At 54.2% G+C, this 57,671-nt stretch carries 43 protein-coding genes (2 of these 43 running past the window's edge); 16 read left to right on the forward strand and 27 right to left on the reverse strand.

Going from position 1 to position 57,671, the window contains the following annotated elements:
* A protein-coding gene (locus HYT79_04310) for a GIY-YIG nuclease family protein (GenBank protein ID MBI2069805.1) crosses the window boundary here: on the forward strand, window positions 1–276 show its 3' portion. Its footprint begins 57 nt before the window's first position; the window shows 276 of its 333 coding nt (coding positions 58–333); the start codon falls outside the window, past its left edge; its stop codon occupies window positions 274–276.
* 55 nt (window positions 277–331) lie between these two features.
* Here the strand turns inward: HYT79_04310 and HYT79_04315 are convergent, their stop codons facing one another.
* The 11 genes from HYT79_04315 to HYT79_04365 all read right to left on the reverse strand — a co-directional run bounded on the left by HYT79_04315 (window position 332) and on the right by HYT79_04365 (window position 12,954).
* Window positions 332–1,348 carry a hypothetical protein gene (locus tag HYT79_04315; protein MBI2069806.1) on the reverse strand — a complete coding sequence of 339 codons (1,017 nt, stop codon included), beginning with the start codon at window positions 1,346–1,348 and terminating at the stop codon, window positions 332–334.
* A 153-nt stretch (window positions 1,349–1,501) separates the two neighbouring features.
* Window positions 1,502–2,509, reverse strand: coding sequence for a PA0069 family radical SAM protein (locus HYT79_04320; protein MBI2069807.1), 1,008 nt, complete (start codon window positions 2,507–2,509; stop codon window positions 1,502–1,504).
* Window positions 2,510–2,523: 14 nt separating this feature from the next.
* Entirely contained in the window at window positions 2,524–4,245 is a 1,722-nt protein-coding gene (locus HYT79_04325; protein ID MBI2069808.1) for an ABC transporter substrate-binding protein, read from the reverse strand.
* Window positions 4,246–4,278: 33 nt separating this feature from the next.
* Entirely contained in the window at window positions 4,279–5,571 is a 1,293-nt protein-coding gene (locus HYT79_04330; protein ID MBI2069809.1) for an ABC transporter permease, read from the reverse strand.
* On the reverse strand, window positions 5,531–6,220 hold the full coding sequence (locus HYT79_04335; protein MBI2069810.1) for an ABC transporter ATP-binding protein: 690 nt from the start codon (window positions 6,218–6,220) through the stop codon (window positions 5,531–5,533). Before HYT79_04335 ends, HYT79_04330 begins: the two co-directional genes overlap by 41 nt.
* On the reverse strand, window positions 6,210–7,145 hold the full coding sequence (locus HYT79_04340; GenBank protein MBI2069811.1) for an efflux RND transporter periplasmic adaptor subunit: 936 nt from the start codon (window positions 7,143–7,145) through the stop codon (window positions 6,210–6,212). The genes HYT79_04335 and HYT79_04340 overlap by 11 nt, the downstream gene beginning before the upstream one ends.
* A complete protein-coding gene (locus tag HYT79_04345) occupies window positions 7,145–8,476 on the reverse strand; it encodes a TolC family protein (GenBank protein ID MBI2069812.1) in 1,332 nt (443 codons plus the stop codon). The genes HYT79_04340 and HYT79_04345 overlap by 1 nt, the downstream gene beginning before the upstream one ends.
* A 39-nt stretch (window positions 8,477–8,515) precedes the next feature.
* Window positions 8,516–10,321 carry an ABC transporter substrate-binding protein gene (locus HYT79_04350; GenBank protein MBI2069813.1) on the reverse strand — a complete coding sequence of 602 codons (1,806 nt, stop codon included), beginning with the start codon at window positions 10,319–10,321 and terminating at the stop codon, window positions 8,516–8,518.
* A gap of 304 nt (window positions 10,322–10,625) precedes the next feature.
* Window positions 10,626–11,651, reverse strand: coding sequence for a dipeptide ABC transporter ATP-binding protein (locus HYT79_04355; GenBank protein ID MBI2069814.1), 1,026 nt, complete (start codon window positions 11,649–11,651; stop codon window positions 10,626–10,628).
* A complete protein-coding gene (locus tag HYT79_04360; GenBank protein MBI2069815.1) occupies window positions 11,641–12,696 on the reverse strand; it encodes an ABC transporter ATP-binding protein in 1,056 nt (351 codons plus the stop codon). Before HYT79_04360 ends, HYT79_04355 begins: the two co-directional genes overlap by 11 nt.
* A 24-nt stretch (window positions 12,697–12,720) precedes the next feature.
* Window positions 12,721–12,954 (reverse strand): Lrp/AsnC ligand binding domain-containing protein, encoded by a 234-nt coding sequence (locus HYT79_04365; GenBank protein MBI2069816.1) that lies wholly within the window; start codon window positions 12,952–12,954, stop codon window positions 12,721–12,723.
* A gap of 68 nt (window positions 12,955–13,022) precedes the next feature.
* Here HYT79_04365 and HYT79_04370 point away from each other — a divergent pair, with 68 nt between their 5' ends.
* Window positions 13,023–13,802 carry a hypothetical protein gene (locus tag HYT79_04370; GenBank protein ID MBI2069817.1) on the forward strand — a complete coding sequence of 260 codons (780 nt, stop codon included), beginning with the start codon at window positions 13,023–13,025 and terminating at the stop codon, window positions 13,800–13,802.
* A gap of 1 nt (window position 13,803) precedes the next feature.
* Here HYT79_04370 and HYT79_04375 read toward each other — a convergent pair whose 3' ends face one another.
* The 7 genes from HYT79_04375 to HYT79_04405 form a co-directional block, all read right to left on the reverse strand.
* Window positions 13,804–14,703 carry a tetratricopeptide repeat protein gene (locus HYT79_04375; GenBank protein MBI2069818.1) on the reverse strand — a complete coding sequence of 300 codons (900 nt, stop codon included), beginning with the start codon at window positions 14,701–14,703 and terminating at the stop codon, window positions 13,804–13,806.
* Entirely contained in the window at window positions 14,664–16,157 is a 1,494-nt protein-coding gene (locus tag HYT79_04380; GenBank protein MBI2069819.1) for a glycosyltransferase family 2 protein, read from the reverse strand. Before HYT79_04380 ends, HYT79_04375 begins: the two co-directional genes overlap by 40 nt.
* Before the next feature lie 3 nt (window positions 16,158–16,160).
* Window positions 16,161–19,844 carry a HEAT repeat domain-containing protein gene (locus HYT79_04385; protein ID MBI2069820.1) on the reverse strand — a complete coding sequence of 1,228 codons (3,684 nt, stop codon included), beginning with the start codon at window positions 19,842–19,844 and terminating at the stop codon, window positions 16,161–16,163.
* Window positions 19,845–20,248: 404 nt separating this feature from the next.
* On the reverse strand, window positions 20,249–21,613 hold the full coding sequence (locus HYT79_04390; protein ID MBI2069821.1) for a S8 family peptidase: 1,365 nt from the start codon (window positions 21,611–21,613) through the stop codon (window positions 20,249–20,251).
* Between the two features lie 50 nt (window positions 21,614–21,663).
* The gene (locus tag HYT79_04395; GenBank protein MBI2069822.1) at window positions 21,664–21,870 is read right to left on the reverse strand and encodes a hypothetical protein; all 207 of its coding nucleotides are present in this window, start codon (window positions 21,868–21,870) and stop codon (window positions 21,664–21,666) included.
* 156 nt (window positions 21,871–22,026) lie between these two features.
* Window positions 22,027–22,341, reverse strand: coding sequence for an RNA-binding protein (locus HYT79_04400; protein MBI2069823.1), 315 nt, complete (start codon window positions 22,339–22,341; stop codon window positions 22,027–22,029).
* 204 nt (window positions 22,342–22,545) lie between these two features.
* A complete protein-coding gene (locus HYT79_04405) occupies window positions 22,546–24,054 on the reverse strand; it encodes a hypothetical protein (protein MBI2069824.1) in 1,509 nt (502 codons plus the stop codon).
* Here HYT79_04405 and HYT79_04410 point away from each other — a divergent pair.
* The 14 genes from HYT79_04410 (at window position 24,007) to HYT79_04475 (ending at window position 52,126) form a co-directional block, all read left to right on the forward strand.
* Window positions 24,007–25,608, forward strand: coding sequence for a hypothetical protein (locus tag HYT79_04410; GenBank protein MBI2069825.1), 1,602 nt, complete (start codon window positions 24,007–24,009; stop codon window positions 25,606–25,608). The two genes, HYT79_04405 and HYT79_04410, sit on opposite strands and share 48 nt — an antisense overlap.
* Window positions 25,609–25,734: 126 nt before the next feature.
* Complete coding sequence (locus HYT79_04415; protein MBI2069826.1) at window positions 25,735–26,697, forward strand: PorV/PorQ family protein; 963 nt, start codon at window positions 25,735–25,737, stop codon at window positions 26,695–26,697.
* 113 nt (window positions 26,698–26,810) lie between these two features.
* The gene (locus HYT79_04420) at window positions 26,811–29,057 is read left to right on the forward strand and encodes a hypothetical protein (protein MBI2069827.1); all 2,247 of its coding nucleotides are present in this window, start codon (window positions 26,811–26,813) and stop codon (window positions 29,055–29,057) included.
* Window positions 29,058–29,143: 86 nt separating this feature from the next.
* The gene (locus HYT79_04425) at window positions 29,144–39,502 is read left to right on the forward strand and encodes a fibronectin type III domain-containing protein (GenBank protein ID MBI2069828.1); all 10,359 of its coding nucleotides are present in this window, start codon (window positions 29,144–29,146) and stop codon (window positions 39,500–39,502) included.
* On the forward strand, window positions 39,499–40,773 hold the full coding sequence (locus HYT79_04430; protein MBI2069829.1) for a hypothetical protein: 1,275 nt from the start codon (window positions 39,499–39,501) through the stop codon (window positions 40,771–40,773). The genes HYT79_04425 and HYT79_04430 overlap by 4 nt, the downstream gene beginning before the upstream one ends.
* Window positions 40,770–41,861, forward strand: a complete 1,092-nt coding sequence (locus HYT79_04435; protein MBI2069830.1) for a FecR domain-containing protein — start codon at window positions 40,770–40,772, stop codon at window positions 41,859–41,861. Before HYT79_04430 ends, HYT79_04435 begins: the two co-directional genes overlap by 4 nt.
* A 13-nt stretch (window positions 41,862–41,874) precedes the next feature.
* Window positions 41,875–43,929 (forward strand): carboxypeptidase regulatory-like domain-containing protein, encoded by a 2,055-nt coding sequence (locus HYT79_04440; protein ID MBI2069831.1) that lies wholly within the window; start codon window positions 41,875–41,877, stop codon window positions 43,927–43,929.
* Between the two features lie 66 nt (window positions 43,930–43,995).
* Entirely contained in the window at window positions 43,996–45,921 is a 1,926-nt protein-coding gene (locus HYT79_04445) for a hypothetical protein (GenBank protein MBI2069832.1), read from the forward strand.
* A 63-nt stretch (window positions 45,922–45,984) separates the two neighbouring features.
* Window positions 45,985–47,421: a hypothetical protein gene (locus tag HYT79_04450; protein ID MBI2069833.1), complete on the forward strand. Its 1,437-nt coding sequence runs from the start codon at window positions 45,985–45,987 to the stop codon at window positions 47,419–47,421.
* 2 nt (window positions 47,422–47,423) lie between these two features.
* Window positions 47,424–48,221 carry a MotA/TolQ/ExbB proton channel family protein gene (locus tag HYT79_04455; protein ID MBI2069834.1) on the forward strand — a complete coding sequence of 266 codons (798 nt, stop codon included), beginning with the start codon at window positions 47,424–47,426 and terminating at the stop codon, window positions 48,219–48,221.
* A 23-nt stretch (window positions 48,222–48,244) separates the two neighbouring features.
* Window positions 48,245–48,997, forward strand: a complete 753-nt coding sequence (locus HYT79_04460) for a flagellar motor protein MotB (GenBank protein MBI2069835.1) — start codon at window positions 48,245–48,247, stop codon at window positions 48,995–48,997.
* A gap of 1 nt (window position 48,998) precedes the next feature.
* Window positions 48,999–49,667 carry an OmpA family protein gene (locus tag HYT79_04465; GenBank protein ID MBI2069836.1) on the forward strand — a complete coding sequence of 223 codons (669 nt, stop codon included), beginning with the start codon at window positions 48,999–49,001 and terminating at the stop codon, window positions 49,665–49,667.
* Complete coding sequence (locus tag HYT79_04470) at window positions 49,664–50,518, forward strand: tetratricopeptide repeat protein (protein MBI2069837.1); 855 nt, start codon at window positions 49,664–49,666, stop codon at window positions 50,516–50,518. The genes HYT79_04465 and HYT79_04470 overlap by 4 nt, the downstream gene beginning before the upstream one ends.
* Before the next feature lie 36 nt (window positions 50,519–50,554).
* Window positions 50,555–52,126: a phosphoglycerate dehydrogenase gene (locus tag HYT79_04475; GenBank protein MBI2069838.1), complete on the forward strand. Its 1,572-nt coding sequence runs from the start codon at window positions 50,555–50,557 to the stop codon at window positions 52,124–52,126.
* Here the strand turns inward: HYT79_04475 and HYT79_04480 are convergent.
* The 9 genes from HYT79_04480 to HYT79_04520 form a co-directional block, all read right to left on the reverse strand.
* Complete coding sequence (locus HYT79_04480) at window positions 52,116–52,535, reverse strand: acyl-CoA thioesterase (GenBank protein ID MBI2069839.1); 420 nt, start codon at window positions 52,533–52,535, stop codon at window positions 52,116–52,118. The genes HYT79_04475 and HYT79_04480 overlap by 11 nt on opposite strands.
* The gene (locus tag HYT79_04485; protein MBI2069840.1) at window positions 52,532–53,227 is read right to left on the reverse strand and encodes an NAD(P)H-hydrate epimerase; all 696 of its coding nucleotides are present in this window, start codon (window positions 53,225–53,227) and stop codon (window positions 52,532–52,534) included. The genes HYT79_04480 and HYT79_04485 overlap by 4 nt, the downstream gene beginning before the upstream one ends.
* Window positions 53,228–53,229: 2 nt before the next feature.
* On the reverse strand, window positions 53,230–53,868 hold the full coding sequence (locus tag HYT79_04490) for a hypothetical protein (GenBank protein ID MBI2069841.1): 639 nt from the start codon (window positions 53,866–53,868) through the stop codon (window positions 53,230–53,232).
* Window positions 53,865–54,272, reverse strand: a complete 408-nt coding sequence (locus HYT79_04495) for a hypothetical protein (protein ID MBI2069842.1) — start codon at window positions 54,270–54,272, stop codon at window positions 53,865–53,867. Before HYT79_04495 ends, HYT79_04490 begins: the two co-directional genes overlap by 4 nt.
* Window positions 54,273–54,302: 30 nt before the next feature.
* Window positions 54,303–54,974 (reverse strand): fructose-6-phosphate aldolase, encoded by a 672-nt coding sequence (gene fsa, locus HYT79_04500; protein MBI2069843.1) that lies wholly within the window; start codon window positions 54,972–54,974, stop codon window positions 54,303–54,305.
* A gap of 91 nt (window positions 54,975–55,065) precedes the next feature.
* A complete protein-coding gene (locus tag HYT79_04505; GenBank protein ID MBI2069844.1) occupies window positions 55,066–55,491 on the reverse strand; it encodes a DUF2231 domain-containing protein in 426 nt (141 codons plus the stop codon).
* 3 nt (window positions 55,492–55,494) lie between these two features.
* Window positions 55,495–55,911: a hypothetical protein gene (locus tag HYT79_04510; protein MBI2069845.1), complete on the reverse strand. Its 417-nt coding sequence runs from the start codon at window positions 55,909–55,911 to the stop codon at window positions 55,495–55,497.
* Complete coding sequence (locus HYT79_04515) at window positions 55,883–56,071, reverse strand: hypothetical protein (GenBank protein ID MBI2069846.1); 189 nt, start codon at window positions 56,069–56,071, stop codon at window positions 55,883–55,885. The genes HYT79_04510 and HYT79_04515 overlap by 29 nt, the downstream gene beginning before the upstream one ends.
* Window positions 56,072–56,077: 6 nt before the next feature.
* A protein-coding gene (locus tag HYT79_04520; protein MBI2069847.1) for an efflux RND transporter permease subunit crosses the window boundary here: on the reverse strand, window positions 56,078–57,671 show its end. 1,610 nt of this gene lie beyond the right edge of the window; 1,594 of the gene's 3,204 nt are visible here — the last part of the coding sequence; the start codon falls outside the window, past its right edge; its stop codon occupies window positions 56,078–56,080.

Consider the following 57,671-nt stretch of genomic DNA (forward strand, 5'->3'; position numbering starts at 1 on the left):
GGCGTTACATCCGATTTGATCAAACGCGTCTGGGAACATAGAAATAACGTGGTCAAAGGCTTCACTCAGAGCTATGAAGTCCATGCGCTTGTTTGGTTTGAACCTCATGCTTCGATGGAATCCGCTATCGAGCGAGAGAAAGCTCTCAAGAAGTGGAATAGAGCGTGGAAATTGAGATTGATTGAAGAAAGCAATCCAACATGGAAGGATTTATATGGGACTTTGGAAGAGGGCTTAGAAAAAGAAGGGTCTGGATTCCCGCCTTCGCGGGAATGACGGAATTATTGAACTTATTAATGATTTGAACGCTGACGGGGCCGCTCTTTAAAACTTACCGGTCCAAGCACGCTTTGCGCCTGGCCACCGAGCGGCGGAAGGCGCTCCGAGGGTCTTCTCCGTCCAATGTCTTTTCAAGCGCGATGCTTAACCAAAAACGTGCCGCTTCACACGGGTCAGCGGGAGCTTTATCGGAGCCTGCCGAAATTACAATCCCGGCGTTTTCGAAACTGACCTCGCGTTCTCCCTCGCGGTTGATTTCTTGGCTATAGGCCGATACCCATTCGGAAAATTTAGACCATTTCTTCGATTTAAGCCATGCGATTTTATCGCAGTCGTTTTTCCTTAGAACATAAGAGAGCGAACTGTCGTCGACGTTCGGGCAGGGATGAAAAAATTTGGCGCCCTTGGCCTCGATAAACATTTCAAATCCCATGATTTCAGAGAGGATTTCTTCATTGCTTGAATCTTCCGTGAGATCCGGGAGGGTTTCGGCAATATAGGCATGCACAAGTTCATGAGTCAAAACCGGCGTTTCCCAAGCCTCAGGCAGGCAGGTAAAGGCCTCATTGACCCTGATTAAATGGTTGCTGTGGTTGTAATCGCCGCCGGTCAGATTACCGGAGATTCCTCCAAAGTTGAAGAAAATGATGGCCGGGGTATTGCTTAGCGTGCCGTAGATATCGGCAAAAAGAGCGCTTTTAGTCCGCAGCAAGTTCAAGCTATCGTCAAGTCTGGTTCCCCTGTCCGCGCTGATCATGGAAGTCGGGCAATCGGGACCTTCCACCAAAATATGATCCAGAATCAGGCAATCCATTTCTTGAATGGTTTGATCCCCGAATCGATCCAGCCAATCAAGCGTCGGCAGAGGAAGATCGAGCGACGGCGCAACAGGCCCCAAATGATCGGCAGGGATGAGTCCGCGCGACGGGCTTGACAGGGCGATTTTGTCGTCATCAAGGCATTGCTGGTATTTGGCTCCGACAATAGTCGCGGTTTCCTGATGAGTGGAAAAACCGTAGCTGATCGGCCATAAAATGAGGCCAATGAACAACGGCGGCCATTTCTTCATTACTCATAGGATAGCAGGGGTATGGAGCGCGGGCTAGCGTAGTGCGTCATCAATCCCTTTACATTCGTCACCCCGGCGAAAGCCGGGGTCTAGGCCTGGATTCCCGTCTTCGCGGGAATGACGCCAAAAGTAAAGAGTGTTGGACGCGCTACACTAGACGAGGGGCAATTCGTCGGGGCGCCGGAAGGTCGACGGCATGAGCTTTTCATCATCCTCGTCGAATCCTAATTTTTTTACCTGGATTGAGAAAAGTTTTTTGATCGTTTCCCAGTACAAGCCTTGGCCTTGATGGCGTTGGAAGAACTGGGAGCGGTTCAAGGCGCCGCCTTTGGCCGCCCTGATGAAGGATTCGATTTTTTTGATGCGATCGGGAAATTCCCTGGCCATTCTCGTTAAAAAAACCTCTCTGACATTGCCGGGCAGCCGCAAAATCACCATGCCCGCGCTCCGGGCTCCGGCTTCGCGGGCGTGTTTTAAAATTTGAGGGATTTGATTTTCATTTAAGCCCGGAATTACCGGCGCGATGAGAACCCCGACCGGAACCCCGGCCTTTGTCAAGGTTTCGATCATTTGGAAGCGTCGGCTCGGCGCGGGGGTTTGGGGCTCGACTTTTCTCGACATGGCATCATCGGAAAAAGCGATGCTCGCCGTCACGTGGACATTGGACCGTTGATGCAGCTCGGCGAGAAGCGGCGCATCGCGGACGATTAAAAAAGATTTGGTGATGATGGAAACCGGATTTTGATAATCGCGGCAGGCTTCAAGGCATTTCTGGGTCAATTGGTAGAGGGCTTCCGCAGGTTGATAACAATCCGTGTCTCCGGAGAAAACGATCAATTCCCCCTGCCATGACGGTTTTTCAAAGGCTTCGCGAAGAAGCTCCGGAGCATTGGTTTTAACCACGATTTTTGATTCAAAATCCGTTCCCGCGCCGAATCCCAAATATTCATGCGAGGGTCGGGCGTAGCAATAAGCGCAGGCATGGAAGCATCCTCGATAAGGGTTGACGCTCCAGCGAAAACCCAGGTCCGGGCTTTTGTTTTCCGAAAGGATGGATTTGGCTTTTTCCTCGAAGAGTTCGGTTTGAGCCGGAGGCGGCTCATCCAAGAATTCGCGCCAAGTAGATTCAAAAGGATTGGGCGGATTGTCGATTTTCCGCATGGATTCGCGGTTCCTCAGTCTTGTTTGTAGATCGGGTAAAAGGAAACGCCGTGAAAAATCGGGTTGACTTGATAGCCCTTCACCCAATCGCGCACGACGCGAAAAGCCAGCGGTTGATCCGTGTAGATTTGCGGAACTTCCTCAAAAGCAAAAGCTTGGATTTTGTGGTAGATGGCTTCGCGTTTTTTTGAATCGACTTCATCGTTTCCCTGGGCGATGAGTTTGTCCCATTCGGGGTAGCCGAAGCCTTGGCGTTTTGGGTAATTGCCCTCGGAATGCAGAAAAGCATAGGCAAAATTGTGAGGATCGGGGTAATCCGCCACCCAGCCGAGCTTAAACATGGGCAGTTTTTGCTGCCGGACCTCGGCCAGATACGTGGACCATTGAATGCCCCGGATTTCAACGTTGAACTTAGGGTTAAGAGCCTCGACCTCTTTTTTTAAGACGGCGCAGGCCATTTGGCGGCCTGTATTGTTGGCGTCGTGGTAGCAGGCGAATTTAAAACCTTTTTCCCAAGCTTGCCCGCCCCAAGCTTTTTGAAGGTGGGCTTTAGCTTTAGCCGGATCATAAGGATAAAGGGTTTGTTTGGGGTTGTGGCCGGGCAGCTCCCTGGGGATGCATCCCGACGGGCGGCTCGCTTTGCCGCGAAGAATTTCTTTGATATAGGCTTCGTAGTTGAACGCATAGGCAAAGCCTTTGCGGATATCCTTGTCCGTAAAAAAGTCCGGCGGGATGCCGTTGCCGTCTAGTTTGCCCGAATAAATGGCGGTGTTGCCGGCGGGATTGATTCGAAAGGTAAAGTAGAGCGCCTCAACGCGCAGGTAAGGATAATCCAGGGGCTTGACGCCGGGCAAGCCTTCTAACTGCGGCTCAAATTGCCGTCCGGTTTCATCGATGAAATCCGCGTCGCCTGAGGCGATCATGAGTTTTCTGGTGGCGAATTCCGGGACGCCTTTAATCACCACGCGTTTTAATTTGGCCGGGCCCTGCCAGTATTGCTCGTGTCGCGTTAGGGTCAATTGTTTGATGTTTCTCTCCCATCGATCAAGCATGAAGGGTCCGGTGCCGTTCATCTCTTCGAAGAGGCGCGAGGATTCTTTTTTCGGATTATTAAAGTTTTTGACTGTTTCCGGCCGCCCGTCCCATTCCCCTTTGGTGACGGCCCAATCCTTGCTGATGACATAACTCCATTGGGCCATGACGGAAAGAAACGGCGCATAGGGTTTGGGCAGGGTGATTTTGAGGTTTTGTCCCTCGCAGGCGACGCGTGAAATCAGCTCGGCTGCGTTGAGGGTGTAATCTCCTTTGTCGTTGCGCGTGGCGTTTGTGCCGGCGATGGGTTCAAGCATCAGCCAGGAACCTCCGCCGGAACGGTCCATGATCATGAAGCGCAGCACGCTGTAGCGAGCATCTTCGCAATTGAGCTTTTGCCCGCCGTGGAAAACGACGCCTTGCCTGATGGGGAAAACATAGGTTTTTCCGTCTTTGGAAATAAGCCCATTGGCTACGGTCGGCACTTTTTCGGAAAGCACGGGAATAAATTCTTTAATGGACGTTCCTTTATAGCCCAGAAGCGGTTCGTACACGTTCATGATCACTTCATCGCTGGCTGTGTCAAAAGCCCAGGCCGGATCCAGCGTGTCGATATCGCCGCCGGATTTCAGCTCGATGAACGTGTCAGGATTCTTGACCGCAGCTTGCAGCAGGCAGGACAACAGGAGAAAAATTTTCAGCATGACGTTCAGTTTATAAAAATAAGGGCAAACGCCTTATTCGTAGTGCAGGGCCTCAACCGGGTCCAGGCGCGCCGCCATCCAGGCCGGATAAACCGAGAAGATGAAGCCTGTCCCTGCGGCAATCCCCAAGGCAGCGAGAAAATGATGAATCTGGAACGTGGCGATATCCATCCAACGAAGTTCCTTAAGGAATGTGTTGATCCCGATTAAACCCAGGCCGATGCCGAACACGCCGCCTAAGAGCCCTAAGAGCATGGCCTCGATCACGAATTGAAGCAGGATATCCCCTCTTGAGGCGCCGACCGCGCGGCGGATGCCGATTTCTCTGATGCGTGAATAGATGGTGGCGAGCGTCACATTCATAATGCCGATGCCGCCCGCTAAAATGCAAACCAAGCCCATGATCATAATGGCCACAGCCATTTTCCGGTTTTCAGCCAGGCGTTCGGCGAACATCTCGGCATAGGCCCTGATTTCATAGTCTTCTTCGCCCCGGTGCCGGGCTTTAAGCAAAATATCGATTTTTTTCTTGTATAGAGCCAGCGTTTTTTCGTCTCCGGTATCGATGTCGATTTCATCAATAGTCTCGTTATCCGGACTCCACCCCCACTTGCTTTTTAAAGAAGGGATGGTGGTGATGGGAATAATGCCTCGGCCCGTGCCCCAGGAGCCTCCCCTGAACCAACGCGGGTCGTCTTCCCTGATCGGCTCCTTGATAATGCCCACGACCACGAAGGATTGATTGCCGATAACCACGGTTTCACCCAGAAGATCGCGCCGGGTGATCCAGTTTTCGAAACTGTTGGCAATCCCCCAAAATTTGAGCCAAGCCGGTTTTTTGCGCCAGCCTCCGGGTTCGATCAGCACGCAGACTTTGGCGTTTTGACGGACATCGTCCCATTTTAAAAATCGGCCCCTGAGCTTAAAAACCCATTCGCGTTTGGCCCAATCCGGAGTCAGACCCATGGCCATGAAATTGTCATCTTTAAAATCCTTGAATACAAAACCTGATCCCCACATTTGCGTTTCCGGGGAAATCATGTAGAGATCCGGGAATGATTCGCGTATGACTGCGGCGTCGTTGTAGGTTAATCCCGGAGAAAGTCCTTTTGATTTGTAATCCCTTTTTTTGGAAATCGACATCCGCCCCGGGCCGGATAATTCCATGGCTTTCTTCATGCGTTGATTCGAGCCTTCGGTGATGGCGAAAGTATATAAGAGCGCCGCAACCCCGATGGTCATGGTTAAAAAACTCAAAAACGACCGGGTTTTGTGGGCCCAGATTTCAAGAAGCCCGGTGGTCAGAGCCGTTAATAATTTGGCCATCTTTTAAATGAATCACCCGTTTTGTTTTTTCGGCGATGTTTGGATCATGGGTGACCAGGACGATTGTTTTGTTTTGGGCGTTTAATTCTAGAAAAAGATCGAGAATTTCCCGGCCTGTGTTGGTGTCCAGATTTCCGGTCGGCTCATCGGCTAGGATCAAGGAGGGGTCGTTCGCCAAAGCCCGGGCAATGCCTACGCGTTGTTTTTCGCCTCCGGAGAGTTGGATCGGGCTGTTTTTTTCTTTATTTTTGAGGCCGACCGACGATAAAAGCGAAGCGGCTTTTGCCGCGGCCTCTTTTCTTGAGATTCCACGGTAGCCCATGGGGAGCATCACGTTTTCCATGGCGCTTAAGCGCGGCAGAAGATTAAACGCCTGGAACACGAAGCCGATCTTTTCCCTGCGCCTGAGCGTGCGTTCGCGGTCTTTGAAAAGGGAAATATCCTCTTCGTCTAAATCGTATGTTCCCGAGCTCGGCCGGTCCAAGAGGCCGAGGATGTTGAGCAGCGTCGATTTGCCGCAGCCCGAAGGTCCCATGACGGCGACCAACTCTCCGGCGTTGATTTGAAGGTCGATGCCGCGCAGCGCGGTGTAATTTTCATTATAGGTTTTGACGATTTGCCGGCAGCGGACGACGCTTTTATTTTTCATCGAGCGGTTTTTCGGGCAGCACGCTCTCGCCCTCATTGAGACCCTCGATCACTTCAGCGTCCGTTTCGTTTTTTAGGCCTGTTTTGACGGTCCGGCGTTCGGGTTTTTTGCCTCGGGCAAAGTAAACGAATTCTTCCCCTTTTTCTTCATAGATGACGTTTAAAGGGATTTTCAGCACCCCGGTTTTTTTGGCGAGCACGGCTTCGACGCGCGCCGTCATGCCGGTCCTTAAACGTTCGTCGTTTTTAATCAGGCGCACCAGAACCTTGAATGTCTTTAAGTTGTTGCTGTCCCTGACGGCGCGCGGCGATATGGAATCGATTTCACCGGGGAACGTTTCGCCCGCGATGGCATCCACTTTTACGTCGACGGACATGCCGGTTTTGAGTTTCAAAATATCCATTTCGCTGATTTTAAGCTCAACCGTCATTTCCCGCATATCCGCAATGATCATTAAGACGGTAGGGTTGGTGGTGTCTAAAAGCCCCAGCACAAAATCTCCGGGTTGGGCTAAACGCTGAATTTCTCGCTGACCTTCCCTTTGGATGGGCGCCAAAATGACGCCGCTGATCGGGGCCGTGATCTCGATGGGGACATACCGGTCCAACTCTGACCGGCCGGGTTGAAGCAGGGCCAGTTTCTCCCCTCTTTTGACCGCGGAACCTTCATTAACGTAGCGGTCGATGATGCGGCCGCTGGCTTTGGCATGAATGTCGACGGCAACCCTGGGAACGACTTCCCCTGTTTCGCGAAAGCGCGTTTCAATATCGCCTTTGGCGGCTAAGGCAAGCTCTGGCCCGCCGTTTTTATGATTTTGTTTTTTCGAGCGATAGGCGGCCAGCGTCGCCCCTAAAAGCAAAATTAGAGCGATTAAAATTAATAGAGATTTTTTCTTGGCGGGCAGTTTTGGCCGTGGCCAGGACATCACTCGAGTGCCTCCTCATCCAGGGGCGTTCCAACCGCGATTTTATATTTCATCACAGCAAGATGATAGTCCTTGATGACTTGCGCCTGTTCAAGCTGGGCGGACAAGAGGTCTTGCTGGGCTTGGGTGAGTTCGAGGATGCCGGCCGAGCCCTGGCTGTAGCGCTCCTGGACATAAGCCGCATTTTCTTTGACCAACGATTCTTTTCGGGCGCTGATCGCGTAAGAGGCTCCTAGGCGCTCAAGCTCGAGAATCGCCGTTAGGATTTCTTCTTTGATCCGGCGCTGGGTTTCGCGCTCAGCGGCTTGGGCGGCCTTATGTTGGGCCGCGGCGCCCATATAATCCTGCCATTGCGCGATATGGCCCAATCCGAAAGAGTAGGAAAGAACGGCGGAGACCTGATAATTTTTTTCAGGGATGCCGAATTGTTTGCTGGGCAGCCCGAAGGTAGCGCTGTTCTGCCAGTTCCAATCCGCTTTGACGTTTAAATCGGGAAAAAGTTTCTGCCCGCGCACGCGCGTTTCAATCCGGGCCTTGTCCACGCGCAGCCGCGCGTTGATGAGTTCCGGTTTTTGCCGCAGCGCCAGGGACCAGGAATCATCAAAGCCCGGGATGGAGCCGGGTTTGGGCCGGTCCGGCTCTTGGGCTTGCGCGGCTTCTTCGCCCGGACGCTCGATCAGCCAGTTGAATTTGGCCAGGGCCAGGCGCGCGTCATTGCGGACCCCCAACAGGCGCTGTTCGGTTGAATAAAGATCGACTTGGGTTTTTTGAATATCAAATAGGCTGCGCAATCCTTGTTTGTATAGGTTTTGGGCCATTTCATGCTGGTCGCGCTGCATTTGAAGATTTTGTTCGAAAGCCGCCAGGTTTTTATTTTTGAGGATTAAATGATGGAAAGTTTCCAGGGCTTTGAGGACTGTTTCCCTGACGGCGCGCAGCAGCTCTACGTCGGCTAGGCGCGTCTCCAAGGCCGCGGTCTTGAAGGCCCAATGATCTTTGAAGCTGTTGAAGAGATTAAGTGAAACATTGGCGTTATAGCTGACCTCATCCGATTCGGTTTTCCATTTGGCGAAGGCGTATTGATTTTGAGGATTATGACCATAGGGGATGGCGCTGGCCGAGGCCGCTGCATTCGGCAGCCAGGCTGTGGCGAGCGTCGAGGTTTTTCTGCGGCGGGCCCGGTCGAGATCTTGCCTCGCCGTTTCAAGCTCCGGCGAGGCCTGTAAAACTTTACGGACATAATCGGCCTGATTCCAAGAAGCCGCTTCTGCCGGCAAAGCCGGGACGAACAGGGCCAGGAATATGAGGAGAACGGAATGTTTATGAATCAAAAACAACGATTGCGTTTTGAGCCCGGCCGTCCGGCGAGATTATTTTCCCCCCTTGGGCCGGGTTTTTGTTTCCGTCGTCGCTCCCAAAGATTTTTCGATGGGGTAGAAATAGAAATAATCCGGGATCACGGGATTGGCGTAGAATCCTTGCACCCAATCCCTCAGCGGCAGCGGCTGCCGAGTTGAAATGCCGAAAATAAACGGAGCGTCTTCATAGGCGATTTTCGTCAAATCGAAATATAGCTGCTCGCGTTTTTTAGGGTTAATTTCGGCGACCGCCTTTTCCACCAATTCATCCGCTTCCGGGTTATGGTAGCGATAGCGTCCGATCTGGGCGCCGTTGTGATGCATGTAGGAGAAGGCGAAATTATGCGGATCGGGAAAATCCGCCAGCCAGGCGGTGTAGCGCATGGGCAGTTTGAAGCTTGATTCATCCGAAAGCAAAGTGGACCATTGGATGGGCCGCACGTCCACTTTGAATTTCGGATTCAATGATTCAAGATTCTTTCTGAAAATATTGCTGGCGGTTTGGCGAATGTCGTTGCCTGCGTTAAAAGGCAGCACCATGCGGAAGCCCGTTTCCCACAGTTTGCCGCCGTGAGCTTTTCTGAGATGTTCCTCGGCTTTTTTCAGGTTAAATTCTCTGACGGGTTGTTTGGGGTTGTACCCAGGCAAAGCGGTCGGGATGAACCCGCGGCAAAGTTCGGCCGTTCCCCGGTAAATGTCATTGACCGTCACGTTTTGATCATAGGCGTACGTGAATCCCAAACGCACGTCTTTGTCCGCGAAGAAATCAACCGGGATGCCGTTGCCGTCTAATTTCCCCGAGCCGATATAAGGATTGGGCGCCGGGTTGATGTTGAAATTGAAGGTGAAGACCGCGCTGATATCCAACACCGGCACCTGGGCGATTTTGACCCCCGGAATTTTGGCTACCTGCGGTTCGTATTGATTGGAAACATAGGCCGAATCCACGTCGCCTCTGTCCAAGAGCAGGCGCCGCGTAGCGAATTCATCAACTTTTTTAATCACGATGCGTTTTAACTTGGCCGGGGCGCGCCAGTAATTTTCGTGGCGAGTCAGGCTGATTTGTTTCGTGGTTTTGTCCCATCCCTCGAACATAAAGGCTCCGGTGCCGTTCATGTGTTCGAAGAAATAAGAATTTTCTTTCTTGGGGTTGTTGTATTTCTTCCACGTGGTTTCGGTCCCATCCCAGTCGCCGTGAGCCGCGGCCCATTTTTTATTGACGGTATACGTCCACATGGCCAGGACCGACAGAAACGGCGCATAGGGTTTGGCCAGGTGAATTGTGAGTTTTTGCCCATCGATTTTGATGTGCTCTTCGAGCTTTTTGAAATCCAGAGTGGTATTGCCTTTATCATCCCGAGTCGAGGGCACGCCCCCGATCGGCTCCAGCAGCAAAGCCGAAGGCCCGCCGGCTCGATCCTGAAGCATGAAGCGCATTAAGGAGTATTTGATGTCCTCGGGCGTCAGCTCGGCGCCGTCATGGAATTTGACGCCTTTGCGGATTTTAAACGTGTAGGTCATCCCATCGGCGGAGATGCCTCCGTTGGCTTTCGTCGGGACTACCTCGGCAAGCATGGGGATATATTCTTTAACCGAGCTGCCCTTGAACATCACGAGCTGTTCGTAAACCTGAAAAATGATCTGGTGGCTGGCCGTGTCGTAAGCGTAAGCCGGGTCAAGGCTGTCCGCGTCGCCGATGGTGGCGTAAATGAACGTGTCCGGATTCTTTATCTGCGAGAGGATTTCGGCATTGGCGGGCTGGGCGATGCCGGCAGTCAATGTAACGGCCAAAAATTTTGCGGCGAGGCGTTTGGTCATTTTTCCCCCTTATCGATCTTAGGGTCCGTCAAGGAATAATATGAACATTTGGCTGAGGCGATTTTGGAGCGAGACAAAGCCGGATTTTTTGACGCGTACCTGAAAGGTACGTTAGAAAAATCCGGTAAAGTCGCAGCCCAAAATCGCCCAGCCCCTTCGGGGGAAGCCGATATCGGGCCAATGGCGTCGTTGCGCCTGCGCTTACGTACCCTTTGGGTACGCCGCACTCGGCGCGCCTAGCCCTTGGCCCAATATCGGCTTCCCAAATGTTCATATTATTCCTTGACGGACCCTTATTTTGAGTTTACTTAAAATGAATGGCTGCCGCGGACGGTTCTTTGGCGAATGGCAGCACCGGGCAGAGAACGCTGTGTTTGCCGTCCTCACCGATGGGCGTCCATTGCGGCTCGTTGACGCGGCAGGAATCTTGGGCATACCGGCAGCGCGGATGGAAATGGCATCCGGGCGGCGGATTAAGCGGGCTGGGCACATCTCCGGTCAAAAGAATTTTGGGCCGGTTTTTAAGCGCCGGGTCCGCGATCGGGCATGATGAGAGCAGGGCCTCGGTATAGGGATGCTGCGGATTCGCAAAGAGTTCAGCGGAAGGGGCGATTTCCACGATTCGCCCCAAGTACATGACCGCCACGCGCGTCGCGATATGCTTGACCACTGAAAGATCGTGAGAGATGAAAACATAGGTCAGGTTGAATTTTCGCTGAAGTTCGGCCAGCAAATTTAAGACTTGGGCTTGAATGGAAACATCCAAGGCGCTTACCGGCTCGTCGCAGACGATGAGTTTGGGGTTTAAGGCCAAAGCTCTGGCGATGCCGATGCGCTGGCGCTGGCCGCCGGAAAATTCATGCGGGTAGCGTTGGGCATGAGCCCGGGTTAGGCCGACCACGTTTAAGAGCTCCTCGACTTTTTGGCGGCGGGAGTTTTTGTCGCCGATGCCGTGGATGACGAGGGGCTCTTCCACGATGTTGTTGACTTTCATTCTGGGGTTTAAGCTTGAGAAGGGATCCTGGAAAACGATTTGCGCTTGCCGGCGAAATCCTTTCCAACCGGATCTTCCGTGAGACCAGATATCCGTTCCCTCAAAAAGGATCGTGCCGTCCGTGGGCTTTTCAAGGCCGAGGATCAGCCGCCCCATTGTGGATTTTCCGCAGCCGGTTTCCCCCACCAGGCCCAAGGTTTCTCCTTGGAAAACCTCCAAGTTGATGCCGTCCACGGCTTTGACCACGCCCGTTATTTTTTTGCGGATGACGCCTTTGGTCAGGATGAAGTGCTTTTTGAGGCCGCGGATCTCAAAAAGTTTCGAGTTAGCGGCCATCCACGAGTCCTTGCTTGCGGGCTTTTTCCATCGTTTCAGCGGGGGCCAAGCCGCGAGCTTGGGCATCATGCAGAAAACAGCTGGCGCTTTGAGACGCGCCCGCGGGGATGAGGCCGGGCGTCGTTTCCCGGCAATGATTCCAGGAATAAGGGCAACGCGGGGCGAACAGACAGCTCTCGCCGATGCGGGCTAAGTTCGGCGGCTGGCCTTCGATGGGGCTTAAACGGTCTTGGCGTTGATTTAATTTCGGGACGGAGTTCAATAGGCCCCAGGTGTAGGGATGCCTCGGCTTTTCAAAAATGCCGGCGACGGGGGCGGTCTCAACGGGTTTTCCGGCGTACATGACGATCACGTCATCGCAGACTTCGGCGACGACGCCCAGGTTATGGGTGATCATGATCAGCGCCATCCGGTAAGCTTCCTGCATTTTTCTCATCAAGGTCAAAATTTGAGCTTGGATGGTGACGTCAAGGGCCGTCGTCGGCTCATCCGCGATCAGAATATCCGGTTTCATGGCCAGCGCCATGGCGATCATGGCCCGTTGGCGCATGCCGCCGGAGAACTGGTGAGGATAATCAAAGACGCGCTTGGCCGCGTTGGGAATGCCGACTTGATCGAGAAGATCGGCGGCTTGATTCCAGGCTTGCGTTTGGCCGGTTTTTTGGTGATGGCGGATGCTTTCCGCGATCTGTTCGCCCACGGTCAGCACCGGATTGAGGCTGGTCATGGGTTCCTGGAAAATCATGGCGATACGGTCGCCCCTGATGGCGCGCAGTTTGGAGTTCGGCAATCGGACCAGGTCCACGGGTTTGTCCATGCCCTTGCCCTTGAAAAGAATTTCGCCGTTGACGATGCGCCCGGGAGGGTTGGGGATCAGGCGCAGGATGGAAAGCGCATGCACGCTTTTTCCGCAACCTGATTCGCCGACAATGCCGAGGGTTTTGCCGGGGAATAGGTCGTAACTTAGTCCGTCGACGGCCCGGACCACCCCTTCTTCTGTGAAGAAATGAGTTTTAAGATTGCGAACGGAAAGAACGGATTCCATCAAAAAGGGTGACGACCCTCCTCGTTATATGGCCGTGGTGATCAGCGTTTCCGTGGATTGAACGCCCGGGATGGCGCGAATTTTGGCGACGACCGTGTTTGAAAGAGTGGCCAAATCATCAGTTTCCATATCCAGAACCAAGTCCCATCGTCCGAATACCGCGGAAACATGGGCGACGCCTTTGGTGGCTTTGATTTGCTGCAGAGCTTGCTTTTCTTTACCCGATGAAAGTCTCACGAGCACGAGTCCGGTGACCATTCTTTTTCCTCCTCCTCAATTAACTCTCAAAAAGACTTCAAATAATACCAAAAGTGTAAACTAGCGGGATGCAAAGGTTGGGGCCGGCCGCGTTTTTTATATTTTTTATTTGCGGCCTTTCATCCGGCGTTCGGTCTTGGGCCGTTGAAAGCGAAGTGGGTTATGAGCATTGGGATTTCAGTTTTTTTTCCCCGTCGCGCATCTGGCGCGTTAAGATGCAAGAGCTGATAGAAAAGGGGCAGACGAATTATGTCGAATACATCAGGACCCATCGTTTTGATTACCGCGACAACACCTATCATGTCGGCTATACGGGCCTATCTCAAGGTTGGGGCTGGGATTTTAAATACGGCAATACGCCTAAAGCCGCGGTCATGTACCGGCATTTAGCTCAGTTAACCTTATATTTGCCCCCGCCGGGCTATCATCTCGAGCCTTCAATTACGGGCGCTTTGCGGCGTTACACCGAGGCTAAAGTCAGCACGGGTGAATTGGGTTTGCGATGGTCGCCCTTGGCCGGTTGGGAGGCTAAAGCCAAATGGGGCCGAATCCGGACCGAATTGCTGGGTCCGGTTCCGCAAAAAAAGTTTTCAGACTCGACGTCCTATCAGCTGGGTTATATGTGGACATCGGCCTTGCGCTTGTCCATGTCTCAGGGTTCTTGGAAAGAGTTTTTCGATCCGGGCAATCCGTTGAATCCGGCGGAATACGAGGTTACGGAGCGGGGAGGCTCATTCACCTGGTTTTTTCCGGCTGATGTTCAATTGACCGGCGCCTATTCATTGGAACGACGTTCCAATGATACATCGGTCAAGAAATACGGCGTTTTTTTCCGGCAGGCCTATTGATTTAGCCGGCGTTTGAGATTTCGCCCGTCTGGGCGTTGTAGCGCCAGCGGCGGCCGAATGGATCAAGCAGCACGCCTTTTTCTATTTTCCCCCACCAGTCGAGGTAGGGCTTTTCTTCCGGGTTCCCAGGGCGGCGGTATTTCTCATAAAGCAAATGCTCGATGGCCAAAGGCAGTTTGCCCGTGCTTTGCCGGTAGAGTTCGAGCGTTTTCCTAAGGATCTCAAGTTGAAGCCGCATGATCTCTTCTTTGCGCCGCCGGCGCCGGCTCCTTAAAAAGGCCAAGATGGCGGCCGAGCAAATAAAAGCGGCGGCTAGAAGCAAAAATATTTTGGAGCGGGAGATTTGCGCCAATTCGAGAACTTGAGCGCGCGTAAAGTGTTCGTCGGCGCGGCGGCGATCGCCTAAACCCAGATAGGCCCGGCCGATGCCTTTGTGCGAGGCGATGTCGTTGGAGTTGACGTCCAAGGCTTTTTTGAAATGTTCGATGCTGCGCGCAAAATCATTGTTCCAAAGGGCCAAATGACCCAGACCTTGATGAGCCTGGTCGCTGCGCGGGTTTTTCTTTAAAATTTCTTCGTATTGTTGAACGGCCGACGCTTGGTCGCCTTTCCAAGCGAGCGCCCGGGCTATGCCGATTTCGGCGTCGACGTATCCGGGCTCCTTGTCGAGAATGCGGCGATAGACGGTTATGGATTCATCGAAACGCCCGTCCCAAGCCAGGTAATTGCCCAATTGATAGGCGGCGTCGAGATTCGTGGGGTCCTGGCCGATGATTTGTTGATGGCGGTTGATTTCGGTGTCGTATTGGCCGGCTTCAAGGGCCGGGACGAGGAGAAAGAAGGCCAATGCCGTGATCAGCGTCATGCTGTTTTGAATTTTTGGCGTTTGAATTTTCCCCATGTCTGGCTTCCTAGAAGGAAATCTTTGAATCCTTGAAGCTGGTAAAAAAGTTGCAATTGGCGATAGCCGAGCATGGACAAGGCCGCATAGATGATTAATTTTAGGGCATTCTTAAGGCCGCGGTAGCGAAATAACGACAGCGCCTCTTGTTGTTCGAACCCCCGCTGTTTCCATAGGCCGATCACAACCGCGTAGATGTTTAAAAGCATGCCGCAGAAAATCGAAAGCAACAGAAATAGAGTAAATGTTTTTAATTTCAGTGCCCCGGCTGCATACAAGAGAGGGATGGAGCAGTAGCCGGCCGCCTCGATGAGCGGACCGAGAAATTCAAATAAAAATTGATAAGGCATACCGAAGATTCCGACCATGCCGTACGCCGGATTAAGAATCATGCCTCGGTGGATGAAGAGCACCTGGGCCAAGCCACGGTACCAGCGGTTGCGCTGGCGGCCGAAGTCGCGCAAGGTCGCGGGCGCCTGTGACCAGGTGATGGGATGCGGCAGAAACAAAAGGCCCGACGGCAGATTTTTTTCACGGCAATACCGGTGCAGGCGCACCACGATTTCCATGTCTTCGCATACGGTTTCGCGCCCACGGGCGTATTCCCGGGCGATGCGCACGTCAAGGCGCCGGGTCAGGAATCCGCCGGCTTTCATCAGGATGTCCTTTCGAAAAACCGCGAAAACGCCGGAGAGAATGACCAGGCTGTCCAAAGCGGCCAAGGCTGTGCGCCCGGCGGTGAATGAGCGCATGTATTCCACCATTTGAAACATGAGCAAGGGCTCTTTCGGCAGTTCGAGTTTGACCACGCGTCCGTTTTCAACCTGGGAGCCGTTGGCAATGCCGACTTGTCCGCCGCAGGCGAAGTAACGATCGGGATCCTGGGTCCAAAGCCGCATGATTTCAAGCAGCGTGTCGTTGTTCATTAAAGAATCGGCATCCATGGAACAGACATAATCCGATGTTGCGGCGTTGAGCGCGCAGTTTAAAGCATCCGACTTGCCGGCGTTTTCTTTGTCGATGAGAATCAGGCGTTTGACGCCGCGGCCTGCGGCGGCCGGCGCTTCATAAAAACCCAAGATACCGGCCACGGGGATCGTTTTTTGGTAACCCACATCGCGGCGGGTGAAGTTGAAAGCCGACTTTAAAACGTCCAGAGTCCGGTCCGTGGAGCCGTCGTTGACGACAATGATTTCAAAATGAGGGTAATTGAGCGCGGCCAGCGACTTGATGTTTTCCGTGATGGTTTGCTCTTCGTTAAAAGCCGGGACAAGCAGGCTGATCGCGGGCAGGGCATGGCCGGAGCTTTGTTTGCGCCGGTCATGCAATGCCTTGAGGCTTAAAAAAAAACGTACGCGCATCCAAGCCACGCTCAGGAGCAGAAAATTCGTTGCGTTGTAAATCAAAAAATAAACCAGAACGATCGTTTCCCAAGTTCTTAAGGCCCAAATCACCGGTTACTCGATTTTGAGATTAAGCCAGCGGATGGCCGTGCGCACCGCCTCCGTCGGGTCGTTGGCCAGAGCCGCCAGGGCATTCTTGACTGCCGGGTCTTGAATGTCGCCCAGCAAACGGACGGCCTCCAGGCGGACTTGTCCGGCGGGATCGTTTAAGGCGTCCAATAAATTTTTTAAGTATTTCCGGCCATCGAGCGCGGCTAAGATTTTCAAGGCATCGATTCGTTTCTCCGGACTCAAATCGTTTTTAAGGACGCCTTGGAGCTCCAAGATAAAGCCGTCTTTTTCAACGCGCTCGATAAAGGCTTGACGGTCCATCTGGGCGAGCCCGGCCATGGTTTCGGCGGCTTCCTGGGCGATGTCCGCGACGCCGTGGCGCCAGAGAGAAAGCAGGCTTTGGATTCTGACTTCGACATGCTGGTCGCGCAGAAGCCGCCCCAGTATTTGCGCCGGCCGGGCGTCGTCGGCCAAGCGTTTTTTGCCCAAAATTCTGGCGACTTCCAATCGAACGGCGGGCGAAGGGTCCTCTGTTTTGGCGGCCAATGCCTCCATCATTGAGCCGTCCAATTGACGCCCCAGGCCTTGGATGACCGCGATGCGCACGTTTTCCTGGGGATCGTCCAAATAAGAGAAGAGTTCTTTTTTGGCCAAAAATCCGTTGTGCGCGGCCCATCGGGCGGCGGTGGATCTGACCTCGGCGTCCTGAGCGCGCAAGAAATTAAGAAAAAGAGAGGCCGACTCTTTGTGGCCGATGCGTCCCAACGCCGAAAGCAGGCCGAGCAATTGGTATTTAGGCGTCTGTTCATTGACAAGGGCCGACAGCTCTTGCGCTTTGTCTTCAAAGAAGCGCCCCGCGAGTTCGGCCGCGGCTTCGCGCACCCAATCGTTCGGGTTGTTCAATAGAGGCAGGAGAACCTGGCGGGATTCGCCGAGCTCTCTGGGATTGAGCTCTTGAAGCTGGGCGATCGCCCGGCGGCGGACCAAATCGCTTGGGTCGCGAACAGCCCGGGCGAGTTTTTCCAGGACCATGGAGCCCGGCAGCAATTCGCTGATCGTTTTAAGCGCCTGAGCCCGGACATCGGCGGAGGGATCGCCCTGAAGGGTGTTTTCGACCAAAGCCGGCGCCCGTTCATCTTTGAGCAGAAGCAGGGCTTCGAGCGCGCGCAGCCGGTCTTCGGGCCGGCGGCTTGACAAGAGAAGCTCGGCATAATGATCGGCGATTTTACGGCGGTCGCCGTGGGAGGCCAGGTAAACCTGCATATCCAAAGAAACGGCCGTGAAAAAACGCCGGCGAATGTCAAAGGGCAGGGATTGGAGCATGCGCCGGCAGAGGGGTCCCAGCTTCTGGTCGTAGAGCGCTCCCAAGGCGTCGCGGAAAACGCCCTTGTCTTCCATTAACGCCAGTCCCAGAAGTCCGGCGGTTCGCGAGGATTCATCCTCGCGTTTCATCTCAAACCATGCGCGCAGGCTTTTTTTGTGCCGAGCCCGGTCTTCAGCGGGAAGCAATCCGGCTAGGGCGCCCAGCATCAGCGCGGTTCTCTGGCTGACGAAAAGATCCGGGTCATCCAGGTGATCGGCGATCAGAGGGAGCGATTCCGTGTCGTTTGATTTGCCGATGGCATTGACGACCGCGGCGCGCACCCGTTCGTTGGGGTCGGCGAGGAAATCCTTCAACAGTTTGGCCGTATTTTCCGAGCGAAAATTGCCCAAGGCGCCGGCCGCGGCCGCGCGCACCAGAGGCTCTTTGTCTTGCAAAAAGCCCACCAGCGTGGCGTAGCCGCGCTCATCCCCGATCAAGCCCAGGGTCCAAGCGATGCCGGCTTTTGTTTTTGTTTCTTTGATCGGCAGCGAGGGCAACGCTTTGATGATGACATCGGTTTCGATCTTGGATAAAGCATCGGCGATATCGTCGCGGTATGTTTCATCCGCTTTCTCAAAGGCTCGCACCAGGGGCGCGAGAATCTCGGGCCAGGCAAAATTTCCAAGGCTGCGCACCGCCATGGAGCGCACATCGGGCGAGGGATCGTTGACGGCATCGAGCAAGGCTTGGCATATCCCTCGGGCCACGCTGTCATCGGGTTCGCCTCTACGGCGGCCTAACGCCAGGGCCGCTTCTTTGCGGACGTCCGGGCTTGAGTCCTTTAGGGCTGCGACAAGGATGTCCGCAGCTTGCACGGCAGGAATGAAGCCTAATAGATTAACGGCAGCTTGGCGGACGCACTCGTCATGATCCTTGGCCAACGGCATGATTTCCGGCAGGATGCTCATCAAGCTCTGTGAAGAAAAATGGATCAGCGCCTTGATGATTCCGGCGCGTTCTTTGGTTTTTTCTTTGAGGGATCGCAGGATGACCGGCAGCGCTTTTTCTTCCCCCAGCGTCACGAGCGCTTCAACGGCGAGGAACCGGACTTCCGCATCGGCGTCGGTCATGGCGGTTTCGATCAACGCGTCGAAGCTCCTGGGCTGGCGCGCTTCCCTTAAAATTCGGCAAATTTCAAAGCGGATCTCAGCGTCGGGATGTTTGAGGGAACGGCAAAGGGTTTCCACGACGCCGGATTTGGCCATGATCAAAAGAATGTTCAGGGCGCGCGCGCGGATTGTTTCGTTGCTTAAGCTTTCGATCAGAGCCGCCGCCGCTTGAATTTTTTCAAGGCCGGAGGCGGCCAGCGCCCGGCTGTGCGCGTCGCCGCGTTCCAGGGTTTCAAAAAAAATGGGGGCGGCGTTCGGGCCCATGGCGGCGAGGGCTTCCATGGCGCGGTGTTTGGTGGTTTCATCAAGCTCGATCAGCGCTTGACCCAAGGCGGAAATAGCGGACTCATCGGCAATCAAACCCAAGGCTTCCGCGGCGCGTTCGCGCACCCGCAGAACCGGATCGCGCAGCAGCGCGATGCGCAAATCGGCAACCGCTAGGACGGCTTTGACGTTGCCCAGCGCCCCGGCCGCCGCTTCGCGGACTCTGTCGCTATGATCGCGAAGAGCGATGGCCAGCATCGGAACGGCGGCGGCGGAGCCGATTAAACCTAATGCCCGCGCGGACCAGAAACGCTGGTTTTCGTCCGTCGATTTATTGAGACATTCGCATAAGCCGGCGACGGCATCTTCGCCGTAGCTTAACAGCGCGTTGGCAATGGGTTGCGCCGCCGTCGGGTTGTTGGAGCTCAGGCCTTGGATGAGGTAGGGAATGGCGCGCGGGTCCCGGATTCGCCCCAGGGAGAACATGGCTTCGTTCTTGACCGCGTCTTCTTCCGCCGGGTTGCTGATGGCCGTAATCAGCGGTATGACCGCATTAGGGTGACCCATTTCCCCTAATTTTTGAGCGGCTAAGGCTCGATCCGTCCAGCGCTCACCCTCTTGAAATTGGCGAATGTATCGATCCAGGATTCCGGTGGCTTCATAAATTTCCGCGAGGGATTTGTCGGAAGAGCCGCGCTCAAGCAAATATTTATTGAGGATTTGTTCGATTGTTTCTTGGGGGAACGAGTTTTTCAGCTCCAGGATGGCGGCCGTCGTTCGTTGCGAGGTTTCAGAAAGCATCCCGGCCAGCAGCCGTTCGCAAGCTTTTTTTTGGCGCTCAAAACGCTGTTGCCGATAGCGCCTGGCGACGGTGGAAACGCCCAGCAGCGTTATGGCGATAACGATCGCCGCCGCGATCAGCGCCACCGTCCACAATAAAAGAGTTTCCATTCGCTTCCTTTATATTTCCAATGCTACATATAAGCATATCAGCAGGTTTTGGCCCGTGCCAGTGGACGCAGCGACAATTTCGCATACAGTTTGCTGGGCGATTTTGGAGCGAGCCGAAGCCGAATTTTTTGCGGCGTACCTGAAAGGTACGTAAGAAAAATTCGGCAATGGCGCAGCCCGAAATCGCCCAGCCCCTCCGGGGCAAGCCGATATCGGGCCATCTGCGTCGTTGCATCCTCAGTCACTTGCCTTTCAGGCAAGCTCCTTGCGGTGCGCCTCGCATCTGACCCAATCTCGGCTTGCAAACTGTATGCGAAATTGTCGCTGCGTCCACTAGGGTAAATCCAAAATTCCCCGCGCCTTTGTGCAAAGGCGCGGGGAATCGGTCTCAGGATCCGTACTACTCAGTTTCCGAAAATAGTTCTGACTTGCTGAAGCCCTTGTTGAGGGTTGGCCGGCCGCCTGGGGATTCCGCTGAGGGTGGTCGGCACGCGAATGCGGATAGGTCCTTGAACCGACGGCATGGTCGCAGTGCCGGAGGGGGTATCGGCCATCAAACGGTCGTGAGCCGACATCGAGGCTTCGACGACCGCGGCGCGCGCATTGACCAAGCCTCGCCCTTGAGCTTCCGGAGCCAGCCCTAAAGTCATGGCCGTGCGCTCCATGATTTGTTGGACTTGGACGTTGGAGAGCGTGTTGTTGCGCGATAGGATTAACGCCGCCACTCCGGCGACATGAGGGCTGGCCATGGACGTGCCGGACATTTCCCGGTATTGGCCGCCTTTATAAGTCGATAGAATGTCGTCTCCCGGAGCGATCAGATCAACTTCCGGGCCTTTGCTTGAGAAGCCGGCCAAGGCGTTGTTGATATTGCTGGCCGAGACGCCGACGACTTCAGGGTAAGCGCCGGGAAAAGCGACGGGACGGCCGTAATCATTGCCCGCGGCCGCCACGATCACAATGCCCTGCTGATGCGCTTTTTGAACCGCCAGATGAAGCGCGGCATTGTTCCTTGATCCGCCCAGACTCATATTGATCACTTGCGCTCCGATCGAGGCGCAATATTCGATGCCGGCCATTATTGTCGACCAGGACGTGTAGCCTGAGGAGCCGAAGACTTTGCTTTGATAAAGCGTGGCATGAGGAGCCACGCCCACCAAGCCTGTGGCATTGTCCATGGCCGCGATGATGCCGTTGACATGTGTGCCGTGGCCTAATTCGTCTTCAATATTGGTGGTCGGCGTGCCCGTGGATTCCGCAAAATTTGCGCCGCCCATCACGTTTCCGGCCAAATCAGGATGGGTGACGTCCACGCCCGAATCAATAATGCAGACTTTAACGCCGCGGCCTTGGGCCTGGCGCCAGGCGTAAGATGAGCCGATGCGCTCAACGCCCCAGGGCGTTTGCTGGGCCTTGGGTGGAACCGCAGGCGCGAATAGCGGCGCTGCTTCGCCGACGATCATTTGGGCGTAATCATCATCCGCAACCAAACTGATTTGCGGTTGATCATCGAGATTAAGAGCCATCCCTCGGGGGAAGTAGCCGACAACGGCGTTGATCGAAACTAACCGGCGCACGGGTTCTCCCCCCGCCTGCCGGATCATTTCTTCTTTCTGTTCCCAGGTGAGGCGCGGATCATCGAAGACCACGATTTTCTGTTTGGGGACTTTTGCCAGAGCTTGGGATTCCGAGGTGTCGGCTATGGCTTGGGCGCCGGCGAGGATGCAGGCCGCAAACACAACGGCCGCGAACAGGATTGTTTTTCGCATACACTCCTCCAATGTCGCCGAGGGCGGCGACGGCCAACCTTCCGCGTTTTTTAAAGCGCGGCGGTTATACGGGTTTGGGAAGCAATTGAACGACCGATGTATGAATAATGATGATCATGGTCGCCGGAGTGTTTGCCGATGGATGCAGCATGAATTGGAACCGCCAGGATGATCTCCTTTATTTCCAACACGTTGTGCTTTTTGAACTTCCAGCCGGGTTCGAACCGGCCGGAGAGTCGTTTCTCCCAACCGCGCAATGGGGCTATTTAACAAAATATAAAGCGTGTCAATACCCTAAAGTCCTATTTTGATTTGGTAAGAAAGTCCTTTTTAAAAAGAGAAAACCCCCCGCCGTTTTACGGCGAGGGGTTTAAAGTCTCCCCCGCATCCTTTAAGGATGCGAGACGGGTTAATTAATAGCGCCGCGAGCCGTAGCCGCCGCGGTCTCCGCCACGGGAGTTGCCGTTGGGGCTGCGCTGCTCGAGGGGGCGGGCTTCGCTAACGACGATTTTGCGGCTGCCCACCTGGCTGCCATTCATTTTTTGGATGGCCTGTTGCGCTCCGGTATCGTCCGCCATTTCCACGAAGCCGAACCCTTTGGATCGGCCGGTGTAGCGGTCCGTGATCAGCTTCGCGCTTTCCACGGTGCCGACAGCGTTGAACAGTGAATGAAGCTCATCTTCCGTCGTTTCGAACGGAAGGCTTCCAACATACAGTCTTTTTCCCATTTTCTTCTTAGACTCCTTCTAGTATTGTGTATGTTGAAGATTATTAATGGCAACCCGGATCAAACCAGGAACTGCACAAGTTACGGAACCTGCATGGGACTTCTGGTGCGGAATGTACTTTCGTCCAGTAAGGTCTTTTGAGGAACACACAACTATCTTCAACTTCAATCTGATTATGACATATTTGCGGCTGATTGCAAGAGGCTATTTTTCAGGGTGAAACAGCCGGAAAATCCAGGTATTTTCGTTTTCATTGCGATAAAGGAGGCGGCTGGACGGGTCTTGCCCGATAGCCAGCATGGCGAAGGGCGTCCAATTGGTGATGTCCCTGGGCGCGTCTGGTGGATTAAAGAGCAGCAAATCGCCTTCGATCAGGGCGAATCGCGCGCCGTTTTTTCTAAGTTGCTTGAGCAAATCCGCGCTTTCTCTGATGCGAGGAAATTCAAGGCCTTTTTTTTGGGCGTAGAAATAAACCGTTGAAACCGAGGCGCTGGCCACGACCGAATCGCCGGGAAGATTATTTTTCATCCAATGAAATGTTTGCAAAGGGATGGACGGGCGCTGCGCAGCCGGTTCCAGGCTCTGGCGAATGGCGCCGAATGCGGTCAAAGCCAACAGCAGGACAATCGCCGCTCGCGCGATCCGAAAAAATTTGAACTTGGAATTTTCAGCCCAAATGCCGAGTTGGACGAACATCAGCAAACCCGCGGGCGCTATTAAGGGGTAAAGGTAGCGGATATCCTGGCGCGACCATATTAAGAGAATAGCGGCATAGAAAATCACATAAAACGACAAAGCGCGAAGCTCGCCGGCCAGTCGTTTCCATAGCGACCAGATCAAAACGGCCATGACGGCCGCGCTGGCTAGGCCGCCCCAAAGAAACCGGTTCAGCAAGGTTGGATCAAGGGGGGCCACGGGAAGCAGGACGAGCAAAGTGATTTGTTGAGAATAAGTTTTGGCCAGGGTCAATGCATGTTCGATTAAATTACTTGGATTAAGCCCGGAACTTTGCCAAAAATCCCAATATGTGCTCATGCTGGGATTATTAGCGCGAACCCACAGAAACCAAGGCCCGCAGACAGCCAGAGCAACTAACCCCAATGCGACGGCGGAGCGCTTGCCTCGCTTCCATAAAAAATCGGCGACAGCGGCCATGACCATGGCCAAGCCGATATTGCGCAACAAAATAGTGACGCCCAAAAGGGCACCTAACCCGGCCGCAGGCCGAACCACGGCGTTTTTCTTTTTTGATTTTTCGGCCAAGATGAGCAAGACGGCCAACGTCATTGTTTGATACGCGGGATCAGCCAGTGCCGTTGAAGCGTAGCGAAGCATAAAAGGATGAATCGCCAGCCATAGAGCCGGAGCCAGCGACCATCGTCCCGGAATCAAAAAAGCGGCCAAGCGGCCGGACAAATAAACGCCTAGGCTGCTTAAGAGAACGGAAACAATTTGGGCCAGCCAAGGGCACTGATCGCAGAACATGGCCAGGGGCGCAATTAATAAAGGATAGCCGATGGGGTAATTCACCAAGAGCGGCGCATGCGCGTCGCTGATCATCCGGTAGGAGCCGTGGCTTAAGGAAACCGCGCCTGTCCAGTAAATGGCGTCATCGTGGAAGAAGCCGAAGGGATAGTAGCCGAAGAAGCAAAAGGCGGCAAGCGCGTGAACAGCCGCTATGAGCAGCAAGAGCCGGTTCACTTGCCTGTTCATCAGCGCCCAGTAAAGTTTGTCATTCCCTACTTGAATTTTAGACGATTTGCGGCCAAGCTTGTGATGATGCGCTACAGGGTCTATTACGCCGGCGAGGTCGTGGGTCCAATGACGCCGGCTGAAATCATGGGCCAATCTTGGTTCAACAACAGCATTCTCGTTTGTCCGGAAAACACCAGCGGCATCGACGCCGCTGATTGGCACCGAGCGCGGGAGATCCCCGATTTCCGCAAGCCCGCTGAAAATACGAACGAGGGCGCTGCGATACCGGCCTCGGAATCCCCGAAGACCGAATTGCTGGTCGGCCGGCTCAATGATCTTGAAAGCTGGACGCAGAGGATTTTCGACAAACAGGCGGAATTGGAGAGCCAGTTGAAGGATCGCGTGCAGCGTTTCGATGAGCTGTTCGACCGTCTTTCCAACGAGTGGCGGGAGACCATGACCAAGCTGTCTTCGGATGCGGCTGCTCAGAGCGGCCAACTCGAGCAATTGCACTCGACGTTGAATCGCTTGGAAGGGCGTCTAAGCGGGTTTGAAACGGCGTTGCCTCCGGCCGTAGCCAGGATCGACCTGGCCTTTGGTGCTTTTCAGAAAGAATGGGCCGAGTATTCGGAGGCGTTGCGCCGCCGCCAGGAAAAAATTGAAGCGGCTATGAGCGCGATGCAGCAGCCTCAGGCAGGCGTTGAGGCCTCCAAGGAAAGTCCGGAACACGCGGCCGCTTTCCAAAGCGCGCATGAGTCTTTTCGTTCATTACAGGAGGAGTTGCACAGCGAACTTGAGAAGCTGCGCCAAGCCCAGGATGCTTACGGAGCCCGAATGACGGAAATGGAGGGCCAAGTTAAAGTCGCCGCCCAAACCCCCGCCCCTGATCCGCAGATCGAGCAGCGTGTCAAAAGATTTGAGGAAAGTTTGAGGATTCAGAGCGATCAGCTTCAAAAATTTCAAAAGGTTTTATCCGCCCAGATGAAGACGGTCCAAGGCCTTGAGCAAAAAACGGCCGGCGCCGCTCAACAAGTTGGCTCTCCAATCGTTCAACCGGAAGCGGCGGAATCAGGGCCTCTCCAGCGATGGCTCAGCAACCCTAAAGAATGGGCCCTGGCCGCCGGACTGGTTGTTTTGGCAACCGGCGGGGTTTTTTGGCTTTATCGGTCTTTTCTAGGGGCGCCGCAAGAACATTCTCAGATGGCCACGTTTGAGCAGCCCGTCCCTGAGGCTCAGGCAACGCATAGCGCGCATAATTTAGCCGAACCTCCGGCGGCTGCAGTTCCGGAATCCGGCCCGGAATCCTTGGTTCCGGAGGAGCCAAAGCCGATTTTTGAAGAATCAAAGCCTGTTCAGGCGAAGGCCGCTATTCCCAAGAAAAAGTCCAAAAGCGCCGGCAGAAAAAACGTGGCAGCCGCTAAAAACAAAAAGTCGGAAGAAGCAATGAATTTGCCTGGATTTGGGCCGGAATCCGGCTCTTCGGTGGATGAATCCAATGTTTCACAAGAAACAATACCTGCCTTAGAACCAGAGAAACCAGTACCTAAAGAGGATGAGAGCAGCTTTTTTTAGTCTATTTATAGGGTCACGTCTTTATATTTAACATTCTTTGTGCCCCCTTAATTGTGACTAAACTCTCATTGCTGTAAGGAGCCTGGGTGGTTAACCTTAGAGCAGTAGTTTGGGGGAGAGTGCTGAATGAAACGAGCCTGGGTAGGGAGACTTTTGGTGGGGTATCTGGCATTAGCCGTATCCCCCCTACTCGCTAAAGGCCCTGGCACAACCGCCGCCCCTTTCCTAACCATCAGTTTCGGCAGCCGCGCTCAGGCTTTGGGCAATTCATTCGTGGCGTTGGCTGATGATGCTTCCAGCGCCTATTTTAATCCCGCCGGTTTAGCTCAGGCGCAAAGTCATAAAAGTTCTTGGCGCGAGTTGCAGGCCTCACGTTCAGCCTGGTTCCAAGGCATTGAAATCAATCAAATGGCTTTGGCCAGCTTTCATCCCGATCGAATCAGTTGGGGTCTCTCCCTCACCGGGCTCGAGGTGGAGGATTTGGAGCGGCGTACGACTGAATCGGAAAAGCCGGACGGCTATTTCCGTGCCGAGGATCATGCTTTCGGGCTTTCGTTGGCCCGCCGCATGGGCGACGGTCCCATTGCTTTGGGCTTGACCAGCAAAATCGTTCAGCAGAGAATCGCTTCGGCCCAAGGGCATAGCTTCGGCCTTGATGCCGGCGCCCAGGTTAAATTCAAGGCTTTCCGCCAGCCTTTTTCAGCGGGTTTCGCGGTTCGCAATCTCGGCCCCCAACTTCACCTCGGCCGCGAGGCGTTCCCCCTCCCCCTCTCCTATCATTTCGGGATCGCTTATCGCGGTTTGGTCAATCAGGTTATGGAATTAAGCGTCAGCCCCCGCGGCCGGACCGATATCAGCCTGGGCACGGAATATTGGTTCCTGGGCGTCTTCGGCATTCGCGGCGGGTACTTGCACAGCAATCGTTCGAGTTCCGGCGAAGAAAATTCCTTTGCCGGTTTTTCATTCAAGCAAGGCGTGACCGGCGGGTTCGGGTTCAAGGTGATGAACTTCTTCAGTGCTGATTACGCCTTCGTTCCCTTCGGCGACCTGGGTTATGCCCAGCGATTTACCATGAGTTACAAATTTTAATGTCGAAAAGACGATTTTTAGTCATTGCGCGCCCTCGCTCAAAGCGAGGGCGCGGCAATCTCATAAATAGCAAGCCATACAATGGCTTATCCGAACAAATCCAGGAGGCAAAAATGCGACACCTGATCAAAATCATGATGTTGAGCATTGTCGTTGTGAATCTTATCTGCGGAATCGCGTGGGCCGTGGCCCCCGACTTAATGACCTATCAGGGTCGCTTAAAAGAGAACGGACAACCCGTCGGCGGGCCCAGGGACGTTCGTGTTGATTTTTGTGACGATCTGACAGCCGGGACTTGCCAGAACGGTTCCGTGCAAACAGTGGATGTCCAAAACGGTTTGTTTCACAGCACGTTTACTTTGCCTGCCGGCGTTAATTTGGACACTGGTAATTGGTTCTTGAGGGTCAATGTCGGGGCTGTCGGCGGCGGCTTGACCGCCTTGGCGCCCAGGGAAAAATTGACCAGTTCCGTTTATGCCATTCATGCCACAACTTCCGCTTACGCTGTCCAATCCACGACCGCGGCTGGAATTTCCAATATTCTCGCCACTCGTTGGGGCGGTTTGGGCGTTGATGCTTCGGGGGTTTCCCAAGGATCACTGCCATTCTTCAGCGGCGTTGGTTCCATCGGGACTTTGTCGATCGGAAGCGCAGGAACTTATTTACGATCAAGCGGGTCTTCCCCCCAATGGGTCAATTTAGGGATTGACTCTATTTTGAATCAAAATTTTCTTCAAGCCGGTTCCACCTTTTACGTTTCTTCGGCCTCCGTGGACGGGCAGACGCTGTTGGCCAGAACATCCGGTAATGTGGGCATCGGAATGATTGCGCCCATTCGCAAACTCGATGTGAACGGAGGCATCCTGGCCACCTCCAGCATTACCGCCAACGGCGGTTTTTTTGGCGACGGTTCCAATTTAACCAACGTCACCGCCGCCAATCTCAATGGCGGCTCCACTTCTTATATCCAGAACCGTAACACGCTGCAAGCCTCTTCGACGTTCTATGTGGCGTCGGGAACGGTCGACGGGGCGCTCTCTGTCCTGGGTTCCGGGATTGCCGATACATCTCCCGTTTTCCAGGTTATGGCCACCACCCTTACGGTTCTTCGCAACGGCAAGATGGGCATCGGCACGACCTCGCCGGATGCCGATCTTCATGTGGTTGGGATTGCTTCATTCACCGCGAATACCGTTAGCGCTCCTGCCTTCATATTTTCGAACACTGGCGGCGGCGACATCGCCCGATTTATGGGCCCCGGCAATATCGGCATCGGTGTCGTTAACCCTGGCGCTAAATTGGAAATTCGTCAGGGAGGCGGCAATGTATTGCACGTTTCGACATCGGCGGATGCCAATGCGCTGGGGTTGATTGTCGGCGTTCAAAACAATGTCGGCGTCGGGACCCTATCGCCCCAGGCTAAGCTTCACATCACCGGAAGGACGAGCGTAGCACCGCTCATCATTAGCACAGGTCCTGCCGGGTCCGATGAAGTGATGCGCGTGAACTCCATAGGCAATGTCGGCATCGGCACGTCTGGACCCGTGTCAAGACTTGACGTTCATGGAACCGTGCAGCTTCGCGGTTCGCAGACAACGACCGGTCTAATAGTGAATGCTGTCGGTAATGTCGGTGTTGGTCTCGCGCCGGCTGTCGGAGTCGCATTGGATGTCAACGGTTTGGTTCAGGCCAGCAGCGCGAGTTTCATTACGGTTGGCGGCAACCCTGAAAATATCGGCTTACAGGTCTCCAGCAGCGCGATTCTGGCCATGTCCGGCGGCAATGTGGGCGTGGGAACAAATTTACCGGCCAGCAAATTGCATGTTCTGGGCGCGACCAGATTCGACGGTCCGGTTAAAGCCCAAATGGGAGTAGGCACGGGATTAGCTGATCTCTCCGGGGTTATTTATAGGGCATTTACTTCCCAAGGCACGCCGGCAAGCACGGTAGAGACCGATCTACAGACGTATTCGCTCCCGGCCAATTCATTGAATATGGACGGCCGCGCAGTCAGAATCAAAGCGTGGGGAGATTACACATCAACGGACGGTTCCCATACCAGGGAGATCAGGCTTTATTTCGGCTCTTCTGTGATCAGGCAGATTTCTGTGCCCAACAGCTCGGCTGTGGGTATATGGGTTGTCGAAGCCGTGGTTGTCAGAACAGCTTCCAGCGCGCAGCAGTATATAGCCACATCTTTGGCTACCTCTTTGTCCCCAAGCGTCGGCGCTGCCAATGCATCGGCATCCGAGGTGGATTCTTCGGCAATCAACATTAAGGTAACCGGTCAGTGCGGTGGAGCATGCGCTGGAGCCGGCGCTGTTGATGCCGACGGCATGACCATCGAATTTTTGCCTTAAGCGTTTATTTTGGTATTAAGAAAAAGGAGATCGACGGGTAAATTAAAGTGAGCAAGAGAGGGCGAAATTACTCGCTGACGCTTATAATGGCCGCGTGGCCGTTGGCCGTCGGCGCGCTTACCCTGTTTTCTTCTCCTTTATATGCGGCCGGAACTAAATCTTCAGGAGCGACCAAGGTTATCGATGATACGCACGGGCTTTCCGGTTCGGTCAAGGCCGCGGCCGGAAGTTACAGCGTTTATGGCGGTTTGGGTCAGATAGGCGTTCAGCAATTTTCAGGCGGGATTTTTACCGCTGAAAGCGGTTTCTTTTCCAAGCTCGTTTCCTCGCCGACCGGCGCCGCGTATTTACCGTTGAGCACGGAGTCGATTTCCGCTCAGTGGACGCATCCGTCGCCGGCTAATCCCGGCGGTTTTGTTTATGTCTTTCTTGTGTCAACGGCCGCTGATTTCACGGGCGTTGTTTTTAGTTCGTTTACTCCCGATCTCACGGCATCCACCGGAACATTGACGCCCAACACTACTTACTTCGCGGGGGTATTGGCCAGTTATCTGGACATGGACGATTCGCCCTTCGGCGCCTTGGGCTCGACGGCCACGTTGGCTAATCCGCCGACAGGCACCATTGTTTTAGGCGTCGGCAATAATTCCGCCGTGATTTCTTGGGCGTTGAATAATAATCCGTCATCGACGAGGTTCCAAATTCAATATTCGACAAGTAATGCGTTCACCATAGCCGTCAGCTCTCAGACCGGATGGAATTTGCACGTGGCTACGGGAACGAGTGTTTACGGTTTGGCCCAGGAAACGACGTATTATTTTCGCGTTTGGGGCAGGAATCATTCGGGTATAACAACGGCTTTCGACGTTGATGTGTCGACGTTAACAGTTGATTTGACGCCGCCGGCAACCATCAATAATCTTTCCGCCGTGCAAAGCGGAACGCCTAATAAAATTACCTTAAGGTGGCCCGCGCCCGGCGATGACGGCGGCGCCGGCGCTTTGTCTATAGGCAGTGAATACCGAATTCAGTATGCCACGGATACCGCTTTCCCAGCCGTGGGCTGGAGCACGGCCAACGCTCAAATCGTCATTTCCACTTCCGGCATGACGCCCGGAGCCACCGTTTCCGAGACATTTTTGCTTCCGGCGACTTCTCTCTATTATTTCCGCATTTGGACGAAGGACGAAGCGAATAACTGGTCGGCGCAATCATCCACGGCCGCGGCTTTCAACTCGCTTTTTTCTTTCGAGGTTGCGGACGGGACTTCTTCGGCGGTCGGCGAGTGGACATCCATGGCTATCGATAGGGATAACAACCTTCATGTGGCTTACCGGGATGTCGGCAATACCGATCTTCTCTATATCAAGCGTACGGGAGCAACGTGGGGTAGTCCGGTTACGGTTGATTCTTCCGCGGACGTTGGCGAGTCTCCTTCAATCGCCGTTGATATGCGTGCCAACCCGCATATCTCTTACTTTAATGCGACGAATTCAGATTTGAAATACGCCAAATTCGACGGTTCATGGTCGGTGCAGACGGTTGACTCTTCAGGTTTAGCGGGGCATCAGACTTCTATCGCAATCGACGGAATGGGCAACCCCCACATCGCTTATTTTGATCTCAGCAACAGCGCGCTTAAATATGCCCGGTGGACCGGGGTTGTTTGGAGCACGATAACCGTCGATACTTGGTCGGGAGGCATTACCGAGCGCCCCTCGCTTGCTCTCGACGGCGCCGCTAATGCCCACATCGTTTATCCGGCCGGGCCAAGCACCGATCTTAAATTCGCTAAGTTCAACGGAACATCCTGGTCGACCTCGACGATTGATACGGGCGGGTCCGCTTTTTATTCTCCTTCAATCGCGATAGACGGGAGCGGAAATTTGCATGTGGCGTATACCCATGTCATCTCCAATGGCTATTTAAAATACGCTCAATATAACGGAGCAGTTTGGTCGACCTCGACGATTGATGCCGATGGTTATGTCGGCGCCTACCCTTCAATTGCTCTGGATGGGTCGGGAAATCCAAGCGTTTCTTACTATGACAACAGCAATGCGGATTTAAAATTCGCATCGTTTAGCGGCGTTTCCTGGTCCACGGGAACCCTAGACTCAAATAATGACGTTGGCTTGCGTTCCTGCGTCGCCATCGACAGCGTCAGCGCCGTGCATATTTCTTACTACAGCAATACCGTTTCTGATCTTAAAATCGCCCATTGGACGAATACGGGGCTGGCTGTTCCGATGGGTGGAAATTCTTTAAGCAAGGTCCAGGCGCCGCTTGAGCTTGGCAGCGCAACCGTGACATCTAATTCGATCAATTGGACTTGGCGGGATAATTCGACCAATGAGTTCGGTTTCAGGCTGTATGGTTCGACAAATCCGGCGGGGTCCTTTTCCTTGATCGCCGGAACGCTCACATTGACGGCATCGGGCGGGTCCGGTTCGATGCAGGGCCCCACAAGCGTAGATAGCGGTTTGATGGCCAATGCCACGTACTTTCGCTATATCGCCGCGGTGAACGCGGGCGGCGTGGTCACGTCCTCCGGCGTTACGGTCGTTACCATGGCCACTGAGCCTGTTGCCGCGGCTTTTACCCAAGTTTTTACTTCCAGCATCCAGGCTAATTGGTCGGCCAACAACAATTCTTCGGGCACGTTCTACCAGGCGATTTTGTCCTCGGAACCGTCGCCCAGCACGAACGGCCTTTCCGCCAATCAAAGCACGGTCACCCTAAGCGCTTCTTATATCTTCACTGGGCTTTACGCCAATGCCACGCATTATGTGCAGGTCAAGGCCATCGGCCACAACGGCGTGGATTCTTCCTACGTCAGCCTTGGTTCGACGCAAACATTGGCCAAATCTCCGGCCATGGCTTCGGTTCCTTTCTCTTCGCCGGGACCGTTCAGCCTCAACGTGGATTTTCTTTCAGCCGGAAACGCTCCGGATAGCACGTATAACGTGATTTTGTCTTCCCAATCGTCGCCTAGCGCCAACGGCCTTCTGGGAAATCAAAACATCAGCACGGCATCCTTATCGGCCTTTTTCGCCGGCTTGACGCCCAATACTACCTACTTTTTTGACGCCAGAACTTTGGCCCGCGACGGCGTTTCGCATTCAGCGTTTGTGAATATCGGCTCAACGGCCACGCGCACGGCCTCCCCAGGCTCTTTTGTGTTCAATCCGTCAACTTCCAGCATGGATGTTTCCTGGACTTTGCCTTCGGGCACGGCCATTGGTTTTCGTTTGGAAGCCTCCTCCACGAATTTTACGGATGGGGCGCTTTATTCATCCGCCACGACGAACGGTGCCGCAACCACCCTAAGCGTCAATGGTTTGAACGCGAACACGACTTATTACTTTCAAGTCGCGGGCATCAATTGGAATAACCTGGATCAATTTTCAGCCGTGGCCGCCACTGCAACGCTGGCGAATCCGCCGGCTGGAGCTGACGCCAGCGGGTGGGGCTCAACGTCGATTACCGTTAATTTCAGCACGCCGACCGGAGGCTCAACGGGATTTCTGATTGAGGGCTCTTCCACTAATTTTAGCGGCACCGGAACGATCTTTTCTTCAACGACAATCAACACGCTGGCGACTTCATTGGCCATTATCAGTCTTGATCCCAACACGACCTATTATCTTAAAGCCGGAAGTTATAACTGGAACCAAAAAGTGACGACCGTAACCATCGCTCCAAGGTCAACCAATGCCTTGGAACCGCCCAGCCCTCAGGTAACGGCTATTTATGTGTCAAGCGTCTCCGCAGCATGGGGGATACCGACGGGAGGATCCACCGGATTTTTGCTCGAGGCTTCATCGACGAATTTTACGGACGGCACGATTGTGTCCTCCGCGACGTCTGATGGCCTGGCGACGACATTGACCATCACCGCGGGATTAAACCCAAACACCACCTATTACATCAGGCCGAATTCACGCAACTGGGCGGGATTCTATTCTCCCGTAACCGTTCCTTTATCGACGATCACTCTTTCCGGACTTCCTTCGTCCTTGGTTTTTGATTTCGTTTCCGAATCTTCGGTTACGTTTTCCTGGAACTTAAATAGCAATCCGCCGAACACCGAGTTCCGCGCGCGCATTTCAACCGCGGCGGGCGTTGACGGCGCCGGCGATCTTTTCACCGCCTGGACCGTGGGCACATCCAGCGGCATCACCGGTTTGTCGGCCAATACGACGTATTACCTTGGCCTTCGGTCAAGAAATTTATCGGCGATTCCCATCGAATCCTCTTATGTCACGATTTCTACAGTGACGAAAATCAACCCTCCCGCCGCCGCTCAATTCAACGCCGTTGTTGTCAGCTCGATCGGCGTGTCCTGGAATCCCAACGGCAACGGCCCGGACACATTTTATGACGCGGATATCTCTTCCTATTCCAGTTTCAGCCCCGCAAAAATCACCAGCACCACGCTCTTGACCTCGGCCACGTTCTTTACCATCACGCCCAACACGACCTGGTATTTCCAGGTGCGCTCCAATAATCCAAGTCTCGGGGCCGTGAGCAATTACATTAACCCTTCGGGGTCAACGGTAACTTTGGCGGTTGCGCCGCTGGCCGCGGCAACGGCCTTTCCCTCCATATCAAGCAGCGCTATTACAGCCGACTGGCTCGCCAGCGGCAATCCTTCGGATACCCGTTACGAGGTCCAGGCATCTTCCGATGGTTTTGCGACCATCATGACCAGCATGACCACGGTTTTGCCCGCCGCCTTTAGCGCGCTGCAAGCCAACACGACTTACCAGATTCAAGTCCGGGCCAAAAATCATGCCGATAAAAATACGAGCTTTTTAACGATCGGTTCGACTTCGACGTTGGCGGCCAAACCCATCGTCTCCGCGTTTACGAACGTGTTTGCATCGAGCGTTCAGGCCAATTGGCAGAATGCCGGGAATTTTCCCGGAACGATCTATTATGCGGCTATTTCCAGCGGCGCCTTTCCCGGAACATCGGGTTGTTCGGGCAACCCCAGCGGCGACAACGGATTTTCAGGCAATTTGGCGACGACCACGATCAATACATTTTTCTTGCCGGTGGGGCTTATTGCGAACACAACGTATTTCGGCATGGCCCGGGCCGTTAATCACAACGGTGTGAATTCAATTTTTGAAAACCTTTGCTCGACCGTGACTTTGGCCAATCCACCCGTTTCCTTAGCCTCGACATTCACTTTTGTCGGCGCCAGCTCGGTCACCGCCCAGTGGGACGCTAATTCCAATCCGGGCGGCACGGAATTTGAGCTGCAGGTTTCCAATGATCCGGGCTTCGGCGGCTTTTGGGGATTCCAAACCACGGATACATTCCGGACGGTCAACCCCCCTCTCTTCGGCAACACCACTTATTTTTTCCAAGTCAGGGCCATCAATTATCAAAACGTCGGCTCGACGTTCACGTTCATCGGCTCAACGGTCACGTTGGCTAATCTGCCCAGCGCCACGAATTATTTTTATGTTTCAGAGTCGAGTATGACGATTTCTTGGAGTTTAAATAACAACGCAGCTGACACCGAATTCAGTGCCCAGCTATCAACGTCCCCGGCTTTTGATGGGGCGGGCGACGCCTTTTCTTCCTGGTTTATCGCGACGTCAACGGGGTTTAGAAACTTGCTTGCCAACACCACATACTACGCCAGGGTCAAGGCTAGAAATTACGCTGTCACTCCGGTGGAGACGCTTTTCGTCAGCCTCGGCTCAACCGTCACCCGCATCAATCCGCCTGCGACACCCATTTTTAACAGCGTTGTTGTTTCTTCCATCGGCGTGTCCTGGAATTCCAACGGCAACGGCCCGGATACGCTTTACGACGCCGATATTTCTTCTTATTCGGGCTTTTCTCCGGCCAAAATAACCAGCACCACGCTATTGACCTCGGCTACGTTCTTCAGCATCACGCCCAATACGACCTGGTACTTCCAGGTGCGCGCGAATAATCCGGGCGTCGGCAATGTCAGCAATTACATCAGCCCATCCGGCTCCACGGTGACCTTGGCCGTTGGGCCGGTCGGCGCGGTTTCCACGTTTACCATGGTGGCTGTTTCCTCGATCACGATCAATTGGGACGCAGGCGCTAATCCCCCGGGCACGCTGTTTGAGGCTGAGGCTTCATCCGACGGTTTTACAACCAAGATCACGAGCCTAACCGCTGCTGTTCCGACATTCAACTCTTTGTTGTCCAATACCACCTATCAGCTTCAGGTGCGGGCCGTTAATCATGGCGGCGTTAAAACCGGCTATTTAAGTTTGGGGTCGACGTCCACGCTGGCCGGCCTGCCGGCCAATCCCTATCTTTCAGCGCGCGGCACGACGACGCTTGCGCCGGCTTGGGGCGCCAACGGCAATCCGAGTTATACGGCTTATGTATTCGAGGTATCAACGGATTCGGGCTTTTCCCCCCTGGCCGCGTCGAGCGTGACGTTGAGCACGTTCGCTTCCATCGTTAGTTTGTCCACCAACACCCAGTACTTTATGCGCGTCAAAGCCGTCAATTCCAATAATACGGCGACCGCTTTTGCCAATTTGGCGTCAAGTTACACCTATGCCGCGACGCCGGATAACTTTGTTTTTTCCAATGTCGTGAGATCGAGTTTTGTCCTCACTTGGCAGGCGGCGGGCAACCCGTCTTACACGCCGTATCGGGTCAGGGTTTCAACGGAAATCGGCATGATTCCTTTCGCGGAACCCGTTCCATTTGCTGAAAATTTCGTCACTCTAAGCACGGCGATTACGGCGCTGAGCCAGGGAACGACTTATTATGTTTGCGTGCAGGCGAGGAATGTGGATGACCCCGGTACCACGACGGGATGCGCGGTGGTCAGCACCACAACGGCCGTTGACCTGATCGCGCCGGCCGCCGTCAGCAATTTTTCAGCCTTGACGCCGTCGGCCACGGGCCAGCTTCGATTTGAGTGGAGCGCGCCGGGCGATGACGGCATGAGCGATACGCTGGTCGGCGGGTATCAAATTCAATATTCCAGTTTTTCGTTTGCCTGGTCGTCGGCTGCCGCCCAGGTCAATATCAGCACCTTCGGCGTGCCGCCCGGATCAGCGGTCGGTCATGTTGTCAGCGACGCCAACCTTGTGCCGAACACCAGTTATTATACGGCGCTCTGGACCCGTGATTCGCGGCCCAATTTAAGCGCGCTGTCGAACGTAGCCACAGGAGTCACGTTGGCTGATCCACCGGGCTCTTTGGCCAGCCCGATGACGGCCGTCAATGTTTCTTCCTTGAGCCTTTCATGGTCCGGCAGCAACAATCCGGCGAACACCGAATATTTCGTTGAAGCCTCTAGTATTTCCGACTTTAGTTTGATTTTAAGTTCGCAATCGGTGTTCACGGCGTCGGCGGCATTTACCGGGCTTAGTCCCAATCATCTGTATTATTTCCAGGCGCGTTCGAGGAATTTAAAAGGCATCACAACCGGCTCGCCGGTGCAGGTCGCTTCCACTTACACAGCCGTCGCCCTCCCAGCCGCGCCCTCGGGCCCGGTATTCCTGGGTGTTTTCTCCAGCAGCATCACCGCTCAATGGAGCGCCAACGGCAACGGTCCCGGGACAACATATCAGGTCACGGCTTCAACATCGACGGATTTTATCGGCCTTGTCCAGAACTCGACCGTTGTTTCAGCCACAACCGCGACCGTGAGCAATTTAATCGGAGATTCGGATTATTATTTACGCGTGACCGCGATCAATGGCGCGGGTATCGGCGGCTCCTTATTCTTTAATTTGGGCAGCACCCGAACCTTGGTGGGAGGGGCCGACTCCATTGCCCCGGTCATCAATGACAATCAAAGCGGCGACAATACCTGGAGAAGCGTCAATAACGGCGTTTATGACATTGATTTCGAGGACTACGGCGGTTCAGGGCTTGATAAATTTCAGGTGCGCGCGTCGACCGTGCCGGGAAGCGCCGGGCCGTTTTTGACGAATTGGACCGATGCCGGGGCTTCCTTGCCCACGCCGTTTACGACCAATTGGAGCCTGCCTAATTCCGTCTGGAACGCTTTGGCCGAAGGAGATACCAATTACATTTCCGTCCAGGCCTTTGACGTGGCCGGCAACAGCACCACGCTTTACGCGGCGTTCTACGTCCTTAAAGATACCACCGCGCCGGTAATCACGGCGACATTGGCCAACGTGACCGTCGCTCCAAAGACCTACGGTTATTTCAACAGCGATCCGGGCGCGATTTTTGACGTTGATTTCAACGACTCGCTGTCGCGATTGCATACGCTGCAGTACAGCGTAAGTTCCACGTCCGGGACAGCGGCAGCCAATGTGTTGACGTGGACGAATATCGCTACGCCGCCGCTAAATGTCCAATTATCCACGAATAATTGGTCGCTGGCTTTCGCCGGACTTTTGGACGGGCCGACGAATTATGTGTCGGTCCGGGCCTGGGATGTGGCCGGTTCCACGGCCGTGTTGATCGACGCGTTTATTGTTTTGAAGGACGTCAGCGGGCCGATCGTAGCCGTCACCGTGCCGACCGACACTTATCGCTCGGCGGTGTCCGCGATTTCGGGCACGGCGTTCGATTACTCGGGCATATCGAATGTCCAGGTTTCGATTCAAGAATTAGGTTCCAACGGATACTGGACGGGATCGGATTTTATCGGCATCAATTCGTTCTGGCTGAACGCTTCCGGACAAAATTCGTGGACGCTCAATACCACGGCGATCCCCTGGGCGGACAATACCAGCTATCGCGTCGTGGCGCGTTCGACCGATACGGTCGGGCTTTTCAGCGTCAACTATGCCACGGTTACTTTTGGTTTTGATACGACTAAACCCGCCGTTTCAATTTTGGCTCCGGCCAACGGCACCGCCATCTCTTCCATCGCCGTAATTTCGGGAACGGCCTCCGACTCCGGTTCTGGCGCTTCCGGACCGGTTTTGGTTGATTCGAAATTGCGCCGGCTTGATGACGGGCGATGGTGGGATTTTGCCTTGGACCGCTGGGACGTGATCGAATCAACCGCGCGGGCTTCTGGCGCGTCAACGTGGACGTTGACGGCGTCGGCGCTGCTTCAAGCTAATCTTGTTCATGGCGCCACCTATTACGTGACGGCCGCGGCTCAAGACGCGGCGGTTCCCGCTAATCTTGGGGATTTCTTTGTCGTAGCGTCGACCTTTATTTTTCAGGACACCACGCCTCCGGCGGCGGTGAGCGATTTGACGGCTTCAACGCCCACGGATACCCCCGGTGAAGTTCAACTCGCGTGGACGGTTCCCGGCGACGATGGGACTCAAGGACTTCTTATCAACGGCGCTTTCAAGATTCAGCACTCGACATATACCCAGGGCGTCGTCTGGTCTACACAAACGGCCCAGACGACGCAAGCTTTTACCCAGATCACGCCGGGCTCTTCACGAACCATCACCCTCAGCAGCTTGGCGGAAAAAGTGACGCATTATTTCGTGCTGTGGACTATGGATTCCGACGGCAATTGGTCCGCTCCTTCGGTTTCCACGCCTTCCATCGTTCCACCCGGCGATCCCACGGCCATTACCGGATGGGTGGCCCAGGCCAATCAACAAGGGTTATCCGGCATCGTGGTGGAGGCCATCGACAAAGACACGGGCCAAACAATTTTGAAAACCCTCAGCGAAGCCACGGGCACCGGCATTTACAGGCTGGCCGGTTTGGCGGCCGGCAAAAAATACCGGATCAAGGTGACTTGGACCGCCAATAACATTATCAGCACCGTTTATATGGAGGATGTGCCGGCGGGCAGTTCCAAGATCAATTATTATTTGGGGGTTAATTATGGGTTGGGCTCGATTTCCGGGCCGTTGGCGCTGGCGCCTTCCGTAGCTGCGGCGTTGAAGGCGAAAGAATCGGCCCAAGGCGCGGTCACGCACCTTCAAGCCAGGTACGGCGCTTTGGCCCAGGGGCAGACATCCGGCGAAGAGCCTTATATCGAGCTTAAAGCGGGCGGGCAAGTCGTGGCTCGCGCGCCGGTTAACAGCAGCTCCGAATACGAGATTAAAAATCTTCTTCCCGGCAATTACACGCTCGTCGGATTCAACGGGCACAGTTTTTCCGAACCTACGGAAGTCAGTGTGGCCGAAGGACAGAACGTGAGGGTGAGTCTGGAGTGGGAAGTCATCAAGACGGAAAGTGTTTTTGCTTTCCCTAACCCCGCTAAAGACGAATCAACCATACGCTTTATCGCCAATATTCCGACCATCGAGGCCAGGATCGCCATTTATGACATTGCCGGGAACCTGGTTCGCGAATTAAGCGGCGGAGATATTCGTGATTCGGGCACGGGTATTTTTAGGGCGCGCTGGGATACGACCAACCTTTACGGAGACCGGGTGGCTTCCGGCGTTTACGTTTTTGTGGTCCAGGTGCGCGATACAACGAATAATAAAAACGCTAAAGTCGTCAAGAAACTGGCGATTATCAGATGAGCAATGGGCGGATCGCTTTCTTAATCGTGTTGATTGCGGCCTCGCCGCTTTCAGCGGCTATCGAAGGCCGCAGCGCATCGGCCGTGGATATCGCCGGCACGCCCAGAACCAATTTCAATTCAACGGAATCCATCGGTTTCCTGCAAAAAGTCAACAACACCGCGGCCAGCACGAATTTGATCGAGTTTTCCTATGCGGTCACTGATCCCAGCGGCAAACAGGTATTCACGCATTCCGGCAACGCGGCCCCGGGATCGGTGGTCGGAGAATCAGCCAGTCAAATCGCGGGCATCCCGGTTTCTCAAATCTATACGGTTCCCGGAAACTACACGTTGACGGCCACGGCGGTTTTAGACGGACAAACCGTCGTTCAAAAAGCCGTGTTCGCGATTTCCTCACCCATCATCACTCTTCTTTTTCCCCCCAACGGCGCGCGCGATCTTGTGGCCACGCCCTTATTATTTAGCTGGTCCGGCTCCGGCGCAAGCCGTTACCGTATTCTCGTGGATGATGATCCTTCGTTCTATAACGTCCTCTTTGAAGGCTTTACGGTCGGGCCGGAAACCACCTTTACTTATCCGGACAATCCGCCGGACCCCAGGCAGCGTCTGGCTTCCGGTCAAAATTATTATTGGAAGGTCGAAGGTTTGGACGTGGCCGGAATCAAGGTCGCGGAAGCGGGTTCGCCATTCTCCTTCAGCGTCAAGCAACAGTCGACCCAAAGCCGGGACATTGCGCTGACGTCGTTGGAAATTATCCCGGACGCCCCGGTGGATGCCATCGGCGCCATTCCTTTCCGGGTGACGATCGTTAATCAGGGCGCGCAATCCGAGGCGAATGTCGCGGTCAGCCTTTACGTCAACGGCGTGGCCACTAATGATTCTCCCAAGAAAATTGTGTCTTTGCCCCCGGGAGATGTTCAGCGCTTAACATTCGTCGGCATGCCTTCCCAGGAAGCGCGTTTGGCGATGATTCAGGCTTACAGCGAATTTTTCGACGACAATATGCAAAATAACCGCGTATCGATGACCGTCAATCTTGAGGAGCGGCGGCGCAGGGAAGAGAAGAAACGCGCCAAAAACTACGCTTGTTCCCAGGCTTGGGAGCTTGTCCAGAGATTGGCCGGCAATTCAGGCGAGCTGGTCCGGGCCTTGGACGGTTATCAATGCGCGGGCATGGAGGGCGAGGGCATGAGCGCCGAGGAATTAAACGCTTTGCTCGAGGCGCTTGAGAATAAAAAAGCGAAAATCACAAGGGCGTGGTTGCAATGAACAGCAAGCTGATCGGCGTTTTTTTGGCCTTGTGCGCATTGTGCCCGCCGTCTTCCATTGTCTACGGCGCTGAAAAATACGGCATCATCAGCCGTTTTGCGGGCGATGTGGCCCTCAGGCGCGGGGGCGAGAAAAATTTCACCGGGCTCAAGGGCAAAGAATTCCTTTTTATCGGGGATTCCCTGCGCACCGGCCCCAAAAGCCAAGTGGCGATTTTAATGACCGATGGATCCGAGGTCAAAATCAACGAGCGTTCCATGGTCACGTTGGATAAAGTCGAGGACAGGGATTCGACCGGCGTCAGGCGCTGGATTCGATCCATTTTTATGGAAAGCGGGCAATCCTGGCTTAAACTTTTGCACGGTAAATCAAGCCAGTCCATGGCGATCCATTCCAACACCGCTGTTTGCGCGGTGCGCGGCACCGAAGCCGCGGTCAGCGTGACGCCCGGAAAGAAAAAGAAAATCAAGGTAAAGATCAAAAAGAGCCAGCTGTTGAAACAGGGATTGGAAAAAACCAAGAAGGATTTAAAAGAAGCTTATGAAAAGGAAGCGCGCGCAAAACGGGAGGCCGAGCTTGCCAAGCTCAAGAAAGAGGAAGATGAGCGCCGCCGGGCCGAGGAGGAGTTAAGAAAAGCCGAGGAGGAGCGGCGGCGGGCGGAGGAAGAGGCCCGCAAGGCTCAGGAAGACGCTGACAAGGCCCAAAAGGAAAAAGACAAAGACGTGGTTGTGGAAAAAATAGTCGATGACCAACAGATGGTTGTGGCTGTTTTGGAAGGATTGATCGAAGTCATGAACGAGCACGGTTCACAAAACGTGGGCGCGGGGCAGGTCCTTTCCATGGGCGCCGGGGAAACCCCTCCCCCTCCTGAAGACATGAAAGACGACGACAAACCGAAATGGCAGGAGGGCATCACGGTCTCGGATGATGAGAAAGAGAATCTTATCAAGGACCTCGAGGGAGGAGCGACGTCTTACACGCCGGCCGGCGGCGATGATGAGAAGCCCGATGAAAAAACATTGAATATTGAAGTGGAACAGGAAGGTGGTTCAAAGCGCAAGGTTCAAATGAAATTTAGAAAAAGATAACCGGGGGTGGAGCATGGCGAATGGGTTGCGGCTGATATTGATGGCTGCTTTTTTTATTTCCTCTATTTTTTCGAATCCTTTGGAGGCGGCCCGCGGGAATAATGCTCCGGATTCGCCGGAGACCGGCGAGCAAGAGCAGGTCAGCTATTCTCTTTATGGTCAAGTTTTGGATGAATCGAACCGTTTCTTGCCGGATGCGAGGGTTTCACTCGGCGGTTCCCAGGCTGTTACCGGCGCTGACGGCAAATTCAATCTAGGGGGTCTTTCCAAGGGAAGCCAGGTCCTTTCCTTGCGCAAGGATGGTTATCAAACCTTGGTGCAGACGGTCGTTGTGTTAAGGGCGAACCAATCCGGCGGCAATTTTACGTTGAAGAAAATCGTTCAACCGACGGCGGGAGCTTTTTCCGGGCGGGTCAAGGATTATAACGCGCCGGCCAGGCCCATCGGAGCGGCTAGAGTTAATATCGGCAACCGGATGGCCGTAGCTGATCCTAGTACCGGGCGTTTCCAGCTCGATAATGTCGTTTTTGGAAATTACACAATTCAAATTTTTGCCGATGGCTATGAGGATACGACCTATCCCAATATCGCTTTTAATGCCGGGACTACGGCTCAATTAGCCGATAAAATTTATTTCGTCAAAAGAAAACAAGCGGTTGTAGCGGGAACAATTTCTAGTTTTGCATCCGGCCAGGCTCTCTCAGGAGTCCGGGTCGCGCTGGGTCAGAGAATTGTCACTACGACTGGCGACGGTAAGTTTAAATTCGAGAATGTTCCTTATGGACAGGTTAAAATCAACGCTTCCCGAGATGGATTCAAACCCCTTGATCTGACGCTGAACTTAAACTGGGAATCCCCTCAAGACCGGCAGGTCAATGCGCCCCTTTTTCTTAAACCGTTGGCGTCTCTCAAACTTAGAGGCACGGTGCGCGATTCATTGTCGAACCGGCCTCTCGGCAATGTTGCCGTCAGGCTGGATACGTTGAATCAGCACTCATTCATTCGCCAGGCAACCAGCGACGGCAGCGGCATTTTTACCATTGATGATGTGCCCGAAGGGCGGCATCGGATCACGGCTTCTCTTGCGGGATACCATGACCATAACGGCTACCATGATATCAGCGAACAGAATGCCAGTAACGGTATCGTAAGCGTGGATATTCCCATGGGCGTTAAGACTCCGGATGGAGTTATTGCCGGCACGGTGCGCGATAAGGCCAATAGGAGCCCGATTTCCGGCGCGACCGTGCGTTGGACCATACGCGATCCCTACATGACGAAACAAAACGAAACGGATTCCTCCGGCGTATTCCGTCTTGAAGGCATGAGGCTCGGCCAATATCGGGTGGATGTTTTTGCCGCAGGCATCGGTTACCGTGACTATAGCGCCGATTACCAGCTGATCGGGTGGGGGCTTCCCACCTATTTTGATCTCGAAAAGATCGAATGTCCCATCGTGCACGGCTCGGCGAAAGGGATCAAAGGTAGGGTCGGCGCCAATAATGCGGCTCAAGGCCAAGCTGTCTCCGGAGCAAGCGTCAGCCTGGATTCATTGAGAGGAACGACCGATGCCAACGGTCAGTACCTTTTATCGGGCAATATCAGTTTCGGCAATCATACGATTCAGGTGAGCCATCCCAATTACGAACCGTACAGCCGTGCTGTTTTGGCGCATACTTGTTATGACGGCAAGGAAATCAGCCATGCGGTTGCCTTAATTCCGAAAGCCGCAGGTTCGGGCTCCGGCGCTCCCGTGGTTTCGCAATCATCGGCTACGATTAGAGGGCGCGTCGTGCTTAGCGACGGCAGTGAAATGATCCCGGTAGCCAATGCCGCCGTTTCCTTCGAAGGACCAAGGCGCGGCCTGGTTCGAACGAATGCGGCCGGAGAGTTTGAAGTCGCTCAATTGCCGATGGGCGTTTATTCACTTTATGTCTCCGAATCTTCGGTAGGGACTTCCGATAGGAAAAGCGTGAATATTACGAGTTTGGGCGTGACGAACGTAGAATTGGTTATCCTCGACTCAGAGGAAGAAATCGAGGTCGAGGTGGAAGAACACAACCTTTAAAGTCCGTTTTTCGTTTATCTATTTTCCCATTGCGCCCGTCCCGCTTGGCTGATACCCTTGGTGTGAATGTTTCGTTTATTTCTTTTATTTTTGCTGCTGGGGGCGGCGCCCCGGGCATTTGCTTTGGACAGCGCTCATTTGGAGCTGAGCGTGGCCGTGCCGAATCCGGTGACGGCCGGTGATACGGTCAATTTTCAGGGCATCGCGGTCAATATCGGCTCCGAACGCTGGTTAAGGGATCAGTATTACTGGGAAGCCGAGATTTACGACGCCGATAAAACCTATATCGCCAAAACCGAGCGCTTGCAAGGCGATATCGATATCGCTTCAGGCGAGAGCGCGGTCGCTAATTTAAGTTTCGGCATCCCTTCTAATTTCGGCGGTTTTTATTATTTCAGGATTTATTTCGTTCATAAGGAAACCCGCTTGACTCAATCGGATTACGTTTTATTCCGCATCATTGAACGCCCCATCGTCATCGCTCCGCCGCCGCCGAGAGCCGCAGTCGGCGGGAATTTCGTTTTTTCTTATCAAACCCCGGATATCAGCGACAGCCGTTCCGCACAAGCGACCACCATCCTCAATATGGTCGGCAAAGCCGGAGAAGGCACGTACCTGCTCAATTCCAACAATATTCATGATTCGACGTCGGCCTGGAAGCCCTATATCATCTACGGGGCTTACAACACGGCCGGAGGCAGCGTCAGCTTGGGCGATGTGTCGCCTAATTTTTCGGCGTTGACTTTGGCCAGCCAGGGCATGCGCGGGGTGGAAATGATGATGCAGCCCAAAACCGAGCTTTGGAATCGGACCGCTTGGTCGTTGGTGGCGGGCCGGACGATTTCAGCCTTGACCGCCGGCGCCAACACCAACGGCCGCTATGAGCGTTTGGTGTATGCCGGCCGCGGCACGGCCGATCTTTGGGACGGGCGCTTGAAAACCGGCGTGAGCATGGTCCTGGGCATGGACAACACAGCTTCACTTTCCCCGGACCCTAAAAGTCCCAAATTTCGAGGATCAAGCTTGAGGCCCCAGGATAACAGAGTGATCGGCGTCAATTTCGCGGCCAAGCCTTGGAGGGAGCTGGATGTGAAATTTGATTATGCGACCAGCGAATTTACGGAAAATACCGAGCTCCCTGTGCCTGTGCGAGGCACGGCGATGCAACTGCAGACAGGCTATGTTTTCACCAAGTTGTCCCTGGGCGCTTCCATGCTGCGTGCGTCTCCCAAATTTGTCTCTTTCGGCGCTTCGGTGATCGCAGCCGACCGTATTAGCTATGGCCTGCAGGCGGCCTACCGGCCCGTTGAATGGGGTGATATCGGCGCCACAGTCACTCAATTTTCGGATAATTTGGATAAAGACCCTAAAAAAACAACCAGCACGCAGAGGTTGCTGTCCTTGTCTCCCGGCCTGAGTCTGCCGACGCGCACGCGAATTTCCACGTCCTGGAGTCAGAATACGGCCCAGGGCGATCCCTTGGTCGCTTTAAACAATGTCTCCAACTCCATGTCTTTGAGCCTCGCCCAAAGTTTGGGCCATCAGACGATTTCCGTGAGCCTGCAAAATTCGCAATTCAAAGATTTGAATAAAGTGGCCCATGATTTGGATACGAATACGCTGGGTTTATCCGCTAATTTGGCGCTGGGTCAAAGTTGGCGCATGTCCGTGGGCAATACGGGCTCATCCACAAAGGATAAAGTCGACGGTCATACGCGCAATACGAACACGCAGTCGGCCAGCCTTTATTTTCCGGTGATCCCGGGTAAAGTGTCCGGACAGGTTTGGGGGACGAATACGCTGAGCAAGGATAACGGGAGCTCATCGGCGGCGGATACGAAAAGCTGGACCGCCAACACGGAATTTACCTGGCAGGTGAACCCTCGTTTGGCGGCGACCGCAGGCGCTTCTCAAGCGGATAAAACAGATGCGGTCGCCGGCTCGCATACGGCTCAGACCGGCGCCATTACCAGGCTTTCTTGGAGTTTCTAGGGGATGATCATGACGAAGACTTCCTCATTGACAAAACCGGCAAGCAGGGGTATATCTAAGTTGATGGGCAAGAGAACGGCGGTTCTTATTTTTTTGCTGTTTGCGGCCGCTTTCCCGACCTTCTCCGCCAAGTCCCCTTCTTTAAGCATCGAAGATAAAATCGCCATCGAGAGCTCCATCGAGAGCAAACTCAAAACAATTTTGATGGATATCTTGGGCACGGATCGCGTGATTGTCTCCATCAACATCGAACTGAAATCCGAAGAGGCGCATGACGAACATTTTGTTCTGCCCGGCGTTCCGGAAGAAAGCAAGCTGGCGTCCGCGGGTATGCTTAATTTAGGCGAAGCCGCGTCCAAAATCAAACGCGTCTCCAGCGTTATCGTCTTGGATCGTTCCCTGCCGGAGCCTGATGTCGAGCTGGCCAAAAAAGTGGCGGGCTGGGTTCTGGGGTTTAATCCCAACCGGGGTGATCAAATGAACGTGGAGACCATGGCTTTTCGCAGGGGCATCCCGGCGGGGTTTAGTTGGAAGCAGTTTTTCGTCCCCCCCGATTTATGGCGGCTATGCGCCCTTTTGTTAGGCATTGTTTTCATGGTTTATTTCAAGCGCAGCCTTCCCTGGGTCACCCAGCCCTTGGCTGCGAGCGTGCGGGAATTAGCCAATAAACTACAGGGCTCCGGAGCCGCGGCGCTCAACGGCGATGGGCGCGAAGAAAAAAGCGAGCGGGCTGCTCAGGACCTGGCCGCGGCCGCGCACGATGGGGCCGCGGTCAACGGCGAACCGGCTCCGTTTGACTTTCTCAAGCAATCCCATGCCAACGCCCTTCATTTTCTTCTGCAGAAGGAAAGCCCGGAGAAGGTGGCCATCATTCTTCACTATGCGCCCGGCGCCCTGGCCGCGGAACTGATGCCGAAGCTCCCCCTTCATTTGCAGGCCGCGGTTTACGAGCGATTGGCCGTGGCTCAGGAAGAAGACCCGAAAAAAGTGCGCGAAACCGAAACGGAATTCAAAACCAAGATTCAGTATCTGGTGGGCGGCGAAGAAAAAATTGGACTATTGATCGAAGAAGCGGACGTCGAATCGCAATCCATGATTTTGGAACGCCTTGCCGAGCGGGATTCGCAATTGGCGGCCAGGCTCAAAAATAAGCTGGTGTTTATCGAGGATGTCCGGCATTTGAGCAAGCAGGGCTTCGGGTTGTTGATGCGGCGCGTGCCCATGGCCGTGATCGCGCGCGTCTTGAAGCGTGCCGGCCAGGAAGAAGTGACTGCCGGTCTTCTAAGGGAATTGCCCGCGGGCATGACTGAACGCTTGCGCCAGGAAATGGATTTGGCGATTTCGTCAGGGGCGAGTCAGCTTGCCCAGGATCGCAAACGGGTTTTGGAGGCTTTGCGCGCGCTCAAAGCCGACGGGCATTTGCAAAAGGAAGAGGAATTGGAGGGCGCCGAGCAGGCAGAAACCGAAACTTCGCAAACCGAAAAAGAAGGGGGTGTTTAGGCATGGATTTGATGACTATTCTAGGCGGCCTCATCGGCGGCGGCTCCATTGTTTTCGTTTTGGCTTACGGTAAAATGCTCCATTTCTTGCTCAATATCGAAGCCATCGTGCTCATTTTCGGTGGAACCATCGGTTCGGTCATGATTTCTTACCCTTTTTCCGCCCTGCGCCAGGTGCCCGCGGCTTTGATCAAGACGCTGTTTCCCCCCAAGCGCGTCAAACCGGCGGATTTAATCCGCGCCTTATCCACGCTGGCCGCCAAAGCCAGGCAAGGCGGCCTGTATTCGTTGGGCGAGGAGTCCTCCTACTTGCCGCACCCTTTTCTTAAGGATTGCATCGCCATGTTGGGAGACGAACTCGATTACAATGCGCTTCAGGACATGCTTGATTCCGAGCTGGCCAATACCCGCGCGCGGCATGTGCAGCTCTCCAACGTATTTCGTTCCGCCGGAACATTCGCCCCGATTTTCGGCCTTTTGGGGACCTTGATCGGCGTGGTCCAGGTTTTAAGAAATATCACCGACCCGGCGACCATGGGCGCTTCCATGGCCATCGCCATGACCGCTTCGTTCTACGGAATTTTTTCGGCCAATTTTTTCTTTCTGCCCATCGCGGGCAAACTTAATTATTACTCCGAGGAAGAAATGATGCTTAAAGAAATCATCGCCAAAGGAACTCTTTATATTCATCAGGGCAATTCTCCTTGGGAAGTTTCCAGAAAACTGTCTTCGTTTTTGTCTCATCTGCACCGCAACGGAAATTCTAAAACAGGCGCCGTAGAGACAGCAGCCGCCAATTAACGCGGAGGAAGCGCTGAGTTTTTATGCTCGTCGACAGGCTGGCCCCGAAAGTGATGGAAGACAATCCATTATGGCTTATCGTTTTATGCGATTTGATGACCAACCTGATGCTGTTTTTTATGGTGCTGTTCGCTTTTTCGCAAATGGATGAGGAGGACCGCAAAAGAATCGCGGAGGGATTGAGCAAAAGCATTTCTCAAACCATGAAAGAAAAAAAAGAAGAAACTCCGGCCAAAAAGCGCGCCGAGGAAGTGATGGTGAAATATCAGGAGAAGCAGATGGTCGGCGAACTGGAACATTTTCTTCATGGCAAGGGGCTTTACTCCGGACTTGAGGTGTCGGCCGATGAGATCAATTTAAAATTGCCCAACCCTGCCCTTTTCCCCCCGGGCCGTGCGGAGCTTTCAGCGCTGAGCCGGCGGGACATTCAAACCATGGCCGAAATTTTGGCTAAGCTCCCCGGCGTCATGATCGCGGTGGAGGGCTATACGGATGATCAGCCCCTGGGCAAAAACAGCCCGTATCGTTCCAATTGGCATCTATCCGCGGCCCGGGCCAATGCGGTGGTGGAGGTTCTCGCTTCAGCCGATTTGCCGGCCAATCGCTTGGTGACCGCGGGCTACGGCGAATACAAGCCCGTCGCTTCCAATAAAACCGCAGAAGGCCGCGCCGCGAACCGAAGAATCCAAATCCGGATTTTAAAGCGCGCCTTTTTGTTTGAAGGTTTCAAAGAGCGTCAGGAGTGGCTCGATCAAATGCTGGAGGCCGGAAATTAGCATGAGGAATTGGCGTCAGGACGCGGGCGGCGAAGGCGATGTTCGCTTGGCCGATCTGTGGATGGTTCCCTACGCGGATTTAATGACGACCATGGTTATTTTATTTTTGGGTTTCTATGGTTACTCCCAGCTTTTCCAGAAGAAAAGAGTCGAATTTGAGAAAACCGTCGCCGAGATTCAGAAAGAATTGGCCGTGGACCGGGAAGACCATAAAAAAATTCAAATCAGAGAGAAAGAATCCGACGCCGCGGAAAAAATAATGGCGGCTTTGGCCCAGAAAAAAGAAACCAAGGTCATGCTGACCGCGCAGAGAATCCGGGTCACTTTCGCCTCGCCGATGTTGTTTAATTCCGGGTCCGCGGAGCTTAAAAAAGGCGCTGAAACTGTTTTAGATCCCATCGTCAAAGCGCTTGAAGAAATCCCCAACGCCGTGAATGTGGAGGGGCACACCGACAACGACCCGGTCAGCGGACGCGGCTTGTATAAATCTAATTTTGAACTTTCGGCCTTGCGCGCCTCCCGCGTCATCGAATATTTTATCGGCCGGGGCTTGGACCCCGGCCGTTTTTCCGCTTACGGCTACGGCGAGCATCAGCCTCTCGCGGACAATGCGACTGAGGACGGACGGGCGAAGAACCGCAGGATCGAGCTTTTTGTGGTGCGTCAATGAAATACATTATTTTTTTCCTGTTGATTTATTCGATTTCCCCGGCTTTGCGCAGCCAGGATATGGGTGAGCAGCAGAAGAAGCTGGTGATCGACGAGCATTATAAAAAAGCCCTTGAAGCCTATTCGCGCAAGGATTATCCGAGCGCCGTCAATCATTGGTCCGAGATTGTCAGGCTCGATCCCGAACAGCAAAGCGCCAAGGATCTTTTAAGAAAAGCCCGCCTGGAATTGGCGGATCACAACAAGAAAAAAGAGAAGGAAGCCGGCGGGCATATCGTCGAGGGCCGCTACGCCAAAGCCAAGGATATCGTGCAGATCCTCTCCGTTTCCGACCCGACAAATGCCCGGTATAAAGAACTTTTCAGCAGGCTCGATGAAGTCGCAGCCGTGGCGCCTGAGGTATCCAAAGGTTCCCCCGGTACCGTGCGCTTGATCCGCACGGCCATGAAGTATTTTTTAAGCCGTCAGGAAAATCCGCGTTTAGCCATTACAACTTTGCGTTACGCGCGCCAGAGAGACCCCAAGAGTAAGGAAGTCGAGGGATTGCTGGGCGTTCTGGAGGGACGTTTTCCTAAAGAGGCGCAGGAGGAAGTGCCGATCGAGGGCCTGGATTTAGCCAGGCAGAAACTGGAAGTGGCCTTGACGCACATTTACGACGCCAAATATACTGCGGCTATTCAAGAATGCAATGAGGTTTTGATTTTGGAACCTGATAATGTCGACGCTTTAAAACGCATGGGGTCCGCCTATTACAAGCTCAAGAATAAGCCCAAGGCCAGGGAAGTCTGGCGCCGGGCCCAGCGCCTGGCCCCTCAGGATAAAGAGCTGAAGGCATTTCTGGCTTCCCAGTAGCCTCATTCGTATCTAGAAATTGTTAAATAAAGTTCTATGGTGCGCGTTTTAATCAGCGATCCTATCGATCAAGAAGGCTTGAAGCCGCTTAAAGAAAATAAGGGTTTTGAGATTACCGAGGCTCATGAGACCAACGGCCTGGATCATTTCGAGGCCTGGCTGGTCCGTTCCGAAACCAAGGTCACCCGCGACAAAATCGATAAAGCCAAAAGACTCAAATTGATCGGGCGCGCCGGCACCGGCGTGGACAATATCGACGTGGAGGAGGCCACGCGCCGGGGCATTTTGGTGGTCAATGTGCCCGGAGCCAACGCCATTGCCGTGGCCGAGCATGTGTTGGGCCTGATGCTGGGCGTGATGCGCCGCTTATCCGCGGCGGATCGAGCGGTTAAAGGCGGCGGCTGGCGCGATAAGAGCCTGATGGGCAGCGAGCTTTATGGAAAAAAGCTGGGTCTTTTGGGCTTGGGCCGGGTGGGCAAGGAAGTGGCCAAGCGGGCCTCGGCGTTCGGCATGGAAGTTTTGGCGCATGACCCTTTCATTAGCGCGCAAAGCGCCTCTGAATTAGGCGTTAAAGCCGTAGGTTTTGAGGAATTGTTGAGCCAGGCGGATGTTTTAAGCGTGCATGTGCCCTTGACTGCAACCACGAAAGGCTTGGTCGGCGGCAAAACCCTTTCCTTGATGAAAACAGGAGCCATTTTAATCAATACATCAAGAGGCGAAGTGGTGGATGAAGCGGCCCTCGCCCAGGCTATCAACGAAGGCCAAATCGCTTCAGCGGCCCTTGATGTGTTCGAAAAAGAGCCGCCCAAGGGCAGCCCGCTCTTGGCATTAGGCGATAAAGTGCTGCTGGCTCCCCATATCGGCGCCACGACCAGGGAGGCGCAGCGGCGCGTGGCCCGTGAATTGGCGCAAAGCGTCATGGATTTTTTCGAGCGCGGTTTGGTTAGAGGCGGGGTCAATTTGCCGCCTGAGTTCGAGCCGGAGATTCTCGATCGTTTAAATTACCATTTATCCTTAGCCGAGCGTCTCGGCAAATTTTTGGGCCAGTTTTTGCCCGGCGCTTGGAACAGGATCCGCTTGAACACCGCCAAGCGCTTTTCCGAGAAAGACGCCCGCGTCCTGCTCCATGGCGCTTTGCGCGGCATCCTATCCTGCGCTTTGGGCGATACCGTCAACGTCGTCAACGCGGCTTTTTATGCCAAGGAAAGAAACATTCAAATCCGGACCGAAGAGCTGCCCGGCTCAAGCGAGCTTGAAGACATCGCGCTTTCCCTGCGCACTGCGGACGAGCGTTCGGCCTCCATCTCCGGGCGCGTCGATATCGGCGGCGAATTGCGCATCAGCAGAATCGGCGACCTGGTCGTCGACGTCATCCCCCAGGGCGCCCTCATCACCATTGAGAATCAGGACAAACCCGGCATGATCGGCAAAGTCGGCACGCTGCTGGGCGGCCGCCGCATCAATATTGCGGACATGCGCGTGGGCCGCAAAAGCAAGGGAAAGGACGCGATTATGGTGTTGACCATCGACAATACGATTCCAAAATCGCTGCTCGAGGCCCTGGGCCGCATGGACGGCGTGACCCGCGTCGCTCAGATCAACCTTTAGACTTAGAAGAACCCTGCAGCGCGCTTTTCAACCAATCCGGCAAAGGCGTTACCCGCCAATCCGTGCTGACGCAGGCGTGCCGCGTATGGCCTTGGGCGACTAATTTCCCCTTTCGATCCATATTGAAGACTTCGTGCTTGAAAGCCACGGAGGCATAGCCTAACGAATGAATGGTGGTCGCGATTTTCAGGCTTTCTTCGACTGTTGACGGAGAATAGTAGTTGCAGGATGAGAGCGTCGCGGGCAGGTAAATGCCGCGTTTGTGGATTTCGCTGAAGCTTAAACCCGCGTTTTTCAGCAGTTTCAAGAAACCGGCTTCAAAATAACGGTAATAGCTGCCGTAATAAATAATGCCCAAACTGTCCGTGTCGTAGAATTGAACCTGGATGAGGACTTCCGCGGACATCATTGGTAACGCTCCAGCAGTTTTTTGGGATGCCCGATATCCACGGTGATCAATTCCCCGACATAACGCTGCGCATGCGGCTTCATTAGACCTATTTTGGGCAGGCCCAGAGTGAGGGTCCAATCCGCTTTGATGAAAACCCCGCTATGATAGCCGGTGTCCGCGTCGATGCCGGAGGGAATGTCCAAGGCCACGATGCGCGGGCCCGCTTTCATGATTTTTTGAATGACTTTATGAACGGGGCCCATGGGTTTGCCTTTGGATCCGGTCCCCAAAAGAGCGTCGACGATCAAGCTGGCCTTCCCCAAATCAGCGGTCATTTCTTCCGGCGTTTTGATCATGGTGATTTCAACGCCCTCGGCCTTAGCTTTTGCCAATTGCGTTTTCAATTCCTGTTTGACCGGTTTTTTTTCGACCGGCGCCAGGCAATAGACTTTAACGGACACCCCTGTTTTTTTCAGATTCCTGGCCGCGGCCACCCCGTCTCCTCCGTTATTGCCCCGCCCGCAGCAAATGATGACGCGTGATTCCGGCAACGGGCAATGCAGCTGATCGCTTAAAATTCTGATGATTTGATCGGCCACCGCGCGTCCCGCGTTTTCCATTAACTGGAGGCTGGAGACGCCGAATTCCTTCTCGCTTTTTTGATCGATCTCCCTCATCTGCGACGAGGTGACGGCTTTGGGCGGCGGCATTGTCAGGGATAATCCTGTCCTTGGAAATCTTGAGGCGGCATATTCATGTCCATGGGCGGCGGGGGCCCTTGTTCGCCGAATGACTCATTCATCATCGGTCCACCCTCCATCATGGGCGGCTGTTTGCCTGGCCCGCGCTTTTGGTATTGGCCCTGGGGCCCATGAGGACCGCCCATCTGGCCGCCCGGCCCTCCCATTTGGCGCCCCTGGCCGTGGCCCATGGGCCCCCGGCGCATTTGATCGAAACGCATTTTTTGTTCGGGCGTCAGCATGGAGCGAATCGTTTCATTGGTTTGGTTTTGAAGGATTTCCCGTTCATGCCGAACTTCATTCATCTCAAAGGAGATTCTTTTCATCTCTTCTTGAAGTTTTTTTAGTTTGGTTTCGACCGGTTCCGCAACTTTTTTTTCTTCATCCAAGACGGGTTTGATTTGCCCCAGTTGCTGATCGCTTAATTCAAGGCGCTCTTTGAGCATCTCAAGGCGTTTCTCCGGCGTCATCTCTTGTTTGGGCATTCCTTGTTTGCGGCCCATCTTCTCTGGAGTGCGGCCGCCGCGCGGGCGGCTTTGGCCCTCTTGGGCGTTGATCATGCCGCCCGTAAGCAGCGACCAAAGGGCCATCGCGTAAATAGTTGATTTCATACATTCCCTCCTGATTTTGTTGAGGTCCGTTCTTTGGCGTCTCTGTAAGCGTCCACGATGCCATAGCACCAAAGCACCACAAAACTCCATTTAAACACTTGCAACGCGCGCATGTTTTCCATGACAATGGTTTTAGCCAGCATGATTTCAGCTCCTTCGACGAAAAGAAGCTGGGGATTTGTTTGAGCCGTTTGCTCGACGCTGCGCTTGGCGGCCATGACCATATAGGCGCCTAGGCCCGCGATCAGGCCAAGCGTGGATAAAATCATCAGGACGCCTTTTAAGCGGCGGCGGTTATAAATTTGACCTGCTCCGGGCCCCAGGAAAGCGCAAAGGCCGGCGGCGATCAGAATCGTTTTGAGTTCCGGGGAAAGACCGCGCTGCGAATCGCCCTCAGGCGGCAAAATGAGCGGTCCCTCTCCAGCCAAGAGCCTTTAGGCTTTTACGCCTTGGCCTTGTTTGGGGACTTTTTTCCAATCTTCAAGGAAGGAGGCTAGTCCCTTATCCGTGAGCGGGTGTTTGAAGAGCTGGCGTAAAACGCCGAAGGGCATGGTCGCCACATGCGCGCCTAATTTAGCCGCGTCGACAACGTGCATGGGGTGACGGATGCTGGCTACCAACACCTGCGTGGGATAACCGTAATTTTCATAAATCTGAACTATGTCCGCGATGAGCGACATGCCGTCTTGTCCGATATCATCCAAGCGCCCGATAAAAGGCGAAACATAAGTCGCGCCGGCCTTAGCCGCCAATAAGGCTTGATTGGGCGAGAAGACCAAAGTGACATTGACTTTGAGCTTGTATTTTTGGGTCAAGAGCTGAGTGGCGGCCATGCCTGCCTCGGTCATGGGGATTTTAACGACAACATTGCTTCCCCATTTGGCCAGGCTGAGCCCTTCTTCCACCATGCCGTCGATATCGGTCGCCACCACTTCCAGGCTAACCGGAGCCGGAGCCACGGTCTTTAAAATTTCTTTGGCGACGCTCTCAAAAGGCCGTCCGGTTTTAGAAGCCAGCGTGGGATTGGTGGTCACGCCGTCTAAAAATCCCCAGGCATTGGCCTGTTTGATCTCGTCGATCATGGCTGTATCCAGAAAAAATTTCATGAATTAACCCCCCATTTTATTGACGGTATTTGGAGTTTCGGCATCGCCGTTTCACGAATAGTTTACACAATTGCCCCGGCGCCGTTGCGTGCTATGGCGAAGCCACCCCCATCCCATGCGTGAACACAAGCTCGCCGCCTTTATAGGCCGTGGCCAAAAGAACGCCGCAGGCGCCAAGCCAGGCGATCAACAATAAGGCCGGTTTCCATTTGCTCAACCGCCATCGCCATAGGGACAATGCGGTAAACAGCCCCGCCGTCCAAAAGGCCAGGGTTTCGTGAAGTTTCAGCGTTTTCCAAGCCAAGGGGACATGCGGCGCGGTTTCCTCCGCCAGAAGCCCTAGCCCAACGGCTGCCCAGGCAGCCGCCGTCCCCAGCCACAGAAACCAGGATGCCGCCCGATGAAGCCAAGCCGCCCTGCGGGAAAGCGCGTTGGCTGCCCAGCCCACGGTCAAAAGAGCGATGGGAAAATGAACGGCGATAGGGTGTAAGAGATAGAGCGGCGGAAGCTCGATCACAACTTAGGCTTTTTCGATTTTTTCCACCAAAATCGCCTGCAAACCGCCTTTCATGATTTTACGCCCGGTGATTTTAACCTGTTCCGCTGCCGCTTCACGCACTTGCTTGAAGACTTTCTCGTATTGATGATCTTCGACAAGCAAATAAACTTGCCCGTCTTTCGTCAAAAGCCCGGCAGGCACCATTTTTTTGATCAGGCAGTCTTTGGCGCATTTTTGATGCTCTTTGCCCCTGCCTTCATGGCCGAGATAGCAGGATAAGTCCAGCACTTCCCCGGTCATGGTGATCGTCGTTTCCGTTTTGGCTTTGGCCTCTTTCCCTTCAACGTGCTTGTGGCCCTCATGCGCGTAGAGAGCTCCCCCTAAGGAGAGCGCGGTCGCAGCTGCGAAGCTAATGATTTGCGTGTTCGTTAGTTTCATTTTTCCTCCCTTTATCGTCGTTTAATTGACCCAATTCTTGGGCGTGTTTTTCTTTATTATGGTTTTTATGCCTCATGTGACCGCCGAAAAGAAACATGCCCAGCATCATGGCCGCCATGAGAACGATCATGCCGGCGCCCATATCGCCACGTTTATTCATTGTTTTTTAATACTCCAATTCTTTCTTTTTCCACAGGTAATACACGGCCGGATAAACCAGCAGTTCCATCAAAAACGACGTCAACAGCCCGCCCACCATGGGCGCGGCAATGCGTTTCATCATGTCCGCGCCCGTGCCCGCGGCCCAAATAATGGGCAACAAAGCGGCAAAGTCGCAGGCCACGGTCATGATTTTTGGCCGCACGCGCTTGACCGCCCCTTCCAAGATGACCTCTTTTAAGTCTTCCAATGAGCGCAAAAGCCCTTTCCCCTTGCGGTCTTTGTAGGCCAAATCCAGATAGAGCAGCATGAAAATTCCCGTTTCAGCATCCAGGCCCATGAGCGCAATAATGCCCACCCACACGGCAATGGAAAGGTTGTAACCGAGAAGATAGAGAATCCAAATCGCGCCGATCGCCGAGAAAGGAACGGCCAGCATCACGATCCCGGTGGATATCCATGAGCCCGTGTTGAAATAGAGAAGAATCACGATCAGAAATAGAGTCACTGGAATGACGATTTTCAGACGCTCTTTGACGCGCTGCATATTTTCGTATTGGCCGCTAAAGACATGGGTATAGCCGGCCGGCATTTCCAGGCGTTCGCGAAGCGCGCGTTTGGCGTCTTGGACATAGCCGCCGATATCGCGCCCCGCGATATCCACATACACATACCCGGCCAATTGCCCGTTTTCATCCCGGATCATGCTGGGGCCTATGGTGGCGCGAATGTCGGCTAGTTGCGCCAGGGGCACTTGTAGGCCGTTTTCCGCGGGCACCAGGACGCGGCGCAGTTTCTCGATATTGTTTCGATAATCGCTCGCATAGCGCACATTGACGCCGTAGCGTTCGCGGCCTTCAAGAATCGTCGTGATATTTTCCCCACCGATGGCCGAAGCCACGATCATCTCAGCCTCCGCGATCGTGATCCCGTAGCGTGCTAAGTCCTTGCGCCTGAAGGCAATGTCGATGAAGTAGCCCTGGGCCGTGCGCTCCGCCGTCACGTTGCGCGTCCCGGCGACATCGCGCAGGATATTTTCCGTTTCTTCACCCAGCTTTTGAATGACGGTCAGGTCCGGGCCGAAAATCTTCACGCCCACCGGCGTGCGCATGCCGGTGGATAGCATGTCGATCCTGTTGCGGATGGGCATGGTCCAGATATTGGGGATGCCGGGTATTTTCAAGGCCGCGTCCATTTCGTTGATAAGCTCTTCGTACGTTATTTTTCTGGGGATCAGCCCCCAGATTTTTTTGCTGCGCCACTGGGATTTGGGTTTTAAGACGATGGTGGTCTCCACCATGGACAATGGCGCCGGGTCCGTGGATGTGTCCGCGCGCCCCGCTTTGCCGAACACCGTTTCCACTTCGGGAAAGTTTTTAAGAATGCGGTCTTGGATTTGCAGGACACGCTGAGCCTCAGTAATGGACATGCCGGGGATGGCGGTGGGCATGTAAAGAATTGAGCCTTCGTTTAAGGGCGGCATGAATTCTGAACCTAGCTGAAAGAACACCGGGATCGTCGCCAGCATGGCGGCCAAAGCCAAGCCGACTGTTTTTTTTGGGTATGTTAAGACCCATCGCACGGCCGGGTCATAAATCGCG

It is taken from the genome of Elusimicrobiota bacterium (genome assembly GCA_016180815.1).
In the GTDB taxonomy this organism is placed as follows: Bacteria; Elusimicrobiota; Elusimicrobia; order JACQPE01; family JACQPE01; genus JACPAN01.

Excerpts from the sequence above, each read along its gene's own strand:
- HYT79_04330 (MBI2069809.1), bottom strand. The coding sequence starts at position 5,571 with ATGGCCAAATTATTAACGGCTCTGACCACCGGGCTTCTTGAAATCTGG.
- HYT79_04510 (MBI2069845.1), bottom strand. The coding sequence starts at position 55,911 with ATGAAACTAACGAACACGCAAATCATTAGCTTCGCAGCTGCGACCGCG.
- HYT79_04340 (MBI2069811.1), bottom strand. The coding sequence starts at position 7,145 with ATGTCCTGGCCACGGCCAAAACTGCCCGCCAAGAAAAAATCTCTATTA.
- HYT79_04475 (MBI2069838.1), top strand. The coding sequence starts at position 50,555 with ATGGTGCGCGTTTTAATCAGCGATCCTATCGATCAAGAAGGCTTGAAG.
- HYT79_04335 (MBI2069810.1), bottom strand. The coding sequence starts at position 6,220 with ATGAAAAATAAAAGCGTCGTCCGCTGCCGGCAAATCGTCAAAACCTAT.
- HYT79_04385 (MBI2069820.1), bottom strand. The coding sequence starts at position 19,844 with ATGGAAACTCTTTTATTGTGGACGGTGGCGCTGATCGCGGCGGCGATC.
- HYT79_04315 (MBI2069806.1), bottom strand. The coding sequence starts at position 1,348 with ATGAAGAAATGGCCGCCGTTGTTCATTGGCCTCATTTTATGGCCGATC.
- HYT79_04320 (MBI2069807.1), bottom strand. The coding sequence starts at position 2,509 with ATGCGGAAAATCGACAATCCGCCCAATCCTTTTGAATCTACTTGGCGC.
- HYT79_04455 (MBI2069834.1), top strand. The coding sequence starts at position 47,424 with ATGGATTTGATGACTATTCTAGGCGGCCTCATCGGCGGCGGCTCCATT.
- HYT79_04375 (MBI2069818.1), bottom strand. The coding sequence starts at position 14,703 with ATGGGGAAAATTCAAACGCCAAAAATTCAAAACAGCATGACGCTGATC.
- HYT79_04350 (MBI2069813.1), bottom strand. The coding sequence starts at position 10,321 with ATGACCAAACGCCTCGCCGCAAAATTTTTGGCCGTTACATTGACTGCC.
- HYT79_04325 (MBI2069808.1), bottom strand. The coding sequence starts at position 4,245 with ATGCTGAAAATTTTTCTCCTGTTGTCCTGCCTGCTGCAAGCTGCGGTC.
- HYT79_04465 (MBI2069836.1), top strand. The coding sequence starts at position 48,999 with ATGAGGAATTGGCGTCAGGACGCGGGCGGCGAAGGCGATGTTCGCTTG.
- HYT79_04440 (MBI2069831.1), top strand. The coding sequence starts at position 41,875 with ATGGCGAATGGGTTGCGGCTGATATTGATGGCTGCTTTTTTTATTTCC.
- HYT79_04435 (MBI2069830.1), top strand. The coding sequence starts at position 40,770 with ATGAACAGCAAGCTGATCGGCGTTTTTTTGGCCTTGTGCGCATTGTGC.
- HYT79_04390 (MBI2069821.1), bottom strand. The coding sequence starts at position 21,613 with ATGCGAAAAACAATCCTGTTCGCGGCCGTTGTGTTTGCGGCCTGCATC.
- HYT79_04515 (MBI2069846.1), bottom strand. The coding sequence starts at position 56,071 with ATGAATAAACGTGGCGATATGGGCGCCGGCATGATCGTTCTCATGGCG.
- HYT79_04360 (MBI2069815.1), bottom strand. The coding sequence starts at position 12,696 with ATGGAATCCGTTCTTTCCGTTCGCAATCTTAAAACTCATTTCTTCACA.
- HYT79_04470 (MBI2069837.1), top strand. The coding sequence starts at position 49,664 with ATGAAATACATTATTTTTTTCCTGTTGATTTATTCGATTTCCCCGGCT.
- HYT79_04445 (MBI2069832.1), top strand. The coding sequence starts at position 43,996 with ATGTTTCGTTTATTTCTTTTATTTTTGCTGCTGGGGGCGGCGCCCCGG.
- fsa (MBI2069843.1), bottom strand. The coding sequence starts at position 54,974 with ATGAAATTTTTTCTGGATACAGCCATGATCGACGAGATCAAACAGGCC.
- HYT79_04450 (MBI2069833.1), top strand. The coding sequence starts at position 45,985 with ATGGGCAAGAGAACGGCGGTTCTTATTTTTTTGCTGTTTGCGGCCGCT.
- HYT79_04355 (MBI2069814.1), bottom strand. The coding sequence starts at position 11,651 with ATGGCCGCTAACTCGAAACTTTTTGAGATCCGCGGCCTCAAAAAGCAC.
- HYT79_04370 (MBI2069817.1), top strand. The coding sequence starts at position 13,023 with ATGCAAAGGTTGGGGCCGGCCGCGTTTTTTATATTTTTTATTTGCGGC.
- HYT79_04485 (MBI2069840.1), bottom strand. The coding sequence starts at position 53,227 with ATGCCGCCGCCCAAAGCCGTCACCTCGTCGCAGATGAGGGAGATCGAT.
- HYT79_04490 (MBI2069841.1), bottom strand. The coding sequence starts at position 53,868 with ATGAAATCAACTATTTACGCGATGGCCCTTTGGTCGCTGCTTACGGGC.
- HYT79_04405 (MBI2069824.1), bottom strand. The coding sequence starts at position 24,054 with ATGAACAGGCAAGTGAACCGGCTCTTGCTGCTCATAGCGGCTGTTCAC.
- HYT79_04415 (MBI2069826.1), top strand. The coding sequence starts at position 25,735 with ATGAAACGAGCCTGGGTAGGGAGACTTTTGGTGGGGTATCTGGCATTA.
- HYT79_04480 (MBI2069839.1), bottom strand. The coding sequence starts at position 52,535 with ATGATGTCCGCGGAAGTCCTCATCCAGGTTCAATTCTACGACACGGAC.
- HYT79_04400 (MBI2069823.1), bottom strand. The coding sequence starts at position 22,341 with ATGGGAAAAAGACTGTATGTTGGAAGCCTTCCGTTCGAAACGACGGAA.
- HYT79_04420 (MBI2069827.1), top strand. The coding sequence starts at position 26,811 with ATGCGACACCTGATCAAAATCATGATGTTGAGCATTGTCGTTGTGAAT.
- HYT79_04460 (MBI2069835.1), top strand. The coding sequence starts at position 48,245 with ATGCTCGTCGACAGGCTGGCCCCGAAAGTGATGGAAGACAATCCATTA.
- HYT79_04430 (MBI2069829.1), top strand. The coding sequence starts at position 39,499 with ATGAGCAATGGGCGGATCGCTTTCTTAATCGTGTTGATTGCGGCCTCG.
- HYT79_04365 (MBI2069816.1), bottom strand. The coding sequence starts at position 12,954 with ATGGTCACCGGACTCGTGCTCGTGAGACTTTCATCGGGTAAAGAAAAG.
- HYT79_04425 (MBI2069828.1), top strand. The coding sequence starts at position 29,144 with ATGGCCGCGTGGCCGTTGGCCGTCGGCGCGCTTACCCTGTTTTCTTCT.